Raw genomic sequence first — 55790 nt, forward strand, 5'->3', positions numbered from 1 at the left:
CGTCACCGGCCCGACCGCACCCGGCTTCCTGACCGACAACCTGATGGCGATCCTCAACGAGAAATTCGGCCTGCGTCCGATCACCACCGTCGAGCAGGATATCGCAGCGCTGCTCGCCTGATGCCGTTACGTTATGGGGCCGCCTGCGCCGGCCCCTTTGCTTTTTGAGGTGCCCCGATGACTCAACCCACTCCGCTTTGCCCGAACCGCATGCAGGTGCATTCCATCCAGCGTGAAACCGCCGACGTCTGGACGCTGAACCTGATCTGCGACGTTTTCTACCCTTATCAGGCGGGCCAGTTCGCGCTGGTCAGCATCCGCAACAGCGAGGGGACGCTGCGCGCCTATACGCTCTCCTCCTCGCCCGGCCAGAGCCGCTTTCTCAGCATCAGCGTGCGCTGTCTGCCGGACGGCGCCGGGTCGCGCTGGCTGACGCAAGAGGTCAAGCCCGGCAACACGCTGTGGCTGTCCGACGCGCAGGGCGAGTTCAGCTGCGAGCGGCACCCGGCCGATCGCTATCTGATGCTGGCCGCCGGCTGCGGCGTAACGCCGATCGTCTCGATGTGCCGCTGGCTGACCGCCAACCGGCCAACCTGCGATATCGCCGTGATCTTTAACGTGCGCACCCCCGCCGACACGATTTTCGCCGATCAATGGCGCGCGCTGTGCGCCGCCCATCCGCAGTTGCGCCTGACGCTGATGGCCGAACAAGACCTGCAACCCGGCTACCTCAGTGGCCGCATCAACGAGCAGACGCTACGGCAGGCGGCGCCGGATATCGCTGAACGCACGGTGATGACCTGCGGCCCCGCGCCCTACATGGAGCAGGTGGAGCAGCTGTGCCGCCGGCTCGGCGTGCCGGCCGAGCGTTTCCATAAAGAACAGTTCCACACGCCGGCGGCGCAGGCCGACACCGGCGAAGGGCTGACGCTCCGCGCCGCCCGCCCACTGCGCGAATTCCACGTGCCGGTCGGCAGCACGCTGCTGGCGGCGATGGAAACCAACGCGCTGCCGGTCAACGCCGCCTGCCGCGCCGGGGTATGCGGCTCGTGCAAAACCCGTATCCTTGAAGGCGACTACACCACCACCAGCACCATGACGCTGAGCGCGGAAGAGATCGCGCAGGGCTACGTGCTGGCCTGCAGTTGCCAGCTGCAGGGCGACGTCACGCTGGCGTGATCCCCTGGCCCCATCGCCGCGATGGGGCATTTATCGGCAAGTTCCCCACGGCCAACCCAGTTACACTTTTCCCCGTCCTACGCTCTTTACCCTTCCTGACCGCATCTCGTCCACAGCCGGTAAGCTATGCTTGCAGTTGTTCTGCTGACACTCACCGGATCGAGTACACATCGTTTTTCAAACTATGTTTGGGGGAACCATGAAGCAAACCGTAGCCACACTGATCGCCAAAACGCTGGATCAAGCCGGCGTAAAACGCATTTGGGGCGTGACCGGCGATTCGCTCAACGGCCTTAGCGACAGCCTGCACCGCATGGGCACCATCGAATGGCTGGGCACCCGCCACGAAGAGGTGGCCGCCTTCGCCGCCGGCGCCGAAGCCCAGCTCACCGGCCAGCTGGCGGTGTGCGCCGGTTCCTGCGGCCCCGGCAACCTGCACCTGATCAACGGGCTGTTCGACTGCCACCGCAACCATGTACCGGTGCTGGCGATCGCCGCACACATTCCTTCCAGCGAAATCGGCAGCGGCTACTTCCAGGAGACACACCCACAGGAGCTGTTCCGCGAATGCAGCCACTATTGCGAGCTGGTTTCCAATCCGGAACAGCTGCCGCGCGTGCTGGAGATCGCCATGCGCAAGGCGATCCTCAACCGCGGCGTCTCGGTGGTCGTCTTGCCGGGCGACGTGGCGCTGCGCATGGCGCCGGAAGACGCGACCCTGACCTGGCATACCCCGGCGCTGCCGCTGGTGCAGCCGCCGATGAGCGAGCTGAACAAGCTGGCGGAAACGCTGAACAAGGCGAAGAACATCACCCTGATGTGCGGCAGCGGCTGCGCCGGTGCGCACGATGAAGTGGTCAAGTTGGCCGAACGGCTGCAGGCGCCGGTGGTGCACGCGCTGCGCGGCAAAGAGCATATCGAATGGGATAACCCCTACAGCGTCGGCATGACCGGGCTGATCGGCTTCTCCTCCGGCTATCACGCAATGATGAATGCCGACACGCTGGTGCTGCTCGGCACCCAGTTCCCCTATCGCGCGTTCTACCCCACCAATGCCAACATCATTCAGATCGACATCAACCCCGGCAGCATCGGCGCGCACTGCCCGGTCAATATGGCGCTGGTGGGCGATATCCACACCACCCTCACCGCCCTGCTGCCGCAGCTGGAGCCCAAGCGCGACCAGGCGTTCCTCGACAAGGCGCTGGAGCATTACCGCAACGCGCGCAAGGATCTCGACGGGCTGGCGACCGCCAACGACGACCAACCGGTCCACCCGCAGTATCTGGCGCAACAGCTCAGCCACTACGCCAGCGACGACGCTATCTTCACCTGCGACGTCGGCACGCCGACGGTGTGGGCCGCCCGCTACGTGAAAATGAACGGCAAGCGTCGCCTGCTCGGTTCGTTCAACCACGGTTCGATGGCCAACGCCATGCCACAGGCGATCGGCGCCCAGGCCACCGCGCCGGATAGACAGGTGATCGCCATGTGCGGCGACGGCGGCTTCACCATGCTGATGGGGGATTTCCTGTCGCTGGCGCAGCTCAAGCTGCCGGTGAAGATCGTGGTGTTCAACAACAGCGTGCTGGGGTTTGTGGCGATGGAGATGAAAGCCGGCGGCTACCTGACCGACGGCACCGATCTGCATAACCCGGACTTCGCGGCGATCGCCAACGCCGCCGGCATCAAGGGCATCCGCGTGGAAAAAGCCTCGGATCTGGACGGCGCGCTACAAGAGATGTTGGCGCATCCCGGCCCGGCGCTACTGGACGTGGTCACCGCCAAGCAAGAACTGGCGATGCCGCCGCAGATCAAGTTCGAACAGGCGAAAGGCTTCAGCCTGTACATGCTGCGCGCCATCATCAACGGCCGTGGCGACGAAGTGGTCGAACTGGCGAAAACCAACTGGCTGCGCTAGCCGTATTTCCCGGATATGGAAGCGCCATATCCGGGATTTTTATCTGTGTCTCAAAAAGAATCGGGCTATGATGGAAACCGTATTCTCCTTCAATTCATTATTGCCATCCCCAATAGATTTCAAGTTGCAGCTAGGCGGCCAGCAGGTGAATCCCCAGGAGCTGACTCAAGTCAGTGACTGGGGTTCTCCTGTGCAGCCAACAACGCTGCGGCTTGAAAGATAAAGGGGATTAAAGGAACCCTATGCTTATCGATCTACGCAGCGACACCGTCACCCGCCCCAGCGCCGCCATGCGCCAGGCGATGGCTCAGGCAGAGGTCGGCGACGACGTCTACGGCGATGACCCGACGGTCAACGCGCTGGAGGCCGAGGCGGTGCGCCTGTCAGGCAAAGAGGCGGCGCTGTTTCTGCCCAGCGGTACCCAGGCTAACCTGGTGGCGCTGCTGAGCCACTGCCAGCGCGGCGACGAATATCTGGTCGGCCAGCAGGCACACAACTATAAATACGAAGCCGGCGGCGCAGCGGTGCTGGGCAGCATCCAGCCGCAGCCGATCGAGGCCGAGGCGGACGGCACGCTGCCGCTGGACAAGCTCGCCGCCGCCATCAAACCCGACGATATCCACTTCGCCCGCACCCGGCTGCTGAGCCTGGAAAACACCATCAGCGGCCGCGTCCTGCCGCAGGCCTACCTGCAGCAGGCGTGGCAGTTTACCCGCGAGCGGCAGCTGGCGCTGCATATCGACGGCGCGCGCATCTTCAACGCCGCCGTGGCGCTGAACCTGCCGCTGAAAGAGATCGTGCAATACTGCGACACCTTCACCATTTGCCTGTCGAAAGGGCTGGGCGCGCCGGTCGGATCGCTGCTGTGCGGCAGCGAGGCTTTCATTCAGCGTGCGCTGCGCTGGCGCAAGATGACCGGCGGCGGGCTGCGTCAGGCCGGCATCCTGGCGGCGGCCGGCCTCTACGCGCTGGAGCATAACGTCGCGCGGCTGCGCGAAGACCATGACAACGCGGCCTGGCTGGAGCAACAGCTGCGGCAGATCGGCGTGGAGATCGCCGAACCCGGCGCGCAGACCAACGTGCTGTACCTGCGACAATCACCGGCGTTGGCGGCCAAATTCGGCCCGTGGATGCGCGAACGCGGCGTGCTGATCAGCAGCGGCCCGCTGACGCGTATTCTGACCCACCTCGACGTCAGCCGTCAGGATCTGCAACGCGTGGTCGAGTTGTGGCGGGAGTTCCTCCTGGAGCACGCCTGATATATCGGGGCGTTCGGCAACGCCCCGCAATCAGAAGATCCAGCGGCCGTAGGCCCAGTACCACAATCCCAGCACCACCGCCAGGTTGAGCGCAACGCTGAGGATGAACCAGGTTTTAAACGGCTGCTTCTGGGTCTTGTGGCGAAACAGCTGCTGCGCCGCCAGCGCGCCCAGCCACCCGCCCAGCGCGCCGAACAGCAACAGCGTCGCCTCCGGTACCCGCCGCCACCCCTTGCGCGCCGCCAGCTTATCGCCACCGTAGATCAAGAACGTCAGCAGATTGGCCGAAAGCAGCCACATCCACACCGGATGCGGCGAAAACAGGCTGGCGATCAGCGCCAGACCCAGCAGGACGTAACAAATCACATTGAGTTTCATGGCATCCGGTTTCATTCAATAAGGGGCGCGTAGTGTGAACTCGCGCTACGGCGGATGCAACCGCCTTATACCCATACAAAAAGTGCATTTAAATCCCGAATTTGGCATCCTGTAGCTCTGCTAATCTTTCACCGCACAAGGCGGCCCGATGACACCCCAACGCGTACTGGTTCTTGGAGCCAGCGGCTACATAGGCCAGAACCTGATACCGCACCTGATAGAACAGGGGCACCAGATTACCGCCGCCGCCCGGCGCATCGAGTGGCTGCAGGAGCGCAACTGGCCGCAGGTCAACTGCCTGTATGCCGACCTGTACCGCCCGGAAACGCTGAGCGCGGCGCTGTGGGAGATCGACACGCTTTACTATCTGGTACACGCGATGGGCGACGGCGACGACTTTATCGAGAAGGAGCGCCAGGCGGCGGAAAACCTGCGCGACGCGCTGCGCAATGCCTGCGTCAAACAGGTGATCTTTCTCGGCGCGCTGCAGCCGAACGACGACAGTTCGCCGCACCTGGCGGCCCGCCGCCTGACCGGCGAGATCTTGCGCCAGAGCGGCGTACCGGTGACCGAGCTGCGCGCCGGCATCATCGTCGGCCCCGGTTCAGCGGCGTTCGAAGTCATGCGCGACATGGTCTATAACCTGCCGGTGCTGACGCCGCCGCGCTGGGTGCGTTCGAAGTCGTCGCCGGTGGCGCTGGAGAACCTGCTGGTTTACCTGGCCGATCTGCTGGCACACCCAGCGCAGGAACACCGCATCTTCGACGTCGCCGGGCCGGAATACCTCAGCTACCAGGATATGTTCACGCGTTTTATCGCCATCAGCGGCAAACAGCGCTGGCTGATTCCGATCCCCCTGCCGACACGGCTGATTTCGGTGTGGTTCATCAGCCTGATCACCTCGGTGCCGACGCCGATCGCCCGCGCGCTGATCCAGGGGCTGAAGCACGATCTGCCCGCCGACGGCCGACCGTTGCAGGCCCTGATACCGCAGCAGCTGCACACCTTCAGTCAAGCGGTCACCGCCACGCTCCAGCGCGAACAGGAAGTGGTCGATTCCGCCGACTGGGGCTACGATCCGGCGGCGCAGGCCCGTTGGCGCCCCGGTTACGGCTACTACCCCAAACAGGCCGGCTGCTCGCTGGAAACCGCCGCCTCAAGCCAGGCCCTGTGGCAAACGGTGCAGCAACTGGGGGGCGAAGAAGGCTATTTCTACGCCAACATCCTGTGGCGCATCCGCGCCCGCATGGATGACATGATCGGCAACGGCGTGGTCTACGGCCGCCCGGCGCGCGCGACCCTGGCGCTGGGCGATGAGATAGACGGCTGGAAAGTGATCGCGCTGAAGCCGCAGCGGCAGCTGGCGCTGCTGTTCGGCATGAAGGCGCCGGGGCTGGGGCGGCTGAGCTTCACCATCAAAGATCATGGCGATCGTCGCACGCTGGACGTACGCGCCTGGTGGCATCCGGCCGGCTTCAGCGGGTTGCTATATTGGTTCGCCATGATGCCCGCACATCTGTTCATTTTTCGCGGCATGGCGAAACGCATCGCCGCGCTGGCCGAAGACCAGGACCGTCAACACCGCTGAACGCGTTCATTTGTCGATCAACCGCACAGTTTGCCGCTGTGCTTCGGGGCTTTCCGATTGCATAGCGCACGAAATCACGGAAGAATGGCATCTTATTTGCTGGGAGCGCCGCAAGCGCCCACCGGTATTCCGATTTTGGGTGAGAATAGAGTCCGTTATGAAGGTATTGGTCACCGGTGCAACCAGTGGGTTAGGCCGTAACGCCGTTGAATATCTGCGCCGTCAGGGCATCAAAGTGCGTGCCACCGGCCGCAACCAGGCGATGGGCAGCCTGCTGGAAAAAATGGGCGCGGAGTTCATTCATGCCGACCTCACCAATCTGATCTCCTCGCAGGCCAAGGCGATGCTGGCGGACGTCGACGTGCTGTGGCACTGCTCCAGCTTTACCTCACCCTGGGGTACCGAAGAGGCCTTCGAACTGGCCAACGTGCGCGCTACCCGCCGCCTCGGCGAATGGGCGGCGGCCTACGGCGTGGCGCAGTTTATCCACATCTCTTCCCCGGCGATCTATTTCGATTACCACCATCACCGCAACGTGACCGAAGATTTCCGCCCGCAGCGCTACGCCAACGAATTCGCGCGCAGCAAGGCCGCTGGCGAGCAGGTGATCCAGCAGCTGGCGCTGGCCAATCCGCAAACCCATTTCACTATTCTGCGCCCGCAGGGGCTGTTCGGGCCGCACGACAAGGTGATGCTGCCGCGGCTGCTGCAGATGATCAAACGCTACGGCAACCTGCTGCTGCCGCGCGGCGGCGCGGCGATGGTGGACATGACCTATCTGGAAAATGCGGTGCACGCCATGTGGCTGGCGACGCTAAAAGAAGATACGCCATCCGGCCGCGCCTACAATATCACCAACCAGCAGCCGCGCCCGCTGCGCACCGTGGTGCAACAGCTGATCGACGATTTGGGCATGAAATGCCGCATCCGCTCCGTCCCCTATCCGATGCTCGACATGATGGCGCGCGGCATGGAGCGTCTGGGCAGCAAAAGCGAGAAAGAGCCGGTGCTGACCCACTACGGCGTCGCCAAACTCAACTTCGACCTCACGCTCGACACCACCCGTGCGCAGCAAGAGCTGGGCTATCAGCCGATCGTCTCGCTGGAAGAAGGCATCGCGCGCACCGCCCGCTGGCTGAAAGATCACGGTAAGCTGCACGGCCTGTAATCAACGCGCCGCGCCGTATTTCAACAGCAGCGCATCGACAATCGCCTCGCTCTCGGCATCCGGCTCACCGCGAAAATCGTCGGGCCGGAAATGCATCTGAAACGCCGCCAGCACATTGCGCTGCCGCCGTGCCTCCCATGACGAGTCGATCGCATAACCGTAACGCGCCAGCTTTTCGAGCAGCGGCGCCATCGGCACCGACGCGTGGCGGTCACGTCCCGCCAACAAACGCCGCACATCCCGTTCATCCGGCCAGGCGCCGATGCCGGCCTGCGCCAACTGCCGCCAGGGGAACAGCGGGCCGGGATCCTGTTTACGCTGCGGTGCGATGTCGCTATGCCCCACCACGTCCTGCGGCTGGATGCCATAGCGTTGGATAATGTCGCGGCTCAACGGGATCAACACGGCGATCTGCTCCGGCGTATAGGGTTGCCAGCGGGTGAACAGCATGCTGCGGGTGAACCCTTTGTTGACGATTTCGATGCCGATCGAGGTGTCGTTGAGATTGCTGCGGCCGCGCCAGGCACTGGCGCCGGCATGCCAGGCGCGCATCGCTTCCGGCACCAGTCGATACACCGTCGGCTTGCCGTGTTCGCGCTGCGGATGTGCCGGCAACAGGTAATGTGCGCTGACGTGCTCATCGGTCAGCGTTTTCAGCGACGAGTGGAAGTCTTCCGCCGTGTAGTGCATCACCAGAAACCGAATGCGCTGATCGGCGCCCTGCGCCTGATGCAAGGTTTCGATCTGATAGTCGCCGCGATCGACAAGAGTGTCCTGCTGAGGATTTTGGCACCCCGCCAACAGCGCGACGGCGATGATCCCTGGCCAAATTTTCACTTATCCTCCTGATTTGCGTCCGTGAAAGATGTAACGCCACGCGATTAACCTGTATCCAATCATCACGCCAGTCGAGAAATGATGACAGATAACGCCGATATGCAAGCGAGTGTTTCTCCCGGCTGGCGCCCGCTGCCCTCCATGATAGTCTCAAAGTATCATCAGCGCTGAAAGAGCGGAGTTGCACATGTTCACACCACGCTATCTGACTTGGTTGCTTTGTACCGCCCTGCTGCCGCTCAGCGGCTGCGATCAGCAAAAAGTCGCCAGTGCGATGGGGGGAGGCACCCCGCCCTCGGCCGCTCCCGCCGCCAGCGCGAGCGCACCGGCGTATACGCCGCTGACCGCCGACCAGCTGTACCAGTTGGTCAGCCCGGTGGCGCTGTTCCCCGACAAGCTGCTGGCACAAGTCTTGGCCGGCGCGGGTTATCCTGACCAAATCAGCGCCGCCGATGCCTGGCTGGCGCAAAACCGCGGCCTGCAACCGGCGGCGCTCAGCTCAGCGGCCGACGCTCAGCCTTGGGATCCCAGCGTGCGCGGCCTGGTACAATTCCCCGATGTGCTCGATCAGATGGCGAAAAACATTCCCTGGACCACCGCTCTGGGCAGCGCCTACCTCAACGATCCCACCGACGTGATGAACGCCATTCAGGTGATGCGCCAGCGGGCGGCCAACCGGGGCACGCTGAAAAACACCCCGCAGCAGCGCATCGTCGTGGCCCCCACCACCCGTTACGTTGAGCAGCAGTCCTATCGCCAGAGCGTAGTCGCGGCGCCGGGCGAAACCATTGTTATCGAACCCAGCCAGCCGGATACGGTCTACGTGCCGTATTACGACCCCTGGGTGGCCTACGGCGCGCCGATACCGGCCTATCCGAGCTATCAGTATCAGCCCTCGGGCTACAGCGGCGGCGATATGCTGGCGGCCGGCGTGATCAGCTTCGGCGTCGGTATCGCGGTCGCCACCTTGCTCAACCAGCACAACAGCGGCTGGCACAACTGGGATATGCGTTGGGATGACCGACGTCAACCGGTGGTCTATCGCAATGCGCCCTACGTGTCGCATTCCACCACCGTGGTGAATCGCGTCACCAACATCAACCAATATAACAACGTGAACAACGTGAATCGCAGCAGCACCAGCACGGTGAACAACTACAATAATACCACCACCGCGCCGACGCCGCGCTTCGCCCAGCCCGCGCCCAACGCGGCGCCGCATGCCGCACCGACGGCGCCCGCCGTCCACGCGCCGATGACCATGCCGAACTTCACGCATACGCAGCCGGCAGCGGCCGCGCCGCATGCGCAACAACCGGTAAACGCGCCCCATGCGCAGCAACCGATGACCATGCCGACATTCACGCATACCGCTCCGGCGGCACCTCACGCACATCAGCCGATGGTCACGCATTCAGCGCCGGTACAGGCGCACCCGATGCAGGAACAACAGCACTCGATGCCGGCCAGCGCACCGGCGCATCAATCCTTCGTGCGGCCACAGACTCAGGTGGCGCCACACGTCACTCAACCGATGGTGCACGAACCGGCGCCGCCGCTGCATCCGGCGGTAGAGCGCCCGATGATGCCGGCACCGCAAGAGCACTTCGTGCCGCATCCGGCCCCGGCGCCGCAGATCCATCAGCCGCCCGTGCAGCAGATACAGCATCGCCAAGAGCCGGCGCCCGTGAAACCGCAGGAACACCGCCCGATTGAAGAACCGCATAAGGTAGGATAAAAACAGAACGTCGCCCCGGCGGAACGGCCGGGGCGCGGGGAGTGGCGTTAGCGGCTGACTTTCACCGCGGTGCCGCTAACGGTCACCATCAGCATGCTGCCGTCTTTGCCGACGGTTTCATAATCGATATCAATGCCGACCACCGCGTTGGCACCCAGCTCTTTCGCCTGGTCCTCCAACTCTTCGAACGCGATCAGACGCGCCTTGCGCAGCTCTTTCTCATAAGCGCCCGAACGGCCACCGACGATGTCACGCACGCCGGCAAAGAAATCACGAAAAATGTTGGCACCGAGGATCGCTTCGCCGGTGACCACGCCGCAGTATTCGGTGATGGTGAACCCTTCCAGGGTCGGGGTTGTTGACAGCTGCATCAGAATTCCTTGTTTGATTAATTCAACGTATCTATGACCAGAAGATTGGCGTTATGTTCGCTTAATCAATGGCACGCAGTACGAATGCAAGGCCAAAAAACGCATTTATACTGTAAGCTATCGGTCTTCATGGTAGAGACTTTCACATAAGGTAATAAGATGAAAACAAAAACGATTGCGGCTGTTTTACCCTTAGCGCTGTTGCTGAGTGCCTGTACCACGGTGGAACCGGCATATAAGGATATCGGCACCCGCAGCGGCAGCTGTGTGGAAGGCGGCCCGGATACGGTCGCACAAAAGTTCTATGACCTGCGTATCCAGCAGGGTGCCGGCTTGCCGGACAGCAACCGCCTGGCGCAGCTGCAACCTTACCTGAGCAAAGTGCTGTATCAGGATCTGGTCAGCGCCGGCCAGAACCCGGGCAAGCATCGGATCACCGGCGATCTGTTCTCCGGCAATGCGCAGGGGCCAAGCAGCGCATCCGTCGCCAGCGCCTCGACCATTCCTAATACCGATGCGAAAAACATCCCGCTGCGCGTTGACTTGAGCTACCAGAAAGACGCCAACAGCACCGTGAACTGGCAGGACGAGGTGCTGATGGTGCGCGAAGGCACCTGCTGGGTGGTTGACGATATTCGCTACCTGAATGTTCCAGCGCACGCCACCAACGGCAGCGTGCGTCAGGTACTGGAAAACCAGTAACCCGCCATGCCCCGACCGACGCGGACTTGCCGCGTCGGCTATCCCCGCCGCGCGCCTACCGCTCAGATTTCGTCCAATAGAAAAAATTTCGCTACCGATCTCACAGCCTGCGCCACAAATCCCCTCCCTCGGCTTGAGTCGCGGTATCTTGTGCTAATCTTTTACTATCCCGCCGCACAGTCATAAATTTTAACGCACAAAGATTGCATAAGTATTCTGTGGAAGTTAACATTTGCGGCATCAATGTCTATTCAATTCTGGCGCATGAGTATTCAACTTAACGGTATCAATTGCTATTACGGCGCGCATCAGGCGCTGTTTGACATCACGCTGGATTGTCCAGCCGGGGAAACCCTGGTGCTGCTTGGCCCAAGCGGCGCAGGGAAAAGTTCATTGCTGCGGGTGCTTAACCTGCTGGAAATGCCGCGTTCGGGCCAACTGCAGATCGCCGGCAACCAATTCGACTTTAAGCAGGCGCCGGGCGAGAAAGCCATTCGCGAACTGCGTCAAAATGTCGGCATGGTCTTCCAGCAATACAACCTGTGGCCTCACCTCACCGTGGTGCAGAACCTGATCGAAGCGCCTTGCCGCGTGCTGGGCCTAACCAAGGCTCAGGCGATGGAACGCGCCGACAAGCTGCTCAAGCGTCTGCGCCTGACCGACTTCGCCGATCGCTTCCCGCTGCACCTTTCCGGCGGCCAGCAGCAGCGCGTGGCGATCGCCCGCGCCCTGATGATGGAACCGCAGGTGCTGCTGTTCGATGAACCGACCGCTGCACTGGATCCGGAAATCACCGCCCAGATCGTCAGCATCATTCGCGAACTGGCCGGCACCGGCATCACTCAGGTGATCGTTACTCACGAAGTGGAAGTGGCGCGCAAGACCGCCAGCCGCGTGGTGTATATGGAAAACGGCCACGTGGTGGAGCAAGGCGACAGCAGCCACTTCACGCAGCCGCGGACCACCGAGTTTGCCAACTACTTATCACACTAACAACTAACTTGCTGTAACTTGGGGAGTTTGCGATGAAAAAACTAATAATCGCCGCCGTTCTGGCCGGCATCAGCGTTTCCGCCTCCGCAGCCGAAACAATCCGTTTCGCTACCGAAGCCTCCTATCCTCCGTTTGAATTTATTGACGCCGGCAACAAGATTCAGGGTTTTGATGTCGATCTGGCCAACGCATTGTGCAAAGAGATGCAGGCCGAGTGCACCTTCACCAACCAGGCGTTCGACAGCCTGATCCCGAGCCTGAAGTTCAAGCGGTTCGATGCGGTCATGGCCGGTATGGACATCACGCCGGAGCGTGAAAAGCAGGTGCTGTTCACCAAGCCGTACTACGATAACTCGGCGCTGTTCATCGCGCAGAAAGGCAAAATCGCCGACGTGGCGGCGCTGAAAGGTAAAAAAGTGGGCGTGCAAAACGGTACCACCCACCAAAAATACCTGACCGACAAGCACCCGGAAATCACCACCGTGCCTTACGACAGCTATCAGAACGCCATTTTGGACCTGAAGAACGGGCGCGTTGATGCCGTGTTCGGCGATACCGCAGTGGTCAACGAGTGGCTGAAACAGAATACCGTGCTGGCGGCGGTGGGCGACAAAATCACCGATAAAGACTACTTCGGCACCGGCCTCGGCATCGCGGTACGCCAGAAGAACACCGATCTGCAGGGCAAGTTCAACGCCGCTCTGGACAAGATTAAGCAGGATGGGACCTATGAAACCATCTACAAAAAATGGTTCCAGCAGTAATACGCCCCGATGAATGAATTACAACCTTTAGCAAGCGCCGCCGGCATGACCGTCGGCCTTGCCGTTTGCGCCCAGATCCTCGGGCTGATTCTGGCGATGCTGTTCGCCGTATGGGAATCATCCCGCTGGAAAGCGGTCAGCTGGCTCGGCACCGCCTGGGTGACCGTGCTGCGCGGCCTGCCGGAAATCCTGGTGGTGCTGTTTATCTATTTTGGCTCGTCGCAGCTGCTGCTGATGCTCTCCGACGGCTTTACCCTCAACCTCGGTCTGTTCCAGCTGCCGATTCAGTTGGCGATCGACAATTTCGAAGTCAGTCCATTCCTGTGCGGGGTGATCGCCCTGGCCTTGCTCTATTCCGCTTATGCCTCGCAGACGCTGCGCGGCGCGCTGAAAGCGGTGCCGCAGGGGCAGTGGGAATCCGGCCAAGCCTTGGGGCTCGGCAAGGCGGCGATCTTCTTCCGCCTGATTATGCCGCAGATGTGGCGCCACGCCCTGCCCGGCCTCGGCAACCAGTGGCTGGTGCTGCTGAAAGACACCGCGCTGGTGTCGCTGATCAGCGTGAACGACCTGATGTTGCAAACCAAGAGCATCGCCACCCGCACCCAGGAGCCCTTTACCTGGTATGTGATTGCGGCGGCGATCTACCTGCTGGTGACGCTGTTCAGCCAACACGTCATCAAACGGATCGAACTGCGCGCCACGCGCTTTGAGCGGGGGCCGGTCTGATGGTTGATTATTTGCCGGAAATCCTCAAAGGGCTGCACACCAGCCTGACGCTGACCGTCGCCGCGCTGATCGTCGCGCTGGTGCTGTCACTGCTGCTGACGGTGATCCTGACGCTGAAAACGCCGATCCTGACGCCGCTGGTCAAGGCCTATGTGACGCTGTTCACCGGTACGCCGCTGCTGGTGCAGATCTTCCTGATCTACTACGGCCCCGGCCAGTTCCCGGCGATCCGCGACTACCCGTGGTTGTGGAACCTGCTGTCGCAGCCCTGGCTGTGCGCGATGATCGCGCTGGCGCTGAACAGCGCGGCCTACACCACGCAGCTGTTCTACGGTGCGGTGCGTGCCATTCCCGCCGGGCAATGGCAATCGTGCGAAGCCCTCGGCATGTCACGCCGCCAGACGCTGCGCATTTTGTTGCCGTTCGCCTTCAAGCGTGCGCTGTCGTCCTACTCCAACGAGGTGGTGTTGGTGTTCAAAAGCACCTCGCTGGCCTACACCATCACGCTGATGGAAGTGATGGGCTACAGCCAGTTGATGTACGGCCGCACCTACGACGTAATGGTGTTCGGCGCCGCCGGCCTGGTGTACCTGTGCGTCAACGGCCTGCTGACGCTGCTGATGCGCTTGGTGGAGCGCCGCGCGCTGGCGTTTGAACGCCGCAACTGAGGCCACCTCCCCCCATAAGCCCCGCCATTGTGCGGGGCTTTTTTTATCCCCACACCAATACTTAATCATTTATATTGCATTTTAATTCACTCAATGGCAGGGTTATCAGCAGGCGCACACGTAAAAACCTCTGGCGATTACCAGTAAAAACAAACGATAGCGAATAATCACTTTCAGGATTCAGACAGGAGCTCTACGCATGAAAAAACTGCTGCTTGCCGCGACGATGCTGGCCGGGTTCACCCTTAACGCCACCGCGGCCGACACCATCCGCTTCGCCGCTTCCGCCACCTACCCGCCGTTCGAATCGCTGGACGCCAACAACCAGATCGTCGGCTTCGATATCGATCTGGCCAACGCGCTGTGCAAACAGATGCAGGCGCAGTGCACCTTCACCAACCAGTCGTTCGACAGCCTGATCGCCGCGCTAAAATTCAAGAAATACGATGCGGTGATCTCGGGCATGGATATTACGCCGGAGCGCAGCAAACAGGTCGCCTTCACCCAGCCTTACTATGCCAACTCGGCTATCGTGATCGCGCAAAAAGGCAAGTTCAGCTCGCTGGCAGATCTGAAAGGCAAAAAGCTCGGCATGGAAAACGGCACTACCCACCAGAAATACATGCAGGATAAGCACCCGGAGATTAACACCGTCTCTTACGACAGCTACCAGAACGCCATTCTGGAGCTGAAAAACGGTCGCATCGACGGCGTCTTCGGCGACACCGCCGTGGTGAACGAGTGGTTGAAAACCAACCCGCAGCTGGCGCCGGTCGGCGAGCACATCACCGACGAGCAATACTTCGGTGCCGGTCTCGGCATCGCGGTGCGCCCGGACAACCAGGCGCTGCTGGCCAAGCTGAACGCCGCGCTGGACGCCATCAAGGCCGACGGCACCTATAAGGCCATCAACGACAAATGGTTCCCGCAGTAAGCAATAAGGCCCGGTTATCCGGGCCTTATGTTTTATAAAATCCGCACCAACAGCGTCAGCACTTCGTAGTGCGCGGTATGTGGGAACATGTCGAACAGCTGCACCCGTTCGATACGGTACCCCGGCAACATCTCGATATCTTTCGCCATGCTCTCGGCGTTGCAACTGGAATACAGAATATACTCCGGCGCCATCCGGCCCAGGTAGTCGCACAGCGCCTGACCGATGCCGCGCCGCGGCGGATTGACCAGCACCAGTTGCGGCACCTGGCCTTCGGCGGTAGCGAAGCGAGTGGAATCGAGCGCCTGAAAATCAACCTTCAGTAACCCCAATCGCTGCGCCGACTGGCGCGCGCAGGCGATCGCTTCCGCGCTGATTTCGATGCCGGTCAGCCGCGTTTGCGGCTGCGCGCAGTGCAGGCCGAAACCACCGACGCCGCAGAACAGGTCCCACATGCTGTCGATGCCCAACGCGCGCACCCAGTCACGGGCAGTGGCATACAGGTTGGCGGCCACCTGCGGGTTGGTCTGGAAGAAACTTTGCGGGCGGATGAACAGCGGCACCTGATTGAACTGTTCCTCCAGCGCCTGCTGTTCGGTCAGCGCGATCTCACGCTCCCCCTCCATGATCGCCATATGCACCGGCTGAATATTGGCGGAGATCACCTTGAGCTGCGGCAGCTGCTGCTGCAGCCACGGCAGCACGGCACGCAGCTGCGCCAGTTTGGTTTCCGAGCGCAGCACGAAGCGCAGCATCACGCCGCCGTCGAGCGTACTTTCGGTCAACAGCAGGTATTTCAGCTCGCCGCGTTTGCGCGCCACGTTATACGGCGTCAGGCCCGCGCGGGCGATAAAGCTTTTCAGCACCGCAAACATCGGCGCAAAGCCGGCGGGGTACAGCGGGCAGTCGCTCAGATCGACCGGCGTGCCATCACGGTGCAACATACCGAGCAGCGGGCGCTCCACGCTGCCGCTGACCACCATCTTGGCTTTATTGCGAAATGCGCTCAGTTCCCCCGCCACCGGCTGCAGCCACTGCGCGACGTCGCGCCCGGCCAACAGCGATTGCAGGTGATGCTGTTTGTCGGCCAGTTGCTGCGGATAGGGCTTTTCCAGCCACTGGCAGGAACGGCAGGTGCCCGCCGTATACAGAGCGCAATGCATGAAGATTACCGTGAAGTTCAGAGTGACAAATTAAGGGCGCAGAGTTTACCACTCCGCGCGCCTAAAATCTCACTTGCGCGCGGCAAAGAAACGGCGGCTGGCGGAGGGCACGAACAGCAGCGCCAGGATCACCACGTCGGGGATCTTTTGCAGGATCAGAACGTGCAGGATTTGGCCGCTGGTTTCCCCTTCCACGGTGAACACCTCGGGAAAGACGCTGCCGATGGTGGCCAACAGCAGGTAAAGCACCACGATGCACTGACAGGCCACGTAACCCCAGCGCCCCCAGTTGCGGCCGCGCATCACCGCAAAACCACAGCTGATTTGCAGGCACAGCAACATCAGGCCGGCCAGAAAGATAAAGGTGGAGTCCCACGCCTGCGCGCTGGTGTTGACGAACTCCTGCGTGCCGTCGACGCCCAGCTCACCCAGCAGCAGCAGCACGCTGATACACTTGATGGCGATCATGGCGGTACCCGCCACCATCACCGGCACCGGCGCATCCGAAGTCGATCTCATTCCCTGCCCGCTTTTCAGCATGTCTGACATATCCGTGTTCCGCTACGACGCGCCACCAATACAGATGGCGCATGTAAAGTCAGGTAGTTAGTTGCAATACTTATTGATTGCAAAAATAGCAGGTTTGTTACGATTCAGCTACGGGCCGCCCGCTGTAATTCGCGCGATCGTTGTTTTTCCGAGCGCGCCATAAACCACCAGGCGATCAGGCCGAGAATGCCCACCACCAGCAGGATCAGACTGGCTAACGCGTTGATTTCCGGATTCACCCCCATACGCACGCTGGAGAACACCAGCATCGGCAGCGTGGTGGCCCCCGGGCCGGACACAAAGCTGGCGATCACCAGATCGTCCAGCGACAAAGTGAACGCCAGCATCCAACCTGAGATCAGCGCCGGCGCGATCATCGGCAAGGTGATGACAAAGAACACTTTCAGCGGCGGCGCCCCCAGATCCATCGCCGCCTCTTCGATCGAGCGATCCACCTCGCGTAGGCGTGAGCTGATCACCACCGCCACGTAAGCGGTACAGAAGGTGACGTGCGCCAGCCAGATGGTGAACATGCCGCGCTCCGACGGCCAGCCGAAGGCGTGCCCCATCGCCACAAACAGCAGCAGCAGCGACAGACCGGTGATCACGTCCGGCATCACCAGCGGCGCGGTCAGCATAAATGCGAAGCCGGTCGAGCCGCGAAAGCGGCCGAAGCGAACCATCACCACGGCGGCGATGGCGCCCAATATCACCGCGGCGGTGGCGGCAGCGGCGGCGATGGTCAGGCTCAGCCCCACCGCGCTGATCATCGCCGAATCGTGGAACAGTTCGGTATACCAGCGCGTGGACCACCCGGCCCACACCGTCACCAGCTTGGAGCTGTTGAAGGAGTAGATCACCAGCATCAGCATCGGCGCGTACAGGAAGGTAAAGCCTATCGTCAGGATGACGATGCGCCACGGTGAACGCACTACCGGCAAGTTGTTCATTCCTGCCCCCCCATTTCCTTGTTCTGATGCTTGTGGAACCACAGGATCGGCACGATCAGCAACAGCAGCATGATCGTGGCGACCGCCGAAGCGACCGGCCAGTCGCGGTTGTTGAAGAACTCCTGCCACAACACCCGGCCGATCATGATGCTGTCCGGCCCGCCGAGCAGCTCTGGGATCACGAACTCCCCCACCGCCGGAATGAACACCAGCATCGAACCGGCAATGATACCGCCGCGCGTCAGCGGCACGATCACGCTGAAGAAGGTTTTCAGCGGCCGAGCGCCCAGATCCAGCGACGCTTCCACCAGCGAGTAGTCCAGCCGGATCAGCGCCGTGTAGATCGGCAGCACCATAAACGGCAGGTAGGAATAAACGATGCCGATGTACACCGCCAGGTTGGTGTGCAGGATCACCAGCGGCTGATCGATCACCCCCAACCACATCAGAAAATTGTTCAGCGTGCCGTTGTTTTTCAGAATGCCCATCCAGGCGTAGACGCGGATCAGAAACGAGGTCCAGGAAGGCAGGATCACCAGCAGCAGCAGAATGTTGCGGGTCGACGCCTTGCTGTGGGCCACCGCCCAGGCCAGCGGATAGCCGATGATCAGGCAGCACAGCGTCGAGACCGCCGCCACGCGCAGCGACTGCAGGTAGGCGTCGATATACAGCGGATCGTCGGTCAGCTGCAGGTAGTTGGCGAAGTTGAGCGCGATGTTCAGCTTGCCGTCCGCCCAGCTCAGCAGCTCGGTGTAGGGCGGCACCGCCAGCGCCAACTCCGCCAGGCTGATCTTGAACACGATCAGGAACGGCAGCATAAACAACAGCGTCAGCCATAAATACGGCAGCGCGATCACCAGCTTGCGGCCGTGAGCCATCAGCAGGCGGTGGAACAGTGCCTTGAGGGTGCCGGGCGTTTTGGCCGGCGACTCCGGCGTGCGTTCAGAAAGCAGGGTCATACGGGTTACTCCTCACCGGCTCCACTACACCGTCAACACTACGCAGCTGTCGGTTTCCCAGCACAGACGCACTTCATCGCCCCAGGTAGGCATCCCCTTGCGGAAACGGTGGCCGTTTTGCAGTTGGGCGCTGATAATCTGCCCGCTGTGCAGCTTCACGTGGTAGATGGACAAGTCACCCAGGTAGGCGATGTGTGCCACTTCCCCCACCGCGAAGTTGCAACCGTCTTCCGGCACCTGTTCGCACAGCAGGATCTTTTCCGGCCGCAGCGCCACCTGGATCGGCACACCGTCCACCACCGAAGCGTCCGGATCCACCTTGATCGCATGGCGCAGCCCCGGGCTTTGCAGGATCAGTGCGTCGTCGTGGCGCTCCAGCAGCATGCACTCGAAGACGTTGACCGAACCGATAAATTCGGCGCTGAAACGGCTGTTCGGATGCTCGTAAATCTCTTCCGGCTCGCCGATCTGCACGAACTTGCCACGGTTCATGATGGCGATGCGCCCCGCCATGGTCATCGCCTCTTCCTGATCGTGCGTCACCATCACGCAGGTTACGCCGACGCGCTCAAGAATGTCGGTCACCTCCAGCTGCATGCGGTCGCGCAGCTTCTTGTCCAGCGCGCCCATCGGCTCATCCAGCAGCAACAGCTTCGGCCGCTTGGCCAGGCTGCGCGCCAGCGCCACCCGCTGCCGCTGGCCGCCGGAAAGCTGGTGCGGCTTGCGCTTGGCGTATTCCTGCATATGCACCAGCGCCAGCATTTCCGCCACCCGCTCGGCGATTTCCGCCCGCGGCATTTTGTCCTGCTTCAGGCCGAAGGCGATGTTCTGCTCCACCGTCATGTGCGGGAACAGCGCGTACGACTGAAACATCATGTTGATCGGCCGCTGATACGGCGGCACATGCGACATATCCTGCCCATCGAGCACGATCTGCCCTTCCGTCGGCGGTTCGAAGCCGGCCAACATACGCAGCAAAGTGGACTTGCCGCAGCCGGACGGGCCGAGCAGCGCAAAGATCTCGCCCTTGTAGATGGTGAGGCTGACGTCTTCGACCGCGTTCTGCCCGTCGAAAGTTTTGGTGAGGTTGCGGATTTCCAGCAGAGGGGTGAAAACCTTCTGCGACTTGGCTTGAGGACGAGGGATGGCGTCGTTCAATCGGGGTGCTCTCCGGCGTAAAGCGGCACAAAACCACGGCGAGCGCCGTGGCCCAAAACGGCAATGCAGGCGGGAGCCCCCGCCTGCCGGTTTACCGATGACCGGGGGTTATCCCCCCATCATCACTTCCCGCTTTTAACTTTAGTCCATGCGCGGGTAATGACACGATCCAGCTTCGGCGACTGCACGTTGAGCGTGAACAGCTTGGCGCGAATGTCGGCCGGCGGATAGACGTTCGGGTTATCGCGCACTTCGGCGTTCACCAGCGGCGTGGAATCCTTCACCGCATTGGCGTAGTAAACGTGATTGCTGATGTCCGCCATCACGTCCGGCTTCAGCAGGAAGTTCAGGAACTGGTAGGCGGCCTCCTTGTTCTTGGCGTCCGCCGGCATGGCGAACATGTCGAAGTAGGTCAGCGCTCCCTCTTTCGGGATCGCATAGGCCACGTTCACGCCGTTCTTCGCTTCTTTGGCGCGGTTGGCCGCCTGCATCACGTCGCCGGACCAGCCGATCGCCACGCAGATGTCGCCGTTTGCCAGATCGTTGATGTACTGGGAAGAGTGGAAATAACGGATATTCGGCCGCAGCTTCAGCAGCAGATCGTTGGCCGCACCGGTGTAGTCCGCCGCGTTGGTGCTGTTGGGATCTTTGCCCAGATAGTGCAATACGGTGGCGTAGACCTCGCTCGGCGCATCGAGGAAGGAGACGCCGCAGCTTTTGAGCTTCTCGAGGTTTTCCGGCTTGAAGATCAGATCCCAACTGTTGACCGGCGCGTCTTTGCCCAGCACCGCCTTCACCTTGTCGACGTTATAGCCGATGCCGGTAGTCACCATCATGTAAGGAATGCCGTATTTGTTGTCCTTGTCGTTGTGCGCCACCAGCTGCAGCATTTCGGGATCAAGGTTCTTGTAATTGGGGATCTTGCTCTTGTCGAGCGGCGCGAAGATGCCGGCCTGCGACTGGCGTTCGAGGAAGTTGGATGAAGGGACCACCAAATCGTAACCGGTGCTGCCCGCCATCAGTTTGCCTTCCAACACTTCGTTGGAGTCAAAGACGTCGTACACCACTTTGATGCCGGTTTCTTTCTGGAATTTGGCCAGGGTATCCGGCGCGATATAGTCGGACCAGTTATACACGTGCAGCGTTTTCTCTTCGGCTGACGCCGTGACGGACGCAGCCATCAACAGGCCGGCAACCACACCCGATAACCACTTTTTGCGTTGGGTGACCATCCGTAACTTCCTCCAAAACAGGGTGAATCATAGAATTGAACTTGTATCTGCAGCGATACAAAACCTTTCCTGATTGAGCGCAATCGTTGCAACCGCGAACTGAATGGCTATGCATATGATTGCATACGCCTTTTTTCACTGCCCTGCTCGCGTGGTCACAAGGTAAATCGCAAGCCCTTTGCAGAATCAGCAGCATAGCCGCTGCCACCGCAACCCGCCAGCCCCCAGGGTAAAAAACGCCTTTTATCGATTTTTTATGCAGTTTTTCTCTATGTGATACGCCATTAATGGCACAAAAGGCGAGAAAGATCGGGCGGCGAAGGCCAAAGTGCAGAATATCTTATTGCGGAGGGGAATAATGGCAGCATGCCGCCGGAGCAACGGCATGCTTAAGGTATGGCGAGGATCAGTGCAGCATCGGCTGACGCGCGGCGCCAGCGGGGATCTCTTCTTCGTCGCCCATAAACAGCAGATCGTTCGCTCGCGCCTCGAGGATCACCATCGAGACCTGCTCTTCGCCCTGCTGCATGAAGTGAGTGAACTGCTCGTAGGTGATGCCGACCGCCACGCTCAGCGACTGGCAAACGATCAGCTTCGGCAGGTTGTCGTCCTGAATGTCGACAAACGCCTTGATGGTCAGCGAACTGGCGTTGATCTGGCTCAGATCCGCCACCAGCGGGATCAGCGCGGTCGGCTTCACCTCGGCCAGCGCGGAGAACAGAATGACGTTATCCACCAGATCTATCTTGGCGTCGAACACGCCATCGAAGTTCTGCATGTGCGGCAGGTGCAGCGCCTGGCAAGAATCGCACTCAAAGAAAGAAATGCCCGACTGATCCAGCCAGCGCCGCAACAGCGCCAAATCGGGAACAATGAGTGAATCCATAATAACCAGCCTCACAATATTCAAAACGCGAAAAGGCGCATAGCTTACGGAATATTCACCCGAGACGCCACGATCAATGCGGCTTAATTCACTAATTAAGATAATGCGCGGCGAGAAAAGCGCGGTTCGGCCGCTTTATCCGCCGGATTTCAAGCGAAAGCCCGGCCGGCCCCGCTGCTCGATGTATTCGATCATCATGCCGGCGATATCCAGCCCGGTGGTGGTTTCCACCCCTTCCAACCCCGGCGACGCGTTGACCTCCATCACCAGCGGGCCGCGTTCCGCGCGCAGGATATCCACCCCGGCGACGTCCAGCCCCAGCGTGCTCGCCGCTTTCACCGCGATAGCCCGTTCTCTGCCGGTGATGGTCACTTTGCGGGCGGTGCCGCCACGGTGCAGGTTGGAGCGAAACTCGCCGGGCTTCGCCTGACGTTCGATGGCCGCGACCACCCGACCGCCCACCACCAGGCAGCGCACGTCGCACCCTTGCGCCTCGCGCACGTACTCTTGCACCAGGATATGGGCGTTTAGGCCGCGAAAGGCGTCGATCACGCTTTCCGCCGCCTGGCGGGTTTCCGCCAGCACCACGCCGATGCCCTGCGTGCCTTCCACCAGCTTGACCACCAGCGGCGCGCCGCCGACCAGCTCGATCAGGTCACCGGTGTCGTCCGGCGAATGGGCGAAACCGGTGATCGGCAGATCGATGCCCTGCCGCGCCAGCAGCTGCAGCGAGCGCAGCTTGTCGCGGGCGCGGGTAATGGCCACGGATTCGTTTAACGGGTAACTGCCAAGAAGCTCGAACTGGCGCAGCACCGCCGTGCCGTAAAAGGTAATGGCGGAACCGATGCGCGGGATCACCGCGTCATAGCGTTCCAGCTGGCGGCCGCGGTAGTGAATGGTCGGCGCCGCCGGGTTGATGTTCATGTAACAGGAGAGCGGATCGATGATATCGATGCTGTGCCCGCGCTCCTCCGCCGCTTCACGCAGCCGTTTGCATGAATAGAGCGTTCCGTCGCGAGAAAGAATGGCAATTTTCACTCGTCACCCCAAAAGGCCAACGCCTGCCCGGCAGGCGGGTTAGCGGCCGCGGCGCTCAGGCGCGCGGATCGCGATCCTGATCATTTTTCGATGCGTCCGCATCTTGCGGCTTGCGGCGATCGTTTTCCGGCGGCAGGCCGCCGCGCATCAGCGGCCCGAAGCCCTGTACCACGCGCCACACCAGAAACGCCGCCGCCGGCACCATCAGCGCCACGCCGAGGAAAATCATGCCGACCGCCGCCTGCTGCGACGCCAGCCAGCCCGGCAGCTGCAGGTGGCCGTGAATGCTGAGGTAGGCCAACACCAACATCACGATGCCCAGCCCTTCCAACACCAGCACCGGTCGCGGTAAGTCACCGAATGAACGCATATTTTTCTTCTCCAGAAGGTCTGCTCCCAGTGTAGTGAATTCCCGTCGGCGGCGACAGCCCCGGCAGACTAATTGGTTACATGAATCAGATTAACAGGTAATTCCTGCTTTTTTTTCACCGCCTCAACGGGCATAGTAGGCGCCATCTGACGCAGGTAATGACGTTTTCGGTGACGGGATGTCGTTGCAATCGCGAACAATTTATTGAAAATCCAATTTAAGGAGCGTTGCATGTTTGCAGTAATCTTCGGGCGTCCTGGCTGTCCTTATTGTGTCCGCGCTAAAGAACTGGCGGAAAAACTGACTGAAGAACGCGACGATTTCAACTTCCGTTACGTTGACATCCACGCGGAAGGCATCACCAAAGCCGATCTGGAAAAAACCGTCGGCAAGCCGGTAGAAACCGTGCCGCAGATCTTCCTGGATGAGAAGCACATCGGCGGTTGCACCGATTTCGAAGCTTACGCCAAAGAACACCTGAACCTGTTCCAGTAAGCTGGTGAACGACAAAAAAGGCGCTTAACGCGCCTTTTTTTATTGCCGCTGCCGCCGGTGCAGCTGCTGCAGCGTGTGCAACAGGCCGAGGGCGAACAGCATCAGCATCGCGCCGAACACGCACCAGAACACCGCGCTGGTGGCATAAGCCAGCTCCTGCCAGAACGAAGAGGACGGCGTCAGCCAGAAGTGACGGATCAACAGACACAGCGGCAACGCATACAGCGCGCCCAGCAGCGGGCACAGCAGCCGCTTGCGGCTCGACAGATAACTGGCTATCGCACCGGGGATCACGAACAGCAGCAGACCGGTTTCACCGTGGTGCTCATGATCCGTGCTGCCGAACAGGCCGGTTTGCTGGCCGAGAAACACCAGGCTGAACAACAGAAAACAGCTGAGAATACCCAGCCAATATCGATAACTCGTCATGCGAATTCTCCCCCGCCCAATTACCGCATCAATAGAAATCGGCCCGGTCACCTGCACAGCGCCGTTGAACCGAATTTTTTCCTTGGTCAAAAGAGAGTTAAATGCGCCCGACGGCGCAGGAAATCAGCTTTCAATGCTGGCTGTCGCCGGTCATAGCGTCTAGAATGAACGCCGCCGAACGATGGTTCGCTTCGCCTTCCGCTGGTGAGTGATTTATGACGTCGTTTTATGGCTGAATCTATCTCTTATAGTTATCTATATCAAGCACTTACTGGTAAACAATAAGTTATCCTCCGTGAACATAAACGTCGCTAGTTTGTTAAACGGTAACTACATTCTGTTACTGTTCGTGGTACTCGCACTGGGGCTGTGCCTCGGTAAACTCCGTCTGGGCTCCGTCCAACTCGGTAATTCCATTGGCGTTTTGGTGGTTTCGCTGCTGCTCGGCCAGCAACACTTCGCCATTAACACCGAGGCGCTGAATCTCGGCTTTATGCTGTTTATTTTCTGCGTCGGCGTGGAAGCCGGGCCTAACTTTTTCTCGATTTTCTTCCGCGACGGCAAAAATTACCTGATGCTGGCGCTGGTAATGGTCGGCTCGGCGATGGTGATCGCCATCGGCCTCGGCAAGCTGTTCCACTGGGACATCGGCTTGACCGCCGGCATGCTGGCCGGTTCGATGACCTCGACGCCGGTACTGGTGGGCGCCGGCGACACGCTGCGCAACACCATCGTCAACGGCCCGGCACTGCTGGCGGCGCAGGATCATCTGAGCCTCGGCTACGCCCTCACCTACCTGATCGGCCTGGTCAGCCTGATCTTCGGCGCGCGCTACCTGCCGAAGCTGCAACACCAGGACCTGTCCACCTCCGCCCAGCAGATCGCCCGCGAGCGCGGTCTGGACACCGACAGCCAGCGCAAGGTCTACCTGCCGGTGATCCGCGCCTACCGCGTCGGCCCCGAGCTGGTGGCCTGGGCAGACGGCAAGAACCTGCGCGAGCTGGGCATCTACCGCCAGACGGGCTGCTATATCGAACGCATTCGCCGCAACGGCATTCTGGCTAACCCGGACGGTGACGCGGTGCTGCAGGTGGGCGATGAGATTTCGCTGGTCGGCTACCCGGACGCCCACGCGCGGCTGGATCCTAGCTTCCGCAACGGCAAAGAAGTGTTCGATCGCGATCTGCTCGACATGCGCATCGTGACCGAAGAGATCGTGGTGAAAAACAGCAACGCGGTGAACAAGCGCCTGAGCCAGCTGAAGCTGACCGACCACGGCTGTTTCCTCAACCGCGTGATCCGCAGCCAGATCGAAATGCCGATCGACGACAGCATCGTGCTCAACAAGGGCGACGTGCTGCAGGTCAGCGGCGACGCGCGCCGGGTGAAGAGCGTGGCGGAGAAGATTGGCTTCATCTCGATCCACAGCCAGGTGACCGATCTGCTGGCATTCTGCGCCTTCTTCATCATCGGCCTGCTGATCGGCCAGATCACCATTCAGTTCAGCAACTTCTCGTTCGGTATCGGCAACGCCGCCGGCCTGCTGATGTCCGGCATCATGCTCGGCTTCCTGCGCGCCAACCACCCGACGTTCGGTTACATTCCGCAGGGCGCGCTGAACATGGTGAAAGAATTCGGCCTGATGGTGTTTATGGCCGGCGTGGGCCTGAGCGCCGGCGCCGGCATCGGCCACAGCCTGGGCGCGGTCGGCGGCCAGATGCTGATCGCCGGGCTTATCGTCAGCCTGGTGCCGGTGATTATCTGCTTCCTGTTCGGCGCCTACGTGCTGCGCATGAACCGCGCCCTGCTGTTCGGCGCCATCATGGGCGCCCGCACCTGCGCGCCGGCGATGGAGATCATCAGCGACACCGCGCGCAGCAACATCCCGGCGCTGGGCTACGCCGGCACCTACGCCATCGCTAACGTGCTGTTAACGCTGGCGGGGTCACTCATCGTGGTGCTCTGGCCGGGCATACTCGGCTGATCGATTAGCGAGAGAAATGGATCGGCGATAAAAATATTTTGATTTTTTTGTCGCCGGCCAGAACTTTCGTTGGGGGCCGCAGTCTGAATTAGTGCCACTGCTTTTCTTTGATGTCCCCATTTTGTGGAGCCCGATAATCCCGCCTTTTAGGTTCAAGATTATCGGGTTTTTTGTTGCCTGAAATAAAAATCCTTTACTTACAACGCATTAGATTCACCCCGCCCCGTCATTGGCGGCAAAATGGCGGCAGCCCAAAGTGGGACTTTTTTCTGCCCTCTCAAAGAGTTAACATTAGCGCTCCTTAACATGGAGATTTATAGAGGATTTCATGAAAAAATTTCTAAAATGGGCTTTAATAATTTTCGTTGTTCTTATTGTAATTGGGTATTTTTCTGATAAAGACAAACAGACTAACAGCACAGCATCACTTTCTAGCAGTACAACTACAGAGCAGCCTAAAAAGGAAAGGGTAGAAGATAGTTACCCAGATCAGGAAAAACGCTTCGTACAAATCGTTGAGCAGGCAATCAGTGGTTCGAAAGCTTCTGCCAATGATATGCAAAAAGGCGGGATTAAAGCTGACCGTACAGATGCCTTATGTGGCTTATTGAAGAATAAATCGGTAAAAGATTGGGTCGGTAAGGTTTATACAGTTGATTCTAATAGTGATGGTAAAGGGGTATTAACCATTCAACTTACTCGCGATATTTCGGTAAAAACCTGGAATAATGCGCTTTCTGATATCTCTGATAACACATTGCTAACTCCTAGGACTCCAATTTTTAATGCTGCGTCAAACCTCAAGAAAGGCGACTATGTTGTCTTTTCAGGCCGATTCATAGCAGACAATGAAAGCTGCATCAGAGAGTCCAGTATGGGCTTAAGCGGTGGACTTGAAGAACCAGAGTTTATCTTTAAATTTAGTGAAATAGCGCCCAAGTAAAACATCTTGAATCCAGCAAGCCCGCATTTACATGCGGGTTTTTTGTTAGCTTCCTACAGTTCAAATTTTTCAGTTGGATTTTATCTCCTTAACAACGCTGACATCATGCCGTGCCTGGCTCACCGAGTCCTTATCACAAAATCTAACGATCCTTATCAGCAAGTATCAAACCCACGTAAAATATATTTTTCCATTATTTTTCAATGGAGTGAATTTTTACCGAGATCCTACCTGGATCATTAAAACTGTAAAAGCCTGAAATTCTTTTCAATCTTTTCAGTTTGGGATTGCTCGCAAAGCCCCAGGCGCGGCGCGGCTCGGCGGGGTGTTTTGTAGAAAATCAGAACTGAAAAAATTTCCTGATCCAAATTGCGCAGGCGGGTGCGGTGTAGTGCCGTTTTCGTGGGCAAGATGTTTATTTCGTGGGGTTTCTGCCGCGCTGGCGGCACGCTGCTGCGGTGATCGGATTTATTCGCGTGGGATTGTCGCCGGGCTGGAAAGCGGCTCAGAATGGCGCACAGGCGGCCAGATTGCGGGCATGAAAAAGCCCGCGCGGGGCGGGCTGGTGCTTCCTGGTGCTGGCTTTCTTGTTTGTTCAATTTCTACACGGTTACGCGCTCAAAAGATAATTGGTTGTGTAGATCAATTACTCATTATTGATCGGTGCGGGCGATCAATATTTAACCCTACCCAATCACTGGCGCGTATTTGCTTTTCAGCTGGCTGGACTTCGTGCCGGCGGCGCTGATTGCCGCCGCGTTCTGCGGTGCGCCGGTGTTGCTGTGGGTGTGGGCCGCAGTCTGCTGCGCCAGCTCCTGCACCACCTCCAGCGTTTCCAGCATCAGAGCCATCACGTTGATTTGCTGGCTCCCCACCCACACCACCGGGGCGATCACTTCCTGGCGCGCTGCCGCTATGCTGCTGCGGATTTTACCGATCTTCTCCATCAGGCTGCCAGCCACCGCCGTGGTGGCATCGCCGCCCACGCTGGCCACTGCGTTGGCCTGCGTCGCTACGCTGTAATCGCCCTCTGCGATGTGCTGCACCGCACCGGCCAACAAGGTGGACGTGCCCAGCACCGTGGTTTTATCGTTAGCCTGCACGGTTGTGCCCCTGGCCACCACGGTGCGCGTTTCCTCATCGGCCTGGATTTCCCTGGTCATGGAATTTTCACGGATCGCCTGGTCGGTTTTCCGCTCCCAATCCCCCGCCTGGGTAACCCGTTGGGAAACTTCCTCCCGCTGCTGCTGTAGCTGCTCGCCGGGCTTCACATCCGGCAGCGTGTTGCCCTGGGCCAGCGTCTGCCGGATAAACGGCTTATCAGGCCGCCCATCAGTAAAAGCCACCTCAACCAGCGTTCCCACCGGCGGAAACTGGAACATGCCCGAATCCTGGCCCGCCATCGGCACCGGCAGCGGCACCGCCGGGTAAATCGGCGTGTTTTTTGCCGGCTGGCCGTCTGCGTCCAACAGCTGCAAATCCACGGCATAGCGGGGCCGGAATGGATCGGCCAAGTCGCCACTGGTCACCGCCTCCGCGTGGGCCTCTACCCTGGCGAATTTTGGCAGATGCAGCCCCGCCGACAACTCCGGGTAAGCCGCATCAATCTGGCGCTGCGCCGGCGTCATGGCCACGGCCTTGCCCGTCAGCGGGTTTACCGCCAGCCAGGTGATCGTGGTGTCGTCGTTTTCCAGGCGAACACTCGACAGCCGGCGGCCATTGACGACCACACCAGGGCGCAGCGCCTGCACCATTGGCAATGTCATGCTGTTGCCGCCGGCGCGCGCCTGGCTAAACTCGGCGGGAATATCCACCGGCTTGCCGGCAAACATGGAATGCGCCCAGCTTCCCAGGAACACGCCGCCATCCGGCAACGGTTGCCAAACGTAATCAGGCACGCCAAAAGCTGCCCCCAGGTTGGCCAACAGCTGATAACCCGTCCCGCTATGGGTGAAATGGGGGATCGGCTTGTCCAGGTAATCCGCCTGCGCCGGCAGCGCGATCGTTATTCCGCTGTTTTCCTCCAGCCAGCTGGCCACCTGGCGCAGCGTCGGGTGCTGGAACGAACACGGCCACAACCTTTCGAACACGCCCGCCAGCTCTCGCACAAACAACCGCTGAAAACCGTTCTCTGCCGGCTGCGCGCGCTCCACATATCCGGTGAACCAGCGCAAAATGCTATCCGTATAGCCGGCATCCAGGCGCACCAGCTTGCCGGTGTAGTCCGTTTCGGTCTGCGCGGTGATAAACCCGCGCCCGCAGCCGTTCAACTCCAGCACCAGGTTAAGATCAACCAGCGGCACCGCATCCCCGGACAACATCAGACGCTTAATCGGTTTCATTCGCCCCCACCACGCCGGCCAACGCATCATCTGCCGGCTTCAAAACGCGGCGCTCGAACCAACTCAATTTCTGTTCGTCCTCTGCCGCTGCACCCTTGCCGTTTACCTGGCCATTCGCGCCTGGCGTCTGTTTTTTGGCGGCGGTTTTGCTGCCCTCCCGCGCGTCTTTCTTTTCCGGCACGCTCAAATGCTCGCGCATCGTAAACGTCACCTGCCAGGCTTGCTTGCCGTCCTGTTTCGGCGCGTCAATCGAACCGGTGAACGTCGCCAGTCTAAAGTTAATGGCCTGGGCGGTATGGTTGGCCACACGGTAGCGTTTCAACTTGCCGCCCTCCGTGGCCTCCGCCAGAGCAAACAGGCGCGTTAACACCTTGGCTTCGCTAAACGGGATCATGCCGGAAATGCGCAGTTCCTTGGGCTTTATGCCCTGCTCGGCGTTCGCCGTGCTCGAGGTCTGCCCGGATTGGTCTTTATCCTGAAACTGCATCATCGGTGTCACCATGATCCCCTTGAGGGGGATAGCTTCACCATTAAGCGCCAGCGTGACTATCGTCATGGATCATCGCCTCCAACTGCCCTAAATCCTTGCCTACGAACAACACCGCCAGGGTAAAAACCGCATCCTGGCGGGGAACATCCTTTTTCATCGCCGCGCCAATGCTGGCGGCGGCCCCTTTTGCCGTGAACACCCACGCCGGCGCGCTTTTTCCCTGTAACGCCGTCATGGCCTCGCTCACCATCGCCAGCGCAGATTGGCGAGCCTCGGCAAAGCCGGCCAACGCCGACTGCAAGCCGCCAATACTCGCCCCAAGCGCCGCGCCCGCCTTGGCTTCTGCGATATGCTGCGCATTCAGCGCCAGGCGCTGCGCACTGGTCGAAAGCGGCACCGCCGCCGGCAATCCGCCGCCCATCTTCCCAGGCAGCTGCATCCGGGTAACAGCCTGCGTGGCCGCCGTCTGCGCCATGCGCTGCACCTGGTTTAACGCCGGCAGCGGCAGCACCCCCGACAGCGACGCAACCAACGGCATAAACTCGGCGTGTGAGTTGGCGCAGATCATAAACACGGTGGCGCTGATTTCGGCCCCCTGGCCGGCCAGCTTGCCCGCCAGGTAATCCACGGCGTTGGCCGGGCTTAGGTAACTGCCGGATGCCTCCGCCCTGCCCACGCCATAAACCCACGGATGCGCCGGCACCATCGAGCACGTCAGCGCCTGCATATCGCCAGGCATACGCAACACCGCCCGACGCCATGCCCCTTCATTTCGTTCCTGTTTCATCATGCAACACGCATCCAGCCACGAACATGCACATAGGCGTTTGTTACGTTGATAGGCTCATTACGGACAAACTCATTACCATTGCTGTTAGTGTAAGTACCCGCAGTTACATTCAGGGTGTGGCGGCCATCGTTATCCGTTCCCGACACAGTGCCGCCATATTCCGCCCCAGGGCCACGCATCCCCCCACGGTGGGAGTGATCAGGCAGGTTGTGTGCCCCGATTGTTACATGGTTATTACCGCCGGTTTGCATAGCATCATAGCCAAGGCTGATAACGCGCCCGTCATAACCTGTACCGTTCAAATCTTGCCAATCTGTACCGGGATAGATCGCACGAGGATCGACATTATTGCCCAACAGCATCACATACCCCACCGGGAACGGGCAGTGCTGATTTACCCACTCCCGAGTGGCAACCATGCCGGCTTTACTGCTGATATTGCCGCTGTAAGGATTGAAGTCCCACGCACAATCAACATTGCTGTCACCCTTGGCGTGGATCGTGGGGTGAGCGTGCTCGCTGTTAGCGGGCATCAGATAACCAAAGCTAACCGCCGTCGGGTATCCTTGATTTTTCCGGGTTGACGTTCCCTTCGCAACAGGGACGTAAATACCGCCGTTATTCACCGGCCATTGCCAATTGGGTTGGAAAAATGATGCCTGCGTGCTCAGTTGATCTGCATAAGCCCCAGCACCATTTGGCATGGCTTCGGGTGTACTGGCATAAGAAGGGGCGATAACCTGGCCGGTGAAACTCCCCCCGCTGGCCATCATTACCCGATCCCAGCCGCTAAACGTGCCGTTGACGTTGACCGCCGCACGCAAGCCAGGTTTTCCGCCCACTTCGTGCGACAGTTGTAAATAGTGCTGAAACTTGCCATTGCCTGGCGCAGTAGACAGATCGCTGCCGTTGGTTGTACACAGAACCGATCCCCACGGCACCGCCGCCCAGGAACTATTTTCAACGCTCCACACGCCTGGAGACGTTGGCGCACTATTGCCGGCCAATACGCGGGAATTGCCCATTCTGGCGGCAAAGTTGTTGCTCTGGTCTGCGGCTTTCACGTCCGCGATAGTCGGCTTATAGTCCGTGGTGTACACCCGCGCCCACGCAGTGGAACCGGGGCTATCCTTCCGCATGGATCGCAGGTAGAAAGAACGCTCACCAGACCCCACTAAAAACTGCACGTTGCGAAATTCGTTTGCCTTGCCGGTGAACAAAACCCCCATCCCACCCGGCACCGGATACCCCTTATTGGTGGCCTCTGCCAACGATTCAACGGTAAATCCGTTGGGGCGGTTCACATCGCTATCCGCGTTTGCTGTAGACCCATCGGGAAACACAATGCGCGGCACCGTCAGTGGCCCGCTCATGGCGTCGCCGGTCTGTTTCACAAAACGCCCGTCTGCCTCGGTCTTGTTCCAGGCGTTCACGTCCGACGCCAATAAGTTAACGTCGCCAGTCAGCGGCTTGCCGTTCACGCGGATAGAACGCAGGGCATATTTCTGCGCCGCCTGGGCATCGGTCAGCGCGCCAACGTCCTCCGCCGTAGGTTTATTCGCCGGCGAGTAAACGCGGGCGTTACCATCCCACACGGATGCGCCGGTGATCCGCCCCTTTGCCGAAAAAGCCCCGGTGCGCACGTTCAGGAACGCCGTGCGCCCCTGAATCCCGTCCGTTTTGCATGTGTTGAAAAAGCCAAGACCGTACCAACTCATCAGATCAAGATTGCAAGTTGCATAGCTCGCGCCGTCCCCATTGCCAGGATAAATCCCCCCATTGTTATTGTTCCACGGCACATTCACGCCGCCGGATGCCCGGATCTCTTTCTTGAACTCGCCGCCCTCGCTGGCCGATACCGCGTCCACATCTGCCGCCGTCGGCTTATATGCCGTGGTGTAAACTCGGCTCCAGGTCACACCATTTGCGGCAGTGGTTGAGCGACCAATCCAGGCATCGCCCCGACCACTGATCGCCAAATATCCCGCCGTTGGCGCGCCATCAATCGGCAAACTAACGACGCCGGCAGACGTACCGGAGATCGGCGGCTTATTCTCAGCGGCATCATTAACCCGGTAAAACTGCGCGACGTTGTTGTAAGCATCGGTTTTAGGTGCGGCCCCACCCCCCAGGCCAAACGCCCCGACCTCCATCACATTGCCACCTACCACGCCCACGTTGCGCGTGGCGGCGGTGCCTAAGCCCAGGCTCCCCCGGCTTTTCGCCTTATCCTTGAGGGAGGCCAAGTTATCATCCTTGCGCAAGTAAGCATCATTACCGGCCTGGTCGGACAGGGAGCCTTGCGGGCGCAGGTCGGTAATGTTGCCGGCGGCGTCGACACTGGCCACCGCAAACACATAGTGCTTAAAGCCGGCGTTATCCGTGTAATCCGCTGCGGTGGCCGCAACGGTGAATTTCACCGCCGCCGCCCACTGGCTTACCACATTGCCCTGTAAACTCACATCGGCCCACACCTTGATAGGCTTGGCCGTCACGGTAATGTTTTGGTTGGCCGCCAGCACCGCGCGCAGCCCGCCCACATAGCCGGTGCCCGCGGTCACGAAATACTGCGCGCCGGCCTTGGCCACCAGGAACCCATTGCCAAAGAACGCGCCGGCACCGTAGTGATCGCGGTTAATCAGGCGCTGCATCTCATCGATACCGCCCAGGCGCGCGGTAAAGTCGATCTGCCAGGTTTCCGCCGGCGTGGTGATCGCCGTCTCGCTGGCCGCGCCGTCATACTCCATCACAAAGGAGCGGGTGATCGCGTTGCCCTGCTGGCCGGCATGGTTGGCCACCTTGCGTTGCGTCGGTGCATGAACAATCATCGCTACCGTGTTGCTGGCCTTGTTCACCAGGCCAATCCAGTTGAAGTCAAAATCGCCCACCTCGGTGCCCAGGGTGACCGAATACACCACGGCGTTGTTGTTCACGACGCCGGTTTTGTTCACTGCCTGGCGGTGCACAATCTGGCCCACCGGCGGCATCCCTTCTTTGCGGTCAATCGGCTTGCCGGCATCGAGGCCCGGCACGTTGGCAAAAACGAACTCATCCAGCACCACGCGGGAACCGTTCACGGCTTCTTTTGCTTTCCATTGCTCAAAGGCAAAGGTGATCGCGGTTTGTGACATGTTGATTATCCTTTCAGTGTTGCGCTCGCCACGGTGGCGGAATGTTGGTTATTGATACTGGCCACCGCGCTGGCGGCGCTGTAAGTCACGTATTCACATCCCGCCCAGCCAGCGCGTAATTGCAGGACAGAATTGTTAATCACTTCAAATCGATAGCGGCGGCAGGTGCGGCCATACTGCCGAATAACCTGCATCAGCAGATCGGGATTACTGGCCACCTGGCCATCAGTCACGCGGACGCTGATCACGTCCCAATCTATGCCCGGTTGGCGCTCCAGGATTTCCACATAGCCCACGCCCAGGCGCTCAAAAATGGCGATAAAGCCGGCCACCGATCCCGCATCGCGGGCGTTGATAAAGGCGTACTGCACGCGCTTGCGGAACAGCTCCAGCGGCTCCCCGTTGAAGCGGGTAATATCGCGCTGGTACGCCAGCACCTGGAGCAACGGCACCGCGCAGGTGGCCGCATCCAGCTGTTTCAGCGGCCAGGTCAGCCAGCCATGCACCCACAACCAGAAATTGCGGCAGGCGCGCAGCAGCTTGGCCGGCTCCCCGCGATTCATCCAGGACGGCAACAGCATCCCCGCCAGGCGTTCTTTAAAATCAGGCATCGGCAACCTCCAGTTTCAAGGTTTTCAAACGCGGCACGTTCAGCTCGCTAACAATATCGCCCAGGGAAAACGCGATAGATTCCAGCTCGGGGAAAGCGCGGTGTAACTCCCTGGCCAGGTTCGAAAACGAGAAGCGCGCATAAGGCCAGGTTTTCTTTACGTCATACTCGGCGTTTTGCCGGAACGCGCAGCGGATCAGGGTTTCGCTGTTTCGCGTCAGCGCGGCCAGCGCATCCGCCGTAAAGTTGGCTTTGTTCTCCACAAACAGCGTTACGGCCAGGTTGTGTTGGGTTTCCGGCATGGCGAAACACTGCATATCATCGCCGTGGCCGTGGTTCCCCTTGTTGGTGATGTAGTCATTGACCGCGTTAATGAACGGCTGCGAGGCAACGCCGGAATCCAGCAGCAGATAGGCATTTGCCGTTCCTGGCCCGCGCGGGGCGTCGTGCTGGAAAAAAATTCGGTCGATACTCAGCCCGGCGACGCTGGCGATCATGCTGCGGTAAACCGCATCCGTGTGATAGTTGCCCGCCAGGTTGTATTGGTTGCGCGCCCTGTCCCGTAAATCGTCGTCGGATTCCTGGTCAGCGCCGGGGGCCAGTAACCAACCCTCCTCGTTTTCCACCCGCACAATGCCCGGCACCGCCTGGGGTAAAATCCTGTAGTAACCGGGGGCCAGGTTATGCGCGCCGGCTGGCTCGGTCGCTTTCACCGGCACCAGTCCGCCGGCTGTGCCGGCGGCCAACGTGGTTTCCTTCACCACCGCCACGCTGTAAACATGGCCGTTAAGCCGCTCGGTTTGCACCACCGTGCCGGCGGGGATCGTGACCATGACACTGGCGTTTTCCTTGTCGAACCGAAAAACGCCCTCGGCTGCCGTCGCCGGCTTGCGCTTCACGTTGACGCCCCAGGCGAACATTTCCAGCCAGGTGCCGCCGGCTGTGGCCAAATACATGTTGGCCATGACGACCGACACCAGAACATCCTTTAACCACATCACCGGGGCGGTAATAATCGCCTGGATAAGTCGCCAAAACGGCGACATTTTGGACGTATTGGTAATTAACCCTTCGGCGGTCACCAGCTCGTTAAATTTGGAATTAACTTGCTCCGTGGTAATGGGCATTCCGCTTTCTGTTAAGGCTTTCTCGTAATCAACCTGCGGTTTCATTGTCATAATTAACGCTGGCCTCCACTTTGCCGAAATCATAAGTTTCTGCGGTCACCCACAACCGCTTTAACGTTTCCTCGCTAATCACGACCGTGCCCGGAATAATTCGCGTATCGTCTTCCAGCAACAACACCATTTGCATAATGACATCAGCGCGAAGCGTTGGACTTCTTTCCGCCACTAATTGCGTGACCAATCCACTTTCTAAAATGGCATGGACGCAATCCTGGCCAATACTTACCCGGTTATCACATAACACCGGCTCCCGGCCTGTATTTAGCGAGAAATCGCCATTTTCAATTAGCAGGTCGATATAAAGGGGTTCGCTCATTAACTTAATTCCTGCCATTCCATTAGCTGCTCGGGCGTCATACCCTGCTTAACGTTAATATGGACGTTCTCAATATTTTTGCGGTTGTCGGTAATGGTTCGGGAATTATTGTTAATTTCCTTATTAATCCCACCGGGGCCAATTCCTTTTAATCTGCCGCCGCTTAGCAACTTATCCGGCGCGGGCGGTGGCGGCGCGCTTTTCTCGGTCTGCACCTGGGCCAGCACCTGCACTTGCTGCGCCGGTGGCTGCGGCACCTTCACCACCGGCACCGCCGGCGCGGGCGTCGCTGCCGTTCCCTGCATCGCCCTGGGCACCACGATAGGATCGCGCACATCCTCAATCAGCGTTTTGCGCGCCCCTGCCGCCGGCATCAGCGCCGGCGCTGGTTGTGGCACCGCCACCGGGGCCACTGCCGCAGCCTGGGCCGCTGCCGGCAATGCGCTGCTACCCTCCAACGTGGCCAGGCCCGTGGGCAACGCGCCTGCATCAATCGCCGGCACCGTCACCGGCGGCACGTTTACCATTCCCTGGGGTTCGGTCACCGTCGGCACCACATCCACATTCATGGGGTCAATACTGACGCCCGGCAGCATGTTGATTTTGTCGATGATCCAGTTGTAGGTGTCGGCAAACGCAGACCGGAACACGCCCCACAGTTTGGTAAATACGCCCGATACCACACGGCCAATCGTCATAAATGATTCAATCGGCGAGGACGGATCAAACGCGGCCACCACGTCCAGCCAGCCTTGCTTAACGATGCCGAACGCATCGAACAAGTGGCCGATAGTCTTGATCACCAGCTCAATCGGCGACAGCAACAAGCCGATCGCGCCGGCAACGATCTGGCCACACAGCTGGCCGGCAGTGGTGACGGCTTGCAGCTCCGCCGCCGTGCTCTGGACAGGGGTTAGCAGGTTAACGAACCAGCCAAACAGCGTCTTAATAGCATCCCATACCCCAGCCGCCGCCCGCTTCACCAGGTCAAACGCGCCGGCAAAGGGTGACAGCGCGCCGGCGGCCTCTTTAAAGCCGGCAATAAACCCGGACACAAACGCCTTAATCGGCTTCCAGAACATCCACACCGCCGCCACCACGGCACCAATAGCGGCCACCAACAGCGCGATCGGCCAGCTCATCAGCAGGAACGACACCGCACCGGTGCGGGCGGCAATCGACGCCGCCAGCAGGCCCGCGCGCAGCATCACCAGGCCACGGTTAAACACCGCCGTAGCCGCGCCGCCGGCCAGCATGGCCAGGCGATTGAGGCCCAGCAATTTGGCCACCGGCCCCAGCAGGTTGCGTAACCCCAGCATCAGGAACATGTGGACGCCGATCGCCAGGTTGGCTATCGCCCCCGCCGCCGCCAGGCTCAGGAACGCCAGCACCGCCAGGCCAATGGCCCGCGCCAGGTTGGGGAACAGCTTCAACCAGCGCACCAGGGTTTGCCCCGCGTCCGCCATTTTGTTAATCAGCGGATAGAGCACCGGCAACAGCGTTAACCCCATCGCCGCCCGGATGGAATACCAGATAGCGGTTAGCCGTTCCCACGGATTGGCCATGCGCTCCGCCATTTCCGTGGCGCGCTTCATTCCGTCATTGCTGCCCAGCTCGGTAATGTGCCGTTTCAGCAAATCCACATTGCCGTAAAGCTGTTTAATCAGTACCGACGAATCGCCAAAAGCATCATCCAGCGCGGCTTGCGCCTTGAGGTTCCCCTCGATGCTCTTGCCGTAGCGCGCCTGTAATTTCTCCAGCATTTCCGGCAAGCTGACCATGCCGCCCGCCGCGTTAACAAAGCTCATCCCCAGCTTTTTGGCCCCGTCCTGGGCCGTTTGGTAAAACGACTCGTAAACGCTGCTCGCTTCCGATCCTAACGTGCGCTCAAGTTGCCCCATCACGGCTAACTGCTCATCGATGCCGACGCCGTAGTTTGCCCCCACGCCCCTGGCGCCCTCCATCAGGTCAGAGATCGCCCCCATGTTGGTGCCAAAGGCTTTGACCATGTAGGCCGTTTTGCCGGCGAGTTGCTCGGCGAAATTCACGCGGCCCATCTTCTCGGCGTAGCTGCTGAATTTGTTGTACATGCTGCCCATGTACTCCGCCGCCTCTGCGCCGCTGGCTTTCGTGGCCGCTGCCAGGGTATTGGTCGCCACGGCAAACGCCGGCAACTCCTGGTTGGTCAGCAATCCCACCTGGCTGCGGATCGCTTCGGTGGACGTGATAAAGTCCACCGACGACTTGCCATATTTGGCGGCAAAGGCCAGCGCATCGCCCGCCACCTTCTGTAAGGTGCTGTCATCAATCCCTTTCGTGGCCGCCGCGTTCAGCGCGTCAGTGATCTCGATAGCTGGGCCTAACGCGCCCTTAATCGACAACCCAACGCCGACCAACCCGGCCCCACCCACGGCAATCTTGCCAAAGGCCGCTTGCGATTTTTCCGCGAAACCGGTAACCGATGCCTGGGCCTGTTTCAGGGGCCGCGTCAGTTTGTCGATCAGGCTCAGGGTAAAATCTAGCTGTTTCATTATTCGCCTTTAAATGCCAAAGAAATGCCGTTTGCGGTGGCCACGCGCATATTTTCCCAATGCCGGTTATCCAGCCAAATGGCGCGGGCTAAGTTCTCAGAGCTATCATTTTCAGCCGGCAAGTAATAACGCCGCAGCGTTAGCGCTTGTTCAATGAAATTGTTATCAATAGCCCGCAGCCGGTTGGTTAGTTTTTTACTTCAATTTCCAGTTTTGGCGCATATTTCGCATTCACCGCTTCCGCGATTTGCAATGGTGCGCCCGGCAGTTTAAGCAGATCATCCAGGTCGGTTTTACTTTCTGCCGCAACGATACGGCGCAAATAGGTCACATGCGGGGCGACTTTATTATCCATCGCCATATCGTTAATCAAGCTGTTATAGGCCGTGGTGTTTGGCTCAAAAGCCACGTCTTTGCCCTGGATAGTCAAAGTGATTTTATTTTCTGCTTTGCTCATTGCTGTAATTCCTTACGTTGATTTATTTCGTCTACTAATTGGTTATGCCGTGCGGCGCACAGCGGATAAACATCTAAATAGGTTAATAACGGCTCGCTAACGTCTTTACCGGTTACCCCATTTATCCTGGGTAATTGCTCCGGGCATTTAACGAGTAAACTTTCCTGAAATGGCACGTTCGGCTTTATCTGCGGCCTCGTTGTACATCCTGACAAGCTCATCAGACACACAAACGCGGGTAAATACCGGCTTAACCACTTCGGTGCGGATCTCTTTCGGTTGAGCATCGCGCAACGCCTCCAGCTTGCTTTCCAACTGCCGGGCCGAACGGCTGGCCACGTTCTCCGATGCCTGGCGGGATTCCTCCCCGGCCCGCTGCGCGGCCCGGTCTACGGCCAACGCCAGGCTATCCCGATGCCAGCCATTGGCCTGCCAGCCGCCGGCAAAGCTGGCCACCAGGGCCAGCAGGCCCAACCATGCCCCCTTGGCCATCAGCGCCGCCCATCGTGCGCCAGGCTAAAATGGTTGCCGTCCGGGCGGTCTTTGAAGCGTCCACCCCAGGCACCTCCCAGGCTTTCCCACTTCTCGCCGAGCGGTTTATATGCCTCGGTTTGGGTCTGGTACACGCCGTTAATAAACAGGTTGAAGTCCACCGCCAGGCGCTGCGTATGCAGGCTATTGGCGATGCCTGCACCGGTCGCGGCGTTGCGCGCGGCCTGCTCAGGCGTGCGGTAGGCTTCGCCAAACGTCAGCCGGTAGCCATGATCGCCGGCCCAGGTGATCAGCTGGCCGATCAAGGCGGTAAACAGCTGCTGTTTTTCACTTAACGTCATCTTTCATCTTCCCCGCTAACAGATTGCTGCCCTTACGTTTAAGCCACAGTTCAACAGCCTGGTGGCCGGCGATACCCAGGGCCGCCCCTACCCCCACCACGCCGAGGGTGGGCAGACCTGGCACCCAAATCAACGCCGCACCTGCCACCATTGCCGTGCCCGTTCCCAGGATCACCCGACCGATAAACAATCGCGGGGTGATCGGCTCATCGCTACTTAACACCTTGCCGATAGCAATCAGCGCGCCCAATAACAGCAGGCTCCAGAACGTTTTTTCATGCTCTTGCATCTGGCACCCTTACCCGATCAGGTTCTGCGTCACTTCCGCTTCCAGGTAAGGAATGCCGCCCAGGCGCACAAAATCCGCATCCGTCACCACAAACTTAATCTTGTGCGTCATAATGCTGCCGCCCTTCGGATCAACATCCAGAATGTCACTCAAAATCAGCTTGCAGCCGAACGCCTCCACTTTCAGCTCCTCCCCGCCGGCCTTGGCGTACCACATCAGATCAATTGGCGGGATGCCGCGCCAGCTGCCGGCGGCCCGCGCTTTGGCGGTCACCTGCGCCAGGGATTTGGTGCTTAGCTCCATTTCCCCCTCGGCGGCCACGTCGCCGGAAACCCAGCCATCGGGCACGCCACCCGTTTGGGCTGCGGCGGTGTTGTCTGTAATGCTCAGGCTTACTTTTTCGGCATGGACTAAATCACCGTCCATATTGAAATCAACCGACTGGCCAGAAATTCGTTTTGTCATGCCGCGCCCTCCAGCGAGTTATCCAACATCAGGCTAACCGTGATGCCTTTCGGGCATTCGTAGGTACGGATCACCAGGTAAATTTCCACCTTGGTGGAGGTGCGCCAGGTAATTTGCACATCCCCCTCCAGCGGCGCTTTAACTTCGCCGGGGAACGTCACGCCGTTAATTTGCGTACTGCGCGCCATTTCTCGCAACGTCTTGGCAAAATACTGTTGGTGCGCCGCAATGCTGGTTGGCGTACTGTTCAGTGACCGATCGGCAATCTTAGGAATTGCCAGCAGTCGCACACGGCGCGCCGCTTTATCCACCACGCGCAGGCTTTCCACTGCCTGGAAATCGCCGCCCTCCACATCCAGGGTGCGCCCGTCAGACCAGTAAAGGCCGTCGTAATCGGGATACCACATCGGCACGCTAAAGCGGTTTGCCTCCAACGCCTGGAGCGTCGCCAGCTCCAACACTTCCCCGGAACCGTCCACCGGTGTGGACGTGCTGCCCATTTCGACCAGCGCCCCGGTAGCCACACGGGCCGGGCTATCGGCGATCGTCACAGCGCGGTTACACAGTCGGCCAGCCAAAACACCCGGCTCATTGCCCCACAGACGCGGCACCAACTGGATCGCCGGCTCGGCAACGCCTTTTTGCAGGTCGTTGATGCGGCCCACATACTCGGCCCAACCTTCACCCTTTTGCAGCGATTCCACCGACAGAATGAACCACTGCCAGCGGCCAAACTTGGCGATAATCTCCGCCCGCAGGCTCTGCGCCTGCTTCACAACATCGAGCGTTGCCGGCACCAGGTTAACGATGCCCTCCACACTCGCCATACGCTGCGCGGCCAGTACCGCCGCCGGCCAGTTTTTGGCGGCGTCGGCTTCCGCCAGCACATGCACATACGCGAACCAGTTTTGCCCGGCGTTCAGCTTTGCGGCCTGGAGGTTGCTTTTCAGCACTGAACCCCCCACGCCCAACAGCACATCCAGATCGGTTTGCGTGTTCACCGGCAGCGTTTTGCCGATATTGGTTTTACCGGCCCCGACAAACAGCAATACCCGCTCGATCTCTTTGGTTTCGCCCTGGTGCCGGTTTACCTGGTTAACCTGAATCGTTGGCCAACTCATTGTTTCCCCTTAATGTCTTGCGCTTTCACATTCCAGCCAAACCCAATTGCCTGGAGTTGACGCGCTAACGCTTTGTTAAAATCCGCGTCACTCATGCCCAGGAACGGGCGGGACGGTAAATCGACCGTCCAGGTCGTTTTGGCCGCCTTGCCGCTCAACTTGCGGATCAGCAAGCCGGCCTGCGCGAATGACATATTTCCCACAATTTCCTTGAGCGGCGGCTTTCGCCAGCGCTTCCCGCGCCTCACCTGGTAGCCCAGCTGGCGCAGCTTCTTAGCCTGGCGCAGCGTGGCTTGCCGCTCGGTGTCGGCTTTCCTGCCGGCCACCTGTTCCCGCTTGATGGAAACCCGCATACCGGCCGATTGCGAAAACCCCACCACGCCCGCCGGCACGGCCTTATTGCCGTTGCGGTATCCACCGCCCTGGAGGTAAAGCCTTACGGCCTCCCGCTCTGGCATGTCGCGGATATGCAGCAAATTGGGCATATTGCGCAGCATCTTGCCGCGTCGCCGGGTCTTCCTCCCTTCCCAAGGCGTGCCGTCCGGTTGCTGCTGGTTGCGCACGTTGCGCTTAGCCGCGGCTATCACCCCGTATTTGGCCATGCGCCATAGCAGGCGCTGGCGTTTGGCCTGGGGCATTTCCAGCTTGGCCAATTCTTTGCGCAGCGCCCGCAGCTGCGGGCGGCTCAGCTCACCGTTGATAATCACGGCGTTTCACCGATCGGCGCGCCGGTGCTGCCCACGCCATACACGCGCCCTTCCAGGGCCCACCAAATTTCCGGGTCGGCCAATCGCCATCGCTTCCCGTCGAAAGGGATTAGCCCTTCCTCGTCCTGGGTCAGCGTCAGCGGCTCGGCCATCTTGAGCGCGATTTCCACCAACGCGGTTTTATCGTCCGTGACCACGATCGCCAGCTCCGGCAACACCGGTTCGAACCCCTGTTCAATTAGCCCCTGGTCGGCGTTCTCAATCAGCCAGGCCAGCAACAGCGCGCACAGGTTGCGCGGGTCAAATTGGCGATACGGGAAGCGCCCCCAGGACAAAACCGCCTCGTACTCCATCACCGCCATTTGGTATTGGTTCAGCCCCAAATCCCTCTGCGCGTTGATAAAGCTCACTTCTTCCATGTCGCTGTTAAATTCCAGGTTGGCCACGCGCGCCGGCAAATTGGCCTGTATGAACGCGGTTAGCGTCTCTAACTTGCTCATACCAGCCGCGCCGACGATCGCCGCGCCCCCTTCATGTTGCGCAGCACCGTGGCGGCTTCCGCTAACAGTCGGCTGCGGGTTTCCGGGTTTTCCTGGCCGGCATTCGGTGCCCGGCTAAACTGCGTCGAATACTCCCCCAACAAATCCGCCTTTGCCCTGGCGAATACCGCTTTTTCGTACTGCGCGATCAGCGCGGTTTTGTCGCCAATCTTCACCCCTGGCACGGCGCTGGCCTGGGTATAACCTTTCGCCTGTAGCTGGCCCGTCAGCTTTGCCAGGTCGAGATTAATTTCTGCTACGCTGGCCACCAGGGCCGCGCCCAGGGTGTCCGCGTCAATATCGGGCGGAATGCTGCGCCGTTCCTGGAAATCCGCCAGGCTCAAATCCGGCCAAAATCCGTTATTGGTTAACGTGGCGTCCTGGTAATCCGTGGCCTTGCCGTTAAACATCGTCGTTACTCCGAAAAAAAGCGGGCAGACCGGCTTCCATAGCACATCGCACCGAAGTGCCTTGCCTCCACCGCGCCCGCTTTGGCTTGCGGTAGTCTTTTATTCTTTTTCCAGCGCCCGCAGCCTGGCCGCAATTCGCTGCCGCTGCGTCTTAACGCCGGCCCCTCTGGGGTTAAATGCCTGCGCCTGGGCCAACAATGCATCCGCCTGTTTCAGCGTCGCCACATCCTCCACGGCGCTGGCCAGCGGCTGGCCGTTGTCATCACGCAACAGCATCAGCCCGGCAAACTTGAACCACTTGGCGCTGATCTCCTCATGCAGCCGCCAGTTGTCCCGCACGTTGGCAAAGGTGCGGGAGAAGTACGGCTCCAGGCTTTCGCCCCGGCTGGCCTCCTCCTCTGCCCAGGCCAACACCGTATCCGCCACAAACGCGGCAAAGCTGCGTTTTAGCCTGTCCGGCGTCTGCTGCCGCTGGGCGATCGCCAGGTCGGCCCAATCCAACGCCTTATCAAAATCCCCCACGTCAAACAGCCAGATCACGCACCAGGCAAAAATGGGGTTGGCGTAAACCTCGCCCTCCGCCAGGTAGGTTTCCACGGTCGGCAACCAGCGCGGCAACAGCTCATCGCGTTTCATGGCGATGCGGTCAGCGGTGCGCGGCAGCTCACGCAGCCGGCGAATATCCCGCTCCATTGCCTGCACCTGGAGGTGCAGACTGTCCCAACCTGCCAGCGCCTGCTGGCGTTCAAGTTTGCGCTCGGCCTGAACCCTGGCCGTGTGGCGCTGCGCGGGGGAAAGTGACATTGCGCTTACTCCCCTTTCGGCGCTTCCACCTTGCCAATGGTCACGGCGGATTCATCAAAGGCGGCGTACATTTCCGGGTATTCCACGGCGTAACCTTCGTTGCGCAGATACTTGTTCTCGTACTGCTTACGATCTTCCACAAACTCCGCCGCGCGCTGGCGGGTGCCGCGCTGGGTGTAGATGTGAAGGTTGCTCAGCGGCGTCACAACCATGCGCTTGCCCGGCATAAACGGCGGCACGATCGCCGGACGGCCCGCGAGGGACGTTCCCAGCATTTGAGCCGCGATTTTTTCCGTTGGACGGTCGGCGGCCTGGTACAAACGGTGTTGCTCCGCTGCCACCAGATCAGCACCAACCAGCACGGTTAAACGCGGGTCGTTGCGGAACTGCGCCGGGATCTTGCTGTTGATAAGGTCAGATGCCATCGCGTCGAGCGACACATAATCACCGCCGGCCCCCAGGGTCACCGCATCGGTGATGATCTGGTTGTCGTCGAAGGCCCGCACAAACTCCTGCCATCCAATATTGACGTCTTCGCCGTTCGGGTTTTTCTCTGGATCAGACGTTTTCGCCACGGATTTACCGTTAAAGCCAATGCGCAGCATGTCCAGGGCAAAAGATTGGTTGGTGAAAGTCTGCATACGCTGGAAAAACTCGTTTTCATCACCAGAGTTCGCCCATACAGACAACATGGCCCAGGTCAGCGCCGCGCCGGAGTCGGTTTCCGAGAGCTTGTATTCCAGGCCATCGACGCCGGTTTGGCGGATAAAGCGGCCGCCCTCTTTTCGCCCGGTGAAGATGCCCGGATTGCCCACGTTCACCACCTGACCGGTAAGCTGGTCAACATCGGCAACGGTGATCATGGACAGGAAATCCACGGACTCCAGCAGCGCAGCGCGCAAGTCCGTTTCTTTTGGGTCAGTCAGCGAGAAATATCGCTCGGCAGAATCCTGCCCATATTCCGCCGCCAACCCCATGCTATATGCGCGGAGTAATTCACGCGCACGCTGATTTAAAAACATAGTTACCCCTCACCCTCAGAGTGATTTAATTTCTATTACCCTGGCGAATCACAGGAATTTGAACGGCTGGCGACCTTTGCCCGGATTGCGGCTCGGCAATTGGGTTACGCGTTTGTCCAGCTTGCTGAAGTTTTTCACGATACCGCCGATATTATCGCGCAGGGTTTTAAATTCCTGGGTATCCACAACTTCTTTTACGGTGTCCACATCTTCCTGGACTTCCTCAACGGCAGTTGCGGTTTCTTCGGCTTTACCTTCCAACGCTGAAAGGCGCGTTTCAATATCGGCCAAGGCTTCCGCCAGTGCCTGCAACTTATCGCCTTCGGCTGGGGTTTCTGGCAATTCCTCCTCAATGGAGAACATGCTACGCCAGCCTTTCTTTTTATTTCCTGACATCTTAACTTCCTCTTTAATTTCTTTGACCTCATCAAAAGCCAGCGGCTTTAATGCGCCATACCGTTTATTTTTGTGGCGTTTGCTAAAACGCATTCGCTCCGTGTAAACGCTAGCCGGTTCATCGGTAACGCCCAGCCCTTCCAGGTAGCTCTTACCCGTTCCGCGAAAATTGCCATCAGGCGTAAATTCTGCGGAGCAAAAGAGTAGCTGCCCGTCTGCATTTGCCTGCATGAGTGATAGATTCGGGCACAGCCTCGCATAAAGCCGCATAACCCCATCATCACCTTCCTGGCTCATTAGCTCTAACACCCGCCCCCGATTACCGTAATTTCGGGAATGTTCCGGCCATAAAAGCGCGGTATACAAATTAGGGTCGTATAGCTCGGCGGCATCCGTTATCCATTGCCTTTTAATATAACGGCCATCAACCGTGTCACCTTCGGCGCAAACACAAATCCAGTTCGTCATTAATTGCGAATCTGACATAACCCCTACTTTCAATTTCGTGTTTGTTTCGACAGGTGCAGTATCGCCAATTAATTCACATCCCGCACGGCCTTAATATCTTATGAATTCGGATAAGCGCTATTAACCGAACCGTACCGATTAACACCCGAAGTTAACCGAAAATAAAGCCTGCATAATTGGCACATGGCTAAATATTCAGATGAACTAATCGGCGTTGCGCGTTCGCTGTACTTAAAACATTGGACGCCTAAAGAGATCGCCAACGAACTTAATTTGCCGAATGCGCGAATTATTTACTATTGGGCTACAAAATGGAGCTGGGCGGATATGCTCAGCCATGAAAGCATTGAGGAGACAATCAACCGTCGCATTCAGGTATTAACCCACCGCGACGGTAAAACAGAACTGGAGCACAAAGAACTTGATAGCCTGATCGCGCATCATTGCAAACTGCGTATTCAGCAAGCCAAACATGCAGAGAAACTTGCCGCCGCCGCTTCCCAGGGAAATGGCGAATATTCCGCTGCCGGCGACGGTGACCAGGACACAGGCAAGAAAAAGCGCAAATACCGCAAAAATGATATTTCCGCGCTGACTCAGGAGGATTTCGACGCGTTCGCCGATGAGCACCTTTTCGGCTACCAAAAACACCTGCGCCTGAATATCACCCAGCAGATCCGCAATATCCTGAAAAGCCGGCAGATCGGCGCAACCTGGTATTTCGCGTTTGAAGCGTTCGAAAACGCGGTGCTGACCGGCGATCCGCAAATTTTCCTTTCAGCCTCACGCCCGCAGGCCGAGGTGTTCCGCTCGTACATCATCAACATCGCGGAGCAGTATTTCGGCGTGACGCTGACCGGCAACCCAATGCGCTTGAGCAACGGCGCAGAGCTGCGTTTCCTCTCAACCAATAAAAACACAGCGCAATCCTACAGCGGCCACCTGTATGCGGATGAGTATTTTTGGATACAGAACTTTGCGCACCTGAACGAGGTGGCCAGCGCAATGGCCACGCATGACCACTGGCGCACGACCTACTTTTCTACGCCCAGCAGCCAAACACACCAGGCTTACCCGTTTTGGACGGGGGAAGAATGGAAACGCGGCGACGCCAAGCGCAAAAAGGTGGAGTTTCCGACGCTCAAGGAGCTGCGCGACGGCGGGCGGCTGTGTCCCGATGATCAATGGCGCTACGTCATCACGATGGAAGATGCGATCGCCGGCGGGTTCAACCTGGCCAGCATCGACAGGCTGCGCAACAAGTACAACCGCGACACGTTCAACATGCTTTACATGTGCGTGTTCGTGGATAGCGGCGACAGCGTTTTTCGCTTCAACGAGCTGGAGCGTTGCGGGGTTGAGGTGTCGCTCTGGCAAGACCACGACCCCACCGCCGCGCGCCCGTTCGGCAATCGCGAAGTGTGGGCCGGCTTCGACCCGGCGCGCAGCGGCGACACGTCCACCTTTGTGATCATCGCGCCGCCGCTCTATGCCGGCGAACGCTTCCGCGTCCTGGCCACGTTCTATTGGCAGGGGATGAACTGGAAGCACCAGGCCAACCAGATAAAGGCGCTGTTTGAGCGCTACAACATGACGCACATCGGGATCGACATTACCGGCATCGGCAGCGGCGTGTTTGAAATGGTGCAGGGCTTCGCCATGCGCCAGGCGGTGGCCATCCATTACGGACTGGAGAGTAAAACGCGCCTGGTGCTGAAAATGGTGGATGTGGTGGAAAGCCAGCGCATCGAATGGGACAGCGAGCAGAAAGAGATCCCGGCCAGTTTCCTGGCCATCCGGCGCACCAGTACGACCAAAGGCAACAGCATGACCTTTGTTGCGGATCGCACCCAGGAAACGGGACACGCGGATGTGTTTTTTGCCATCGCCCATGCCGTGGATAACGAACCGCTCAACTTTGAGAACCAACGCAAATCAACATGGAAAACGAGAAAGGCCGCATGAAAAAGAACAAGCAACGCCAGCGCCGTGCAGCGGCAAACCACCAACGCGCCGCCGAGACGACGCCGGCGCGCAAGATGAGCATCACCACCCTGGGCAAGCCGGAGCCGGTACTCACCACCGGCACCGATTACCGGGAGATCTGGTATGACAATGACTTTGACCATTACACGCTGCCGATTGACCGCCTGGCGCTGGCGCAGCTGGTCAACCTGAACGGCCAGCACGGCGGCGTGCTGTACGCGCGCCATAACATGGTGGCGGCGGATTACCAGGGCGGCGGCCTGACGCATCAGGCGCTGAAAGGAGGGATTTTTGATTACTTCACCTTCGGCGATCTGGCCATTGCGAAAGTGCGCAACGGTTGGGGCGAGGTGTGCGCCCTGGCCCCGCTGCCGTCGCTCTATACCCGGCGCCGGAAAGACGGCTCTTTTGTTGTTCTGCAAAAGGGGGAACCGCTGCCGTTCCTGGAGGAGGATGTGATTTTTTTACGCCAGTACGATCCGCAGCAACAGGTTTACGGCCTGCCGGACTACATCGGCGGCATCCACTCCGCGCTGTTAAACAGTGAGGCCACTATCTTTCGCCGCCGCTACTACCACAACGGCGCGCACACCGGCGGCATCATCTACACCAACGACCCCAATTTAAGCACTGAGGTTGAAGATGAAATCGTGCAAAGCCTGGAGCAAAGCAAGGGGATCGGCAATTTCAGCACGCTGTTTGTGAATATCCCGAAAGGTGACCCGGACGGGATTAAATTCATCCCGATCGGCGACATCAGCGCAAAGGATGAGTTTGCCAACGTGAAAAACATCAGCGCCCAAGACGTTCTGGCGGCGCATCGCTTCCCGGCGGGCCTGGCCGGCATTATTCCAGGCAACACGGCGGGCCTGGGCGACCCGGAGAAAGCCCGCGAAACCTACCGAAAAGATGAGGTGATCCCCGTACAACGCATGATTATGGATGCCATCAATAGCGATCCGGACGTGCCAGCGCACCTACACCTAAATTTCAGCGTCGAAACGTCACAACCGGGTGCGTTATGAGCAAAAAAACGTTAAAATTCCAGAAGTTTGCCACTTTTGGAGCCAGAAACATGCGCGTGATGAAAGTCTTATGCACGGAATGCGGCGCTAACGCGATTATCAGAAAAACGGCCCGTAAACACCGCCAGATTTCCGATCTGTATTGCGCTTGCACTGACGTGGAATGTGGCCACACTTTTGTGATGAATGTAACCTTTTCTCATACGCTTAGCCCTAGCGCCAAGACCGGGGATAAGCTGCTGAAAACCGTTGTTGAAGGCATGAGCCAACAACAACGGCAAATGATGCTCGATTTATTGCAAGGTGCCGCCGCCTCCGCCTGAATTAACGCCTCCGTCCTGGGGGCGTTTTTGTAACTGCCGGTCAACGTCTGCGGCCAGTGTGGTAGTCATCTCAGAAATCCATGATAAAGCCAACTCCCGATCGCCGCTGCTGCAACGCCCGTTAGTGACTAAGCGCGCCACAAGTTCTATACGCTGTAAAGCCAATGATTCAAAGAAAAAATCGCTCACGGCTTCCTCCGTCTTATTCTAGGTTTAGCAATTTGATACTGTATATTCGTACAGTATACATATTATTTAGCAAAATGAATAATTCTGTAACTACCCATTCCAGCCTGGCCACAACTCACACGCCGGATCGCTGGCCAACTCCTCCAAGCGTCCATTGCGCATTTTTAACATTCGGTCGCCGTATATCCTCAGCCAAACCAGTAAGTTCGCTGTAGCGCTCTATCGTGACGTGAGGTGTGATCAGAGTGATTGAAATGTTAGGTCGCATGGTGCAACATTCCTTCTAATTGGCTTGTGGCGAGCCGTAGTTAGTAGTGGTTACTTGTGAGTAAACGTTTCGTTTACGCGTCGAACTTTATGATCGCGAAACGTTTACGTCAATTGATTTTTGTAAACGTTTCGGGATTTTCATGAATTTAGATCTAGACAAAGGTGGGCGTGCAGCGATTGAACGAATGATCGATGCATATGGGTGCGGCACTAAAACAGCACTAGCAGAGCTTTTGGGGATATCTAAAGGAACGTTGTCAAATCGTTATCTAAGGGACACTTTCCCTGCCGACTATGTGATTCAGTGTGCCCTTGAAACTGGAGCTTCCTTAAATTGGTTAGCTACTGGTGAAGGTGCTATGTTTGATACCTTGCAAACTGATTTAATTAAAGTTGCCAAAAGAAAAATCATTAACGGCAAAGTTTATGAGGCTAGCTACATCATGTTAGATAAAGCTTTCATTCCTAATAATCTTATAGATCCTTTTTTACTTGAAGATGACGAGCAGCTTTACTTGATAGAATCATCTTACTCGGAACTTAATGAAGGTGAATGGCTAGTTAGTATCAACAAAAAATATAGTCTTAGAAGAATAAATTTGCTCCCAAAAAACAAAATTGTCGTATCTAATAAAGATTCATCGTTTGAATGTGAAACGGGTGATATTGAAACTATTGGATATGTTAAGTCTATTTATAAAAATATTAGGTGAAAGTGTGGACAAAATAACCAGTGCATTACTTGAGACATTCACAGAGCAATATGAGTTAAAAAAATTAGACCAGAGTACGCGTTTTGAACACTTTTCTAACTTCTCCATATTTTCAAAGCTAAATAGAAGCACATTTGATTTAGATGATGTTCACACAGGTTCTGGAAATGATTGTGCAATTGATGGATTAGCAATTGCAATTAACGGTAGGTTAATTGAGTCAGTAGATGCCTTCTTCGATTTTATTCCTCAGTGCTCTTTCCTAGATATAGATATTTCTTTCACCCAGGCAAAAACGTCATCTTCTTTTGATAGTGCTCAGTTACTTAATTTTGCTCATGGAGTAAAGGATTTCCTTTCTGACAGTCCTAAGTTAGTTCAAAGTAGTAAAATAAAAGAGTCAAAAGAATTATGGGATGCAATCCTTTCCCGCTCCGATATGATGCACAACCGTAGACCTATTATACGATTATTCTATGTATGCACTGGCGTTTGGACAGACGATAGTCATTTGGTTGGTATAATTGAAGGGATCAAACAAGAAATAAAAAACCTTGCTATCTTCGAAGAAGTCACAATAACTGCACTGGGCGCTCTAGAGATCCAGCGACTTTATCTTGATACAAAGAACAAGCTGACTACAACAATAAACTTCCCTAACAGAATTACACTGCCAGATATAATCGGCATAAAAGAGGCGTTTTTAGGGGTTATACCTTTCCCAGAATATTTGAAGTTAATTCAAGATGAAAATGAGACCATATATAATATATTTTACGATAACGTAAGGGATTTCCAAGGCGAGAACAGAGTTAACACCAATATAAAAAAAACGTTAGAGGAAGGCAAGTTTGATCTATTTAGCGTGCTAAATAATGGTGTTACCGTTGTAGCATCTTCCTTGACTGCTGCAGGTAACAGATTCAGTTTGAGAGATTACCAGGTGGTTAATGGTTGTCAAACTAGCCATGTTCTACATTCATGTCAGACTTTACCAGGTATTGAAAATGTATTTGTGCCAATTAAAGTTATCGTAACCGATAGTGAAGATATTAAGACAGATATAACATTGGCAACTAATAGCCAAACCGAAGTTAAGCCGGAACAATTGGAATCACTTAGTACATTCCAGAAACAACTCGAGTTATATTACACTACAGAAAGAGTGGCACCTCTATATTATGAGCGACGTTCTCAACAATATAACTCATTAGATATTAGAAAAACACAAATAGTATCTATAGCCACCCAAATAAAATGCTATGCGTCCATGTTCCTTTATTCTCCACATTTGGTAAGTGGATATTATGGGACCATTTTCAATAGATTCAAAGATAAAATGTTTAATTTGGATCACAAATTAGTATCGTATTATGTTTGTGCCCTAGCATTATATAGAATTGACCAGCTATTCAGAGGTGACAATTTAAGGAAAGACCATAAAAAACTTAAATATCTGACATTAATGGCAATAAAGATTATCGTAATGGGGAAAGACAGACTCCCTCAGAATAGCAATGCTCTTGAAAGGGCGTGCGAGAAACTAAAAAAAATACTCGTTACCGACTACGAAAGCTTCCTACTAATTAGCACAGCAATTGATATTGTAATGAAGTCTGGCATTGACCTATCTCGAGAGCAATATAAGACAGAGACTGAAACTGAAATTGTTAAAACGGCTGCTGAAAAATATCTTGATGAAAATGGCCCGCTAACGCTAGAAATTCTAGCCGCCGTTAAATCTTAGTGATCAGTCTGGCTCTCAAATACCGTTGATTGATGTAGGCTGTTAGATAATACATACATTGACCACTGTTATTATATACAGTTTAATGTAGCCCAAACTAAGGAGGGCTACAATGGCAGTACGCAAACAATCATCCGGTAAGTGGTTATGTGAGTGCTACCCTGCTGGCCGTGAAGGCCGCAGGGTACGTAAGCAATTCGCAACCAAAGGTGAAGCCTTGGCGTTTGAACGCTTCACTATGGAGCAGGTTGACAATAAGCCGTGGTTAGGCGAAGCGATCGATCGCCGCAAGCTGAGTGAGGTTGCTAAACTTTGGTACAACCTGCACGGCCAATCCCTCACCGCTGGTGAACGTACCTACAAAAAACTATGCCTTGTCATTGAAGCTCTGGGCGATCCTCCTGCTATAACCTTCACCGCAAAAGACTTCGCACATTATCGTGATAAGCGTTTGTCCGGTGAAATCTACTTTTCCGAGAAGTGGAAGAACGGCGCAGAACCTGTCACCGTCAATCTTGAACAAAGCTACCTAAGCGGTATGTTCAGCGAGCTGGGCCGGCTTGGCGAATGGAAGCAGCCCAATCCATTAGAGAACATGCGCAAGTTCACCGTCGCAGAAAAGGAAATGGCGTGGCTTACCCATACGCAAATCACAGAGCTGTTAGTAGCCTGCAGCAGAGGCGATTCTGATTTGCCGCTTGTGGTCGAGGTATGCCTCAGTACTGGCGCTCGCTGGCGAGAAGCAGAAAACCTCACCCGGTCACAGATAACACCACATAAGATCACGTTCATCCGAACCAAAGGCAAAAAGAACCGCAGCGTTCCGATCAGTAAAGCGCTGTATAAGAAGTTGATAACGCGAGGCGATGATCGTCTATTCAGCGAATGCTATTTTCGCTTTATGGCCGCGATCGAGAACACCAGCATTCAATTGCCTAAAGGTCAACTAACGCATGTGCTACGCCATACCTTTGCGGCGCATTTTATGATGTCTGGCGGCAACATTCTGGTGTTGCAACGCATCCTCGGCCATCATGATATCAAAATGACGATGCGTTATGCTCACCTTGCACCGGAACACCTCGAAACAGCCCTGCAATTCAATCCGCTGGCGACTATGCCAAGTGGCGACAAAGTGGCGGCATAGGCTGGCAATCCCCGTATTTCCTCCCCTTTCATCGATATTGAAACTCTTTATAAAACAAATAACTTATTGATTTTATTATTGTAGTGAGGAAATCGGGTTTTTTGTTGCCTGGAAAAAGTCGCCTGCTGCCCGCTATCGCTTGGTGCAAAGCCAGCCGATAGCCAAACTCGCCAGAAAGCCGGCGACCTGGGCCGCAGCCGAAGCAGCGAATAATTCTCCCCTCTCGTCAACCCCGAACAAGGCGAATAACGCCGCAAGAAAAAGGTCCACCACGCCGGACTCAACCGCCTCGGTCGTTTGTCGACCGACAAATTTAATAAACGTCACAAGAAAGAATTTGAGCCAGTCAATGATTAACGCCTGCACAAAACTGATGAGATGCAGCGGTTGATGCAGGATCGGCGCCTGCTTGTCGATTGCCGAACGCGTCAATGACCCGAAGCGTTCGGTTTCCCTAGAATGACGTTCTGTCAGCCCCAGGCCAGTGCGTCAACGCTCGTTCAGAACCGTTGCTTGATAGGCTCGTCGCTGTTCAGGTTGCCGTTGGCCTGCGCCTCCCGGCAGGTGGTTGGGCCGAAGGCCACCACTTTGCCGTCGCTGTTTCTGAAACCGACGTAGAACGGCGTGACGGCGCCGTTCGGCAAACGGTGGTTGTAATCATGGCACACGCCCTGGCCGTTCAGCGTCGGCAGGGTGGCGTTCGGCATGCCGAAGTCCCGGCTTACCGAGCGTTTGTCGGCGCCGACGCGAAAGGTATCCGCGATCTGTTGATCGCGCAGCAGGCTGAAGGTATCGCAGCCGGTTAACACCAGGCTGGCTACAACCACGGAACGCCCTAACCCTTTAAACATTCTTCACTCCCTATTATTGAACATAGCGGCAATCACACTATTTTTTGCCGGGTAAACGTCGGCGAGCGCACAAGGGCGTGCCTGCTCGCAAGAGCATTAAAAAAAGAGAAGCCATGCAAATTAGTAATTCAACGAATGAGATAACCATCCCATCGCCATGGAAAAAACCGAATTGAGACGAGTTACAGTTTGCGGATCACATTGCCAATCAGGCATTTCACGGCGTTGATTTGCGCCATCAGTCCCGGCTTGTCGGCCTGAAACACGCCGTCCAGCGCCGCGGTACCGACGGTGAAACCGACCGCGTTGCCCGTCACCACGGCGGCGATGCGTGCTTCCCGATCGATGGAGCCGGCGACATAAACCGGTTTATCGACCGCATCGCACACCCGCCGGATCAAGGCCGGCACGTCACCGGCGAAGCGGTAAGCCAACAGATCCAACCCTGTCACGCCCGGTAAAGCCGCGCGCTGGCGGGCACTGGCGACGATGTCATCAATGTCACCTTCCAGCACGCTGGGGTGGCCGCTGATGCGGCCGGCGAACGGATAATAGTGCAGGCTCGACTGACGAATGATCGGCAGCACGCTTTCCGGCCGCGTTCCCCCCATCAGCACATCAACCCCCAATTCCAACGCCGCGCGCGCCGAATTCATCTCGCTTTCCTCATCCAGGCTGACCACCTCCAGATAAGCGGTGGCGCCGCCGGCGTGGATCGCCTGCGTCAACTGTTTGAGCGCCGCCAGCGGCAGGCCGATATCCTTAAAACCGATATGCTTCACGCCGGCGGCCAATACCTCTTGCAGCCGCTGCGGCGCGTCGGGCACCGTGCTGTCGTTGCGCGTCAGCATAAAAATAAACTCGGGTGTGTGCATGGTGTTTCCTTTTTGTCTTCAGGTGATGTGGGTTATTGGGCATACAGCATTTTTTCCGCCTGCCGGAAGGCGTACAGCAGGCTGGCGTGTTCCGCCCGCCCGGTGCCCGCAATATCAAACGCCGTGCCGTGATCGACCGAGGTGCGGATAAACGGCAGGCCGACGGTGACGTTAACGCCGTGATCCACCCCGAGGTATTTCACCGGGATCAACCCCTGGTCATGATATTGGGCGACCACGATGTCGAACTCCCCGCGCCGGGCGCGCATAAAGACGGTGTCGCCGGGCCAGGGGCCGCTGACGTCCAGCCCCTGTTCACGCGCCTGTGTGATGGCTGGCACGATGACATCAAGATCTTCGCGGCCAAACAGGCC

62 protein-coding genes and 2 pseudogenes (2 of these 64 running past the window's edge) are annotated in these 55790 nt (G+C 58.0%); 23 read left to right on the plus strand and 41 right to left on the minus strand.

What is annotated here, in order from left to right:
• The 5 genes from hcp to ltaE all read left to right on the plus strand — a co-directional run.
• On the plus strand, window positions 1-121 hold the 3' end of the coding sequence (hcp, locus tag BHU62_RS01075) for a hydroxylamine reductase (protein WP_073528739.1). 1529 nt of this gene lie to the left of the window's left edge; 121 of the gene's 1650 nt are visible here — the last part of the coding sequence; its start codon lies beyond the left edge, outside the window; its stop codon occupies window positions 119-121.
• A gap of 56 nt (window positions 122-177) precedes the next feature.
• On the plus strand, window positions 178-1179 hold the full coding sequence (gene hcr / locus BHU62_RS01080; RefSeq protein WP_073528740.1) for an NADH oxidoreductase: 1002 nt from the start codon (window positions 178-180) through the stop codon (window positions 1177-1179).
• A 199-nt stretch (window positions 1180-1378) separates the two neighbouring features.
• Window positions 1379-3100 carry a ubiquinone-dependent pyruvate dehydrogenase gene (gene poxB, locus BHU62_RS01085; protein WP_073528741.1) on the plus strand — a complete coding sequence of 574 codons (1722 nt, stop codon included), beginning with the start codon at window positions 1379-1381 and terminating at the stop codon, window positions 3098-3100.
• 67 nt (window positions 3101-3167) lie between these two features.
• Window positions 3168-3323: a hypothetical protein gene (locus BHU62_RS25165; protein ID WP_171971276.1), complete on the plus strand. Its 156-nt coding sequence runs from the start codon at window positions 3168-3170 to the stop codon at window positions 3321-3323.
• A 19-nt stretch (window positions 3324-3342) separates the two neighbouring features.
• The gene (ltaE, locus tag BHU62_RS01090) at window positions 3343-4359 is read left to right on the plus strand and encodes a low-specificity L-threonine aldolase (protein ID WP_073528742.1); all 1017 of its coding nucleotides are present in this window, start codon (window positions 3343-3345) and stop codon (window positions 4357-4359) included.
• A 30-nt stretch (window positions 4360-4389) separates the two neighbouring features.
• On the opposite strand, the gene BHU62_RS01095 is transcribed toward ltaE, so the two are convergent.
• On the minus strand, window positions 4390-4737 hold the full coding sequence (locus BHU62_RS01095; RefSeq protein WP_073528743.1) for a DUF1294 domain-containing protein: 348 nt from the start codon (window positions 4735-4737) through the stop codon (window positions 4390-4392).
• A 148-nt stretch (window positions 4738-4885) separates the two neighbouring features.
• On the opposite strand from BHU62_RS01095, the gene BHU62_RS01100 reads away from it, so the two are divergent.
• Both BHU62_RS01100 and BHU62_RS01105 read left to right on the plus strand, forming a co-directional pair.
• Complete coding sequence (locus BHU62_RS01100; RefSeq protein WP_073528744.1) at window positions 4886-6325, plus strand: DUF2867 domain-containing protein; 1440 nt, start codon at window positions 4886-4888, stop codon at window positions 6323-6325.
• Between the two features lie 157 nt (window positions 6326-6482).
• A complete protein-coding gene (locus BHU62_RS01105; protein WP_073528745.1) occupies window positions 6483-7493 on the plus strand; it encodes an NAD-dependent epimerase/dehydratase family protein in 1011 nt (336 codons plus the stop codon).
• On the opposite strand, the gene BHU62_RS01110 is transcribed toward BHU62_RS01105, so the two are convergent.
• Window positions 7494-8330, minus strand: coding sequence for an N-acetylmuramoyl-L-alanine amidase (locus BHU62_RS01110; RefSeq protein WP_073528746.1), 837 nt, complete (start codon window positions 8328-8330; stop codon window positions 7494-7496).
• A 187-nt stretch (window positions 8331-8517) separates the two neighbouring features.
• On the opposite strand from BHU62_RS01110, the gene BHU62_RS01115 reads away from it, so the two are divergent.
• Window positions 8518-10068 carry a DUF3300 domain-containing protein gene (locus BHU62_RS01115; RefSeq protein WP_073528747.1) on the plus strand — a complete coding sequence of 517 codons (1551 nt, stop codon included), beginning with the start codon at window positions 8518-8520 and terminating at the stop codon, window positions 10066-10068.
• Window positions 10069-10115: 47 nt separating this feature from the next.
• Here the strand turns inward: BHU62_RS01115 and BHU62_RS01120 are convergent, their stop codons facing one another.
• Window positions 10116-10439, minus strand: a complete 324-nt coding sequence (locus BHU62_RS01120; RefSeq protein WP_004928400.1) for a heavy metal-binding domain-containing protein — start codon at window positions 10437-10439, stop codon at window positions 10116-10118.
• 159 nt (window positions 10440-10598) lie between these two features.
• On the opposite strand from BHU62_RS01120, the gene BHU62_RS01125 reads away from it, so the two are divergent.
• The 6 genes from BHU62_RS01125 (at window position 10599) to artJ (BHU62_RS01150) (ending at window position 15226) form a co-directional block, all read left to right on the plus strand.
• Window positions 10599-11141 carry a lipoprotein gene (locus BHU62_RS01125; RefSeq protein ID WP_049202208.1) on the plus strand — a complete coding sequence of 181 codons (543 nt, stop codon included), beginning with the start codon at window positions 10599-10601 and terminating at the stop codon, window positions 11139-11141.
• A 264-nt stretch (window positions 11142-11405) separates the two neighbouring features.
• Window positions 11406-12134: an arginine ABC transporter ATP-binding protein ArtP gene (gene artP, locus BHU62_RS01130; protein WP_038884338.1), complete on the plus strand. Its 729-nt coding sequence runs from the start codon at window positions 11406-11408 to the stop codon at window positions 12132-12134.
• Window positions 12135-12166: 32 nt separating this feature from the next.
• Complete coding sequence (gene artJ, locus BHU62_RS01135; protein ID WP_073528748.1) at window positions 12167-12898, plus strand: arginine ABC transporter substrate-binding protein; 732 nt, start codon at window positions 12167-12169, stop codon at window positions 12896-12898.
• A gap of 9 nt (window positions 12899-12907) precedes the next feature.
• Window positions 12908-13624 carry an arginine ABC transporter permease ArtQ gene (gene artQ, locus BHU62_RS01140; RefSeq protein WP_073528749.1) on the plus strand — a complete coding sequence of 239 codons (717 nt, stop codon included), beginning with the start codon at window positions 12908-12910 and terminating at the stop codon, window positions 13622-13624.
• Complete coding sequence (gene artM / locus BHU62_RS01145) at window positions 13624-14292, plus strand: arginine ABC transporter permease ArtM (RefSeq protein ID WP_073528750.1); 669 nt, start codon at window positions 13624-13626, stop codon at window positions 14290-14292. The genes artQ and artM overlap by 1 nt, the downstream gene beginning before the upstream one ends.
• A 199-nt stretch (window positions 14293-14491) precedes the next feature.
• Window positions 14492-15226 (plus strand): arginine ABC transporter substrate-binding protein, encoded by a 735-nt coding sequence (gene artJ / locus BHU62_RS01150; protein WP_073528751.1) that lies wholly within the window; start codon window positions 14492-14494, stop codon window positions 15224-15226.
• A gap of 32 nt (window positions 15227-15258) precedes the next feature.
• On the opposite strand, the gene rlmC is transcribed toward artJ (BHU62_RS01150), so the two are convergent.
• The 9 genes from rlmC to BHU62_RS01195 form a co-directional block, all read right to left on the minus strand.
• Window positions 15259-16389, minus strand: a complete 1131-nt coding sequence (rlmC, locus tag BHU62_RS01155; protein ID WP_073528752.1) for a 23S rRNA (uracil(747)-C(5))-methyltransferase RlmC — start codon at window positions 16387-16389, stop codon at window positions 15259-15261.
• A gap of 69 nt (window positions 16390-16458) precedes the next feature.
• On the minus strand, window positions 16459-16938 hold the full coding sequence (locus tag BHU62_RS01160; protein ID WP_073528753.1) for a YbjO family protein: 480 nt from the start codon (window positions 16936-16938) through the stop codon (window positions 16459-16461).
• A gap of 104 nt (window positions 16939-17042) precedes the next feature.
• A complete protein-coding gene (gene potI, locus BHU62_RS01165; RefSeq protein ID WP_073528754.1) occupies window positions 17043-17888 on the minus strand; it encodes a putrescine ABC transporter permease PotI in 846 nt (281 codons plus the stop codon).
• Window positions 17885-18847, minus strand: coding sequence for a putrescine ABC transporter permease PotH (gene potH / locus BHU62_RS01170; protein WP_073528755.1), 963 nt, complete (start codon window positions 18845-18847; stop codon window positions 17885-17887). Before potH ends, potI begins: the two co-directional genes overlap by 4 nt.
• A gap of 24 nt (window positions 18848-18871) precedes the next feature.
• Window positions 18872-20005, minus strand: coding sequence for a putrescine ABC transporter ATP-binding subunit PotG (gene potG / locus BHU62_RS01175; protein WP_073528756.1), 1134 nt, complete (start codon window positions 20003-20005; stop codon window positions 18872-18874).
• Between the two features lie 122 nt (window positions 20006-20127).
• Window positions 20128-21237 carry a spermidine/putrescine ABC transporter substrate-binding protein PotF gene (gene potF, locus BHU62_RS01180; RefSeq protein WP_073528757.1) on the minus strand — a complete coding sequence of 370 codons (1110 nt, stop codon included), beginning with the start codon at window positions 21235-21237 and terminating at the stop codon, window positions 20128-20130.
• Window positions 21238-21643: 406 nt separating this feature from the next.
• Window positions 21644-22123, minus strand: coding sequence for a YbjN domain-containing protein (locus BHU62_RS01185; protein ID WP_060421651.1), 480 nt, complete (start codon window positions 22121-22123; stop codon window positions 21644-21646).
• Window positions 22124-22258: 135 nt separating this feature from the next.
• Window positions 22259-23161 carry a 30S ribosomal protein S6--L-glutamate ligase gene (rimK, locus tag BHU62_RS01190; protein ID WP_073528758.1) on the minus strand — a complete coding sequence of 301 codons (903 nt, stop codon included), beginning with the start codon at window positions 23159-23161 and terminating at the stop codon, window positions 22259-22261.
• A gap of 55 nt (window positions 23162-23216) precedes the next feature.
• Window positions 23217-23531, minus strand: coding sequence for a YbjC family protein (locus BHU62_RS01195; RefSeq protein WP_073528759.1), 315 nt, complete (start codon window positions 23529-23531; stop codon window positions 23217-23219).
• 231 nt (window positions 23532-23762) lie between these two features.
• Here BHU62_RS01195 and BHU62_RS01200 point away from each other — a divergent pair, with 231 nt between their 5' ends.
• Window positions 23763-24026 carry a GrxA family glutaredoxin gene (locus tag BHU62_RS01200; RefSeq protein ID WP_004938676.1) on the plus strand — a complete coding sequence of 88 codons (264 nt, stop codon included), beginning with the start codon at window positions 23763-23765 and terminating at the stop codon, window positions 24024-24026.
• Between the two features lie 39 nt (window positions 24027-24065).
• Here the strand turns inward: BHU62_RS01200 and BHU62_RS01205 are convergent, their stop codons facing one another.
• Window positions 24066-24455: an inner membrane protein YbjM gene (locus tag BHU62_RS01205; RefSeq protein ID WP_015377289.1), complete on the minus strand. Its 390-nt coding sequence runs from the start codon at window positions 24453-24455 to the stop codon at window positions 24066-24068.
• Window positions 24456-24750: 295 nt separating this feature from the next.
• Between BHU62_RS01205 and BHU62_RS01210 the strand changes: the two genes are divergently transcribed.
• Both BHU62_RS01210 and BHU62_RS01220 read left to right on the plus strand, forming a co-directional pair.
• Window positions 24751-26439: an aspartate:alanine antiporter gene (locus BHU62_RS01210; protein ID WP_004938680.1), complete on the plus strand. Its 1689-nt coding sequence runs from the start codon at window positions 24751-24753 to the stop codon at window positions 26437-26439.
• A 328-nt stretch (window positions 26440-26767) separates the two neighbouring features.
• Window positions 26768-27382, plus strand: a complete 615-nt coding sequence (locus tag BHU62_RS01220; protein WP_073528761.1) for a hypothetical protein — start codon at window positions 26768-26770, stop codon at window positions 27380-27382.
• A 239-nt stretch (window positions 27383-27621) separates the two neighbouring features.
• Here the strand turns inward: BHU62_RS01220 and BHU62_RS25330 are convergent, their stop codons facing one another.
• The 23 genes and pseudogenes from BHU62_RS25330 to BHU62_RS01340 all read right to left on the minus strand — a co-directional run bounded on the left by BHU62_RS25330 (window position 27622) and on the right by BHU62_RS01340 (window position 46308).
• Window positions 27622-27981, minus strand: a complete 360-nt coding sequence (locus tag BHU62_RS25330; protein WP_236720558.1) for a hypothetical protein — start codon at window positions 27979-27981, stop codon at window positions 27622-27624.
• An 87-nt stretch (window positions 27982-28068) separates the two neighbouring features.
• Window positions 28069-29724, minus strand: coding sequence for a hypothetical protein (locus BHU62_RS01230; RefSeq protein ID WP_073528763.1), 1656 nt, complete (start codon window positions 29722-29724; stop codon window positions 28069-28071).
• Entirely contained in the window at window positions 29711-30280 is a 570-nt protein-coding gene (locus tag BHU62_RS01235; RefSeq protein ID WP_073528764.1) for a hypothetical protein, read from the minus strand. The genes BHU62_RS01230 and BHU62_RS01235 overlap by 14 nt, the downstream gene beginning before the upstream one ends.
• On the minus strand, window positions 30255-31004 hold the full coding sequence (locus tag BHU62_RS01240) for a hypothetical protein (protein WP_321970030.1): 750 nt from the start codon (window positions 31002-31004) through the stop codon (window positions 30255-30257). Before BHU62_RS01240 ends, BHU62_RS01235 begins: the two co-directional genes overlap by 26 nt.
• Window positions 31001-33157: a tail fiber protein gene (locus BHU62_RS24555; protein ID WP_236720571.1), complete on the minus strand. Its 2157-nt coding sequence runs from the start codon at window positions 33155-33157 to the stop codon at window positions 31001-31003. The genes BHU62_RS01240 and BHU62_RS24555 overlap by 4 nt, the downstream gene beginning before the upstream one ends.
• Before the next feature lie 96 nt (window positions 33158-33253).
• Window positions 33254-34135: pseudogene (locus BHU62_RS25335) on the minus strand (phage tail protein); the annotation flags it as partial.
• Between the two features lie 5 nt (window positions 34136-34140).
• Window positions 34141-34746: a phage tail protein gene (locus BHU62_RS01255; RefSeq protein ID WP_073528765.1), complete on the minus strand. Its 606-nt coding sequence runs from the start codon at window positions 34744-34746 to the stop codon at window positions 34141-34143.
• Complete coding sequence (locus tag BHU62_RS01260; RefSeq protein WP_073528766.1) at window positions 34739-35923, minus strand: baseplate J/gp47 family protein; 1185 nt, start codon at window positions 35921-35923, stop codon at window positions 34739-34741. The genes BHU62_RS01255 and BHU62_RS01260 overlap by 8 nt, the downstream gene beginning before the upstream one ends.
• On the minus strand, window positions 35901-36248 hold the full coding sequence (locus BHU62_RS01265) for a DUF2590 family protein (protein WP_073528767.1): 348 nt from the start codon (window positions 36246-36248) through the stop codon (window positions 35901-35903). The genes BHU62_RS01260 and BHU62_RS01265 overlap by 23 nt, the downstream gene beginning before the upstream one ends.
• Window positions 36248-38779: a phage tail tape measure protein gene (locus tag BHU62_RS25300; protein WP_073528768.1), complete on the minus strand. Its 2532-nt coding sequence runs from the start codon at window positions 38777-38779 to the stop codon at window positions 36248-36250. The genes BHU62_RS01265 and BHU62_RS25300 overlap by 1 nt, the downstream gene beginning before the upstream one ends.
• Window positions 38779-38958 carry a DUF6890 family protein gene (locus tag BHU62_RS25595; RefSeq protein ID WP_071845368.1) on the minus strand — a complete coding sequence of 60 codons (180 nt, stop codon included), beginning with the start codon at window positions 38956-38958 and terminating at the stop codon, window positions 38779-38781. The genes BHU62_RS25300 and BHU62_RS25595 overlap by 1 nt, the downstream gene beginning before the upstream one ends.
• Before the next feature lie 8 nt (window positions 38959-38966).
• Window positions 38967-39236, minus strand: a complete 270-nt coding sequence (locus BHU62_RS01280) for a putative phage tail assembly chaperone (RefSeq protein WP_047730043.1) — start codon at window positions 39234-39236, stop codon at window positions 38967-38969.
• Between the two features lie 147 nt (window positions 39237-39383).
• Window positions 39384-39728 (minus strand): hypothetical protein, encoded by a 345-nt coding sequence (locus BHU62_RS01290; protein ID WP_073528770.1) that lies wholly within the window; start codon window positions 39726-39728, stop codon window positions 39384-39386.
• Window positions 39728-40069: a M15 family metallopeptidase gene (locus tag BHU62_RS01295; RefSeq protein ID WP_073528771.1), complete on the minus strand. Its 342-nt coding sequence runs from the start codon at window positions 40067-40069 to the stop codon at window positions 39728-39730. Before BHU62_RS01295 ends, BHU62_RS01290 begins: the two co-directional genes overlap by 1 nt.
• Window positions 40056-40358: a phage holin family protein gene (locus BHU62_RS01300; RefSeq protein ID WP_073528772.1), complete on the minus strand. Its 303-nt coding sequence runs from the start codon at window positions 40356-40358 to the stop codon at window positions 40056-40058. Before BHU62_RS01300 ends, BHU62_RS01295 begins: the two co-directional genes overlap by 14 nt.
• A gap of 9 nt (window positions 40359-40367) precedes the next feature.
• Window positions 40368-40823, minus strand: coding sequence for a DUF2597 family protein (locus BHU62_RS01305; RefSeq protein WP_047730038.1), 456 nt, complete (start codon window positions 40821-40823; stop codon window positions 40368-40370).
• Window positions 40820-41944, minus strand: coding sequence for a DUF2586 domain-containing protein (locus BHU62_RS01310; RefSeq protein WP_073528773.1), 1125 nt, complete (start codon window positions 41942-41944; stop codon window positions 40820-40822). Before BHU62_RS01310 ends, BHU62_RS01305 begins: the two co-directional genes overlap by 4 nt.
• Window positions 41941-42651, minus strand: a complete 711-nt coding sequence (locus BHU62_RS01315) for a hypothetical protein (RefSeq protein WP_073528774.1) — start codon at window positions 42649-42651, stop codon at window positions 41941-41943. The genes BHU62_RS01310 and BHU62_RS01315 overlap by 4 nt, the downstream gene beginning before the upstream one ends.
• Entirely contained in the window at window positions 42648-43151 is a 504-nt protein-coding gene (locus tag BHU62_RS01320) for a phage tail protein (RefSeq protein WP_073528775.1), read from the minus strand. Before BHU62_RS01320 ends, BHU62_RS01315 begins: the two co-directional genes overlap by 4 nt.
• A complete protein-coding gene (locus tag BHU62_RS01325) occupies window positions 43148-43600 on the minus strand; it encodes a head completion/stabilization protein (RefSeq protein WP_073528776.1) in 453 nt (150 codons plus the stop codon). The genes BHU62_RS01320 and BHU62_RS01325 overlap by 4 nt, the downstream gene beginning before the upstream one ends.
• 99 nt (window positions 43601-43699) lie before the next feature.
• Entirely contained in the window at window positions 43700-44404 is a 705-nt protein-coding gene (gpM, locus tag BHU62_RS01330; RefSeq protein WP_073528777.1) for a phage terminase small subunit, read from the minus strand.
• Window positions 44405-44409: 5 nt separating this feature from the next.
• Window positions 44410-45426 (minus strand): phage major capsid protein, P2 family, encoded by a 1017-nt coding sequence (locus BHU62_RS01335; RefSeq protein ID WP_073528778.1) that lies wholly within the window; start codon window positions 45424-45426, stop codon window positions 44410-44412.
• Window positions 45427-45474: 48 nt separating this feature from the next.
• The gene (locus BHU62_RS01340) at window positions 45475-46308 is read right to left on the minus strand and encodes a GPO family capsid scaffolding protein (RefSeq protein ID WP_073528779.1); all 834 of its coding nucleotides are present in this window, start codon (window positions 46306-46308) and stop codon (window positions 45475-45477) included.
• 165 nt (window positions 46309-46473) lie between these two features.
• Here BHU62_RS01340 and BHU62_RS01345 point away from each other — a divergent pair, with 165 nt between their 5' ends.
• The 3 genes from BHU62_RS01345 to BHU62_RS01355 are packed head-to-tail and all read left to right on the plus strand — an operon-like array spanning window position 46474 to window position 49624.
• Window positions 46474-48255, plus strand: coding sequence for a terminase large subunit domain-containing protein (locus BHU62_RS01345; RefSeq protein ID WP_073528780.1), 1782 nt, complete (start codon window positions 46474-46476; stop codon window positions 48253-48255).
• On the plus strand, window positions 48252-49301 hold the full coding sequence (locus tag BHU62_RS01350) for a phage portal protein (protein ID WP_073528896.1): 1050 nt from the start codon (window positions 48252-48254) through the stop codon (window positions 49299-49301). The genes BHU62_RS01345 and BHU62_RS01350 overlap by 4 nt, the downstream gene beginning before the upstream one ends.
• Window positions 49298-49624, plus strand: coding sequence for an ogr/Delta-like zinc finger family protein (locus BHU62_RS01355; protein WP_073528781.1), 327 nt, complete (start codon window positions 49298-49300; stop codon window positions 49622-49624). Before BHU62_RS01350 ends, BHU62_RS01355 begins: the two co-directional genes overlap by 4 nt.
• Window positions 49625-49997: 373 nt before the next feature.
• Here the strand turns inward: BHU62_RS01355 and BHU62_RS01365 are convergent.
• Window positions 49998-50081: pseudogene (locus tag BHU62_RS01365) on the minus strand (regulator); the annotation flags it as partial.
• Between the two features lie 142 nt (window positions 50082-50223).
• Here BHU62_RS01365 and BHU62_RS01370 point away from each other — a divergent pair.
• From BHU62_RS01370 to BHU62_RS01380, 3 genes are all read left to right on the plus strand, one after another.
• Window positions 50224-50796, plus strand: coding sequence for a phage repressor protein CI (locus BHU62_RS01370; RefSeq protein WP_073528783.1), 573 nt, complete (start codon window positions 50224-50226; stop codon window positions 50794-50796).
• A gap of 4 nt (window positions 50797-50800) precedes the next feature.
• Window positions 50801-52543 (plus strand): AIPR family protein, encoded by a 1743-nt coding sequence (locus tag BHU62_RS01375; protein WP_073528784.1) that lies wholly within the window; start codon window positions 50801-50803, stop codon window positions 52541-52543.
• 112 nt (window positions 52544-52655) lie between these two features.
• Window positions 52656-53690 (plus strand): tyrosine-type recombinase/integrase, encoded by a 1035-nt coding sequence (locus BHU62_RS01380; protein WP_073528785.1) that lies wholly within the window; start codon window positions 52656-52658, stop codon window positions 53688-53690.
• A 132-nt stretch (window positions 53691-53822) separates the two neighbouring features.
• Here the strand turns inward: BHU62_RS01380 and BHU62_RS01385 are convergent, their stop codons facing one another.
• The 4 genes from BHU62_RS01385 to pdxA all read right to left on the minus strand — a co-directional run.
• Window positions 53823-54122, minus strand: a complete 300-nt coding sequence (locus tag BHU62_RS01385; RefSeq protein ID WP_073528786.1) for a hypothetical protein — start codon at window positions 54120-54122, stop codon at window positions 53823-53825.
• A gap of 68 nt (window positions 54123-54190) precedes the next feature.
• Window positions 54191-54541: a hypothetical protein gene (locus tag BHU62_RS01390; protein ID WP_073528787.1), complete on the minus strand. Its 351-nt coding sequence runs from the start codon at window positions 54539-54541 to the stop codon at window positions 54191-54193.
• 182 nt (window positions 54542-54723) lie between these two features.
• On the minus strand, window positions 54724-55416 hold the full coding sequence (locus BHU62_RS01395; protein ID WP_073528788.1) for a 4-hydroxythreonine-4-phosphate dehydrogenase: 693 nt from the start codon (window positions 55414-55416) through the stop codon (window positions 54724-54726).
• Window positions 55417-55448: 32 nt separating this feature from the next.
• Window positions 55449-55790 carry the 3' portion of a 4-hydroxythreonine-4-phosphate dehydrogenase PdxA gene (pdxA, locus tag BHU62_RS01400; RefSeq protein ID WP_073528789.1) on the minus strand. 660 nt of this gene lie beyond the right edge of the window, so only the last 342 of its 1002 coding nucleotides appear in the window; its start codon lies off the right edge, out of view; it ends in the stop codon at window positions 55449-55451.

The organism is Serratia marcescens (genome assembly GCF_001902635.1).
Taxonomy (GTDB): Bacteria; Pseudomonadota; Gammaproteobacteria; order Enterobacterales; family Enterobacteriaceae; genus Serratia; species Serratia marcescens_F.

Bases quoted from the DNA above. Each gene is read 5' to 3' on its own strand.
- potI (WP_073528754.1), bottom strand. From the start codon at position 17,888: ATGAACAACTTGCCGGTAGTGCGTTCACCGTGGCGCATCGTCATCCTG.
- BHU62_RS01305 (WP_047730038.1), bottom strand. From the start codon at position 40,823: ATGACAAAACGAATTTCTGGCCAGTCGGTTGATTTCAATATGGACGGT.
- BHU62_RS01355 (WP_073528781.1), top strand. From the start codon at position 49,298: ATGAGCAAAAAAACGTTAAAATTCCAGAAGTTTGCCACTTTTGGAGCC.
- BHU62_RS01310 (WP_073528773.1), bottom strand. From the start codon at position 41,944: ATGAGTTGGCCAACGATTCAGGTTAACCAGGTAAACCGGCACCAGGGC.
- BHU62_RS01185 (WP_060421651.1), bottom strand. From the start codon at position 22,123: ATGGATTCACTCATTGTTCCCGATTTGGCGCTGTTGCGGCGCTGGCTG.
- artP (WP_038884338.1), top strand. From the start codon at position 11,406: ATGAGTATTCAACTTAACGGTATCAATTGCTATTACGGCGCGCATCAG.
- BHU62_RS01195 (WP_073528759.1), bottom strand. From the start codon at position 23,531: ATGCGTTCATTCGGTGACTTACCGCGACCGGTGCTGGTGTTGGAAGGG.
- BHU62_RS01395 (WP_073528788.1), bottom strand. From the start codon at position 55,416: ATGCACACACCCGAGTTTATTTTTATGCTGACGCGCAACGACAGCACG.
- BHU62_RS01340 (WP_073528779.1), bottom strand. From the start codon at position 46,308: ATGTCAGATTCGCAATTAATGACGAACTGGATTTGTGTTTGCGCCGAA.
- BHU62_RS01100 (WP_073528744.1), top strand. From the start codon at position 4,886: ATGACACCCCAACGCGTACTGGTTCTTGGAGCCAGCGGCTACATAGGC.
- BHU62_RS01095 (WP_073528743.1), bottom strand. From the start codon at position 4,737: ATGAAACTCAATGTGATTTGTTACGTCCTGCTGGGTCTGGCGCTGATC.
- BHU62_RS01105 (WP_073528745.1), top strand. From the start codon at position 6,483: ATGAAGGTATTGGTCACCGGTGCAACCAGTGGGTTAGGCCGTAACGCC.
- BHU62_RS01280 (WP_047730043.1), bottom strand. From the start codon at position 39,236: ATGAGCAAAGCAGAAAATAAAATCACTTTGACTATCCAGGGCAAAGAC.
- BHU62_RS01200 (WP_004938676.1), top strand. From the start codon at position 23,763: ATGTTTGCAGTAATCTTCGGGCGTCCTGGCTGTCCTTATTGTGTCCGC.
- BHU62_RS01350 (WP_073528896.1), top strand. From the start codon at position 48,252: ATGAAAAAGAACAAGCAACGCCAGCGCCGTGCAGCGGCAAACCACCAA.
- BHU62_RS01290 (WP_073528770.1), bottom strand. From the start codon at position 39,728: ATGGCCAAGGGGGCATGGTTGGGCCTGCTGGCCCTGGTGGCCAGCTTT.
- BHU62_RS01390 (WP_073528787.1), bottom strand. From the start codon at position 54,541: ATGTTTAAAGGGTTAGGGCGTTCCGTGGTTGTAGCCAGCCTGGTGTTA.
- BHU62_RS01320 (WP_073528775.1), bottom strand. From the start codon at position 43,151: ATGAGCAAGTTAGAGACGCTAACCGCGTTCATACAGGCCAATTTGCCG.
- BHU62_RS01295 (WP_073528771.1), bottom strand. From the start codon at position 40,069: ATGACGTTAAGTGAAAAACAGCAGCTGTTTACCGCCTTGATCGGCCAG.
- artM (WP_073528750.1), top strand. From the start codon at position 13,624: ATGGTTGATTATTTGCCGGAAATCCTCAAAGGGCTGCACACCAGCCTG.
- potF (WP_073528757.1), bottom strand. From the start codon at position 21,237: ATGGTCACCCAACGCAAAAAGTGGTTATCGGGTGTGGTTGCCGGCCTG.
- poxB (WP_073528741.1), top strand. From the start codon at position 1,379: ATGAAGCAAACCGTAGCCACACTGATCGCCAAAACGCTGGATCAAGCC.
- BHU62_RS01220 (WP_073528761.1), top strand. From the start codon at position 26,768: ATGAAAAAATTTCTAAAATGGGCTTTAATAATTTTCGTTGTTCTTATT.
- BHU62_RS01345 (WP_073528780.1), top strand. From the start codon at position 46,474: ATGGCTAAATATTCAGATGAACTAATCGGCGTTGCGCGTTCGCTGTAC.
- artJ (WP_073528748.1), top strand. From the start codon at position 12,167: ATGAAAAAACTAATAATCGCCGCCGTTCTGGCCGGCATCAGCGTTTCC.
- artQ (WP_073528749.1), top strand. From the start codon at position 12,908: ATGAATGAATTACAACCTTTAGCAAGCGCCGCCGGCATGACCGTCGGC.
- BHU62_RS01235 (WP_073528764.1), bottom strand. From the start codon at position 30,280: ATGACGATAGTCACGCTGGCGCTTAATGGTGAAGCTATCCCCCTCAAG.
- BHU62_RS01300 (WP_073528772.1), bottom strand. From the start codon at position 40,358: ATGCAAGAGCATGAAAAAACGTTCTGGAGCCTGCTGTTATTGGGCGCG.
- BHU62_RS01125 (WP_049202208.1), top strand. From the start codon at position 10,599: ATGAAAACAAAAACGATTGCGGCTGTTTTACCCTTAGCGCTGTTGCTG.
- ltaE (WP_073528742.1), top strand. From the start codon at position 3,343: ATGCTTATCGATCTACGCAGCGACACCGTCACCCGCCCCAGCGCCGCC.
- BHU62_RS01260 (WP_073528766.1), bottom strand. From the start codon at position 35,923: ATGACAATGAAACCGCAGGTTGATTACGAGAAAGCCTTAACAGAAAGC.
- BHU62_RS01115 (WP_073528747.1), top strand. From the start codon at position 8,518: ATGTTCACACCACGCTATCTGACTTGGTTGCTTTGTACCGCCCTGCTG.
- artJ (WP_073528751.1), top strand. From the start codon at position 14,492: ATGAAAAAACTGCTGCTTGCCGCGACGATGCTGGCCGGGTTCACCCTT.
- BHU62_RS01380 (WP_073528785.1), top strand. From the start codon at position 52,656: ATGGCAGTACGCAAACAATCATCCGGTAAGTGGTTATGTGAGTGCTAC.
- BHU62_RS24555 (WP_236720571.1), bottom strand. From the start codon at position 33,157: ATGGAGGTCGGGGCGTTTGGCCTGGGGGGTGGGGCCGCACCTAAAACC.
- BHU62_RS01265 (WP_073528767.1), bottom strand. From the start codon at position 36,248: ATGAGCGAACCCCTTTATATCGACCTGCTAATTGAAAATGGCGATTTC.
- BHU62_RS01325 (WP_073528776.1), bottom strand. From the start codon at position 43,600: ATGTTTAACGGCAAGGCCACGGATTACCAGGACGCCACGTTAACCAAT.
- BHU62_RS01230 (WP_073528763.1), bottom strand. From the start codon at position 29,724: ATGAAACCGATTAAGCGTCTGATGTTGTCCGGGGATGCGGTGCCGCTG.
- BHU62_RS01160 (WP_073528753.1), bottom strand. From the start codon at position 16,938: ATGTCAGACATGCTGAAAAGCGGGCAGGGAATGAGATCGACTTCGGAT.
- rlmC (WP_073528752.1), bottom strand. From the start codon at position 16,389: ATGCATTGCGCTCTGTATACGGCGGGCACCTGCCGTTCCTGCCAGTGG.
- BHU62_RS25165 (WP_171971276.1), top strand. From the start codon at position 3,168: ATGATGGAAACCGTATTCTCCTTCAATTCATTATTGCCATCCCCAATA.
- BHU62_RS01120 (WP_004928400.1), bottom strand. From the start codon at position 10,439: ATGCAGCTGTCAACAACCCCGACCCTGGAAGGGTTCACCATCACCGAA.
- BHU62_RS01255 (WP_073528765.1), bottom strand. From the start codon at position 34,746: ATGCCTGATTTTAAAGAACGCCTGGCGGGGATGCTGTTGCCGTCCTGG.
- BHU62_RS01370 (WP_073528783.1), top strand. From the start codon at position 50,224: ATGAATTTAGATCTAGACAAAGGTGGGCGTGCAGCGATTGAACGAATG.
- BHU62_RS01240 (WP_321970030.1), bottom strand. From the start codon at position 31,004: ATGATGAAACAGGAACGAAATGAAGGGGCATGGCGTCGGGCGGTGTTG.
- potH (WP_073528755.1), bottom strand. From the start codon at position 18,847: ATGACCCTGCTTTCTGAACGCACGCCGGAGTCGCCGGCCAAAACGCCC.
- gpM (WP_073528777.1), bottom strand. From the start codon at position 44,404: ATGTCACTTTCCCCCGCGCAGCGCCACACGGCCAGGGTTCAGGCCGAG.
- BHU62_RS01335 (WP_073528778.1), bottom strand. From the start codon at position 45,426: ATGTTTTTAAATCAGCGTGCGCGTGAATTACTCCGCGCATATAGCATG.
- BHU62_RS25300 (WP_073528768.1), bottom strand. From the start codon at position 38,779: ATGAAACAGCTAGATTTTACCCTGAGCCTGATCGACAAACTGACGCGG.
- hcr (WP_073528740.1), top strand. From the start codon at position 178: ATGACTCAACCCACTCCGCTTTGCCCGAACCGCATGCAGGTGCATTCC.
- BHU62_RS01205 (WP_015377289.1), bottom strand. From the start codon at position 24,455: ATGACGAGTTATCGATATTGGCTGGGTATTCTCAGCTGTTTTCTGTTG.